The 57671-nt window shown below is 73.2% G+C and carries 39 protein-coding genes (1 of these 39 running past the window's edge); 19 read left to right on the top strand and 20 right to left on the bottom strand.

Annotated elements, in window-relative coordinates:
* Both ACIPYS_RS21035 and ACIPYS_RS21030 read left to right on the top strand, forming a co-directional pair.
* A protein-coding gene (locus ACIPYS_RS21035; protein WP_400747973.1) for a hypothetical protein crosses the window boundary here: on the top strand, window positions 1-72 show its 3' end. Its footprint begins 456 nt before the window's first position; only the last 72 of its 528 coding nucleotides appear in the window; its start codon lies off the left edge, out of view; its stop codon occupies window positions 70-72.
* A 314-nt stretch (window positions 73-386) separates the two neighbouring features.
* Complete coding sequence (locus ACIPYS_RS21030; RefSeq protein WP_400747971.1) at window positions 387-1022, top strand: hypothetical protein; 636 nt, start codon at window positions 387-389, stop codon at window positions 1020-1022.
* Here ACIPYS_RS21030 and ACIPYS_RS21025 read toward each other — a convergent pair.
* Genes ACIPYS_RS21025 through ACIPYS_RS21015 form a run of 3 tightly spaced genes read right to left on the bottom strand, consistent with a single transcriptional unit; the run spans window position 1016 to window position 2957 of the window.
* Window positions 1016-1477 carry a hypothetical protein gene (locus tag ACIPYS_RS21025; RefSeq protein ID WP_400747969.1) on the bottom strand — a complete coding sequence of 154 codons (462 nt, stop codon included), beginning with the start codon at window positions 1475-1477 and terminating at the stop codon, window positions 1016-1018. The two genes, ACIPYS_RS21030 and ACIPYS_RS21025, sit on opposite strands and share 7 nt — an antisense overlap.
* Entirely contained in the window at window positions 1477-2640 is a 1164-nt protein-coding gene (locus tag ACIPYS_RS21020) for a DUF6973 domain-containing protein (RefSeq protein WP_400747967.1), read from the bottom strand. Before ACIPYS_RS21020 ends, ACIPYS_RS21025 begins: the two co-directional genes overlap by 1 nt.
* Window positions 2641-2645: 5 nt before the next feature.
* Window positions 2646-2957: a hypothetical protein gene (locus ACIPYS_RS21015; protein WP_400747965.1), complete on the bottom strand. Its 312-nt coding sequence runs from the start codon at window positions 2955-2957 to the stop codon at window positions 2646-2648.
* 406 nt (window positions 2958-3363) lie between these two features.
* Here ACIPYS_RS21015 and ACIPYS_RS21010 point away from each other — a divergent pair, with 406 nt between their 5' ends.
* From ACIPYS_RS21010 to ACIPYS_RS21000, 3 genes are all read left to right on the top strand, one after another.
* Window positions 3364-6504, top strand: a complete 3141-nt coding sequence (locus tag ACIPYS_RS21010; RefSeq protein WP_400747964.1) for an amino acid adenylation domain-containing protein — start codon at window positions 3364-3366, stop codon at window positions 6502-6504.
* 135 nt (window positions 6505-6639) lie between these two features.
* The gene (locus tag ACIPYS_RS21005; protein ID WP_400747962.1) at window positions 6640-7062 is read left to right on the top strand and encodes a hypothetical protein; all 423 of its coding nucleotides are present in this window, start codon (window positions 6640-6642) and stop codon (window positions 7060-7062) included.
* A gap of 113 nt (window positions 7063-7175) precedes the next feature.
* Window positions 7176-8201, top strand: coding sequence for a hypothetical protein (locus ACIPYS_RS21000; protein ID WP_400747960.1), 1026 nt, complete (start codon window positions 7176-7178; stop codon window positions 8199-8201).
* Window positions 8202-8766: 565 nt separating this feature from the next.
* Here ACIPYS_RS21000 and ACIPYS_RS20995 read toward each other — a convergent pair.
* Window positions 8767-9132 (bottom strand): chaplin, encoded by a 366-nt coding sequence (locus tag ACIPYS_RS20995; RefSeq protein ID WP_400747958.1) that lies wholly within the window; start codon window positions 9130-9132, stop codon window positions 8767-8769.
* 668 nt (window positions 9133-9800) lie between these two features.
* Between ACIPYS_RS20995 and ACIPYS_RS20990 the strand changes: the two genes are divergently transcribed.
* The 4 genes from ACIPYS_RS20990 (at window position 9801) to ACIPYS_RS20975 (ending at window position 13490) form a co-directional block, all read left to right on the top strand.
* Window positions 9801-10382 carry a hypothetical protein gene (locus tag ACIPYS_RS20990; RefSeq protein WP_400747956.1) on the top strand — a complete coding sequence of 194 codons (582 nt, stop codon included), beginning with the start codon at window positions 9801-9803 and terminating at the stop codon, window positions 10380-10382.
* The gene (locus tag ACIPYS_RS20985) at window positions 10375-11499 is read left to right on the top strand and encodes a DNA glycosylase AlkZ-like family protein (RefSeq protein WP_400747954.1); all 1125 of its coding nucleotides are present in this window, start codon (window positions 10375-10377) and stop codon (window positions 11497-11499) included. Before ACIPYS_RS20990 ends, ACIPYS_RS20985 begins: the two co-directional genes overlap by 8 nt.
* A gap of 298 nt (window positions 11500-11797) precedes the next feature.
* Complete coding sequence (locus tag ACIPYS_RS20980; RefSeq protein WP_400747952.1) at window positions 11798-12109, top strand: hypothetical protein; 312 nt, start codon at window positions 11798-11800, stop codon at window positions 12107-12109.
* A gap of 352 nt (window positions 12110-12461) precedes the next feature.
* Window positions 12462-13490, top strand: a complete 1029-nt coding sequence (locus tag ACIPYS_RS20975) for a hypothetical protein (RefSeq protein ID WP_400747950.1) — start codon at window positions 12462-12464, stop codon at window positions 13488-13490.
* Window positions 13491-13593: 103 nt separating this feature from the next.
* Here the strand turns inward: ACIPYS_RS20975 and ACIPYS_RS20970 are convergent, their stop codons facing one another.
* Both ACIPYS_RS20970 and ACIPYS_RS20965 read right to left on the bottom strand, forming a co-directional pair.
* Window positions 13594-14889, bottom strand: a complete 1296-nt coding sequence (locus ACIPYS_RS20970) for a hypothetical protein (protein ID WP_400747948.1) — start codon at window positions 14887-14889, stop codon at window positions 13594-13596.
* Window positions 14890-15662: 773 nt separating this feature from the next.
* A complete protein-coding gene (locus ACIPYS_RS20965) occupies window positions 15663-16556 on the bottom strand; it encodes a geranyl diphosphate 2-C-methyltransferase (RefSeq protein ID WP_400747946.1) in 894 nt (297 codons plus the stop codon).
* Between the two features lie 520 nt (window positions 16557-17076).
* Between ACIPYS_RS20965 and ACIPYS_RS20960 the strand changes: the two genes are divergently transcribed.
* Window positions 17077-17793 carry a hypothetical protein gene (locus ACIPYS_RS20960; protein ID WP_400747944.1) on the top strand — a complete coding sequence of 239 codons (717 nt, stop codon included), beginning with the start codon at window positions 17077-17079 and terminating at the stop codon, window positions 17791-17793.
* A gap of 840 nt (window positions 17794-18633) precedes the next feature.
* Here the strand turns inward: ACIPYS_RS20960 and dxr are convergent.
* Both dxr and ACIPYS_RS20950 read right to left on the bottom strand, forming a co-directional pair.
* Window positions 18634-19869, bottom strand: coding sequence for a 1-deoxy-D-xylulose-5-phosphate reductoisomerase (gene dxr / locus ACIPYS_RS20955; protein WP_400747942.1), 1236 nt, complete (start codon window positions 19867-19869; stop codon window positions 18634-18636).
* A gap of 65 nt (window positions 19870-19934) precedes the next feature.
* Window positions 19935-21200, bottom strand: a complete 1266-nt coding sequence (locus ACIPYS_RS20950; RefSeq protein WP_400747940.1) for a hypothetical protein — start codon at window positions 21198-21200, stop codon at window positions 19935-19937.
* Between the two features lie 1762 nt (window positions 21201-22962).
* On the opposite strand from ACIPYS_RS20950, the gene ACIPYS_RS20945 reads away from it, so the two are divergent.
* On the top strand, window positions 22963-23439 hold the full coding sequence (locus ACIPYS_RS20945; protein WP_400747938.1) for an RICIN domain-containing protein: 477 nt from the start codon (window positions 22963-22965) through the stop codon (window positions 23437-23439).
* A 331-nt stretch (window positions 23440-23770) separates the two neighbouring features.
* Here ACIPYS_RS20945 and ACIPYS_RS20940 read toward each other — a convergent pair whose 3' ends face one another.
* From ACIPYS_RS20940 to ACIPYS_RS20915, 6 genes are all read right to left on the bottom strand, one after another.
* On the bottom strand, window positions 23771-25141 hold the full coding sequence (locus ACIPYS_RS20940; RefSeq protein WP_400747937.1) for an MATE family efflux transporter: 1371 nt from the start codon (window positions 25139-25141) through the stop codon (window positions 23771-23773).
* 116 nt (window positions 25142-25257) lie between these two features.
* Complete coding sequence (locus ACIPYS_RS20935; protein WP_400747935.1) at window positions 25258-26289, bottom strand: MupA/Atu3671 family FMN-dependent luciferase-like monooxygenase; 1032 nt, start codon at window positions 26287-26289, stop codon at window positions 25258-25260.
* Window positions 26289-32471, bottom strand: coding sequence for an amino acid adenylation domain-containing protein (locus tag ACIPYS_RS20930; protein ID WP_400747933.1), 6183 nt, complete (start codon window positions 32469-32471; stop codon window positions 26289-26291). The genes ACIPYS_RS20935 and ACIPYS_RS20930 overlap by 1 nt, the downstream gene beginning before the upstream one ends.
* 48 nt (window positions 32472-32519) lie before the next feature.
* Window positions 32520-35954: an amino acid adenylation domain-containing protein gene (locus tag ACIPYS_RS20925; RefSeq protein ID WP_400747931.1), complete on the bottom strand. Its 3435-nt coding sequence runs from the start codon at window positions 35952-35954 to the stop codon at window positions 32520-32522.
* Between the two features lie 11 nt (window positions 35955-35965).
* The gene (locus tag ACIPYS_RS20920) at window positions 35966-38623 is read right to left on the bottom strand and encodes a beta-ketoacyl synthase N-terminal-like domain-containing protein (protein ID WP_400747929.1); all 2658 of its coding nucleotides are present in this window, start codon (window positions 38621-38623) and stop codon (window positions 35966-35968) included.
* Entirely contained in the window at window positions 38620-41886 is a 3267-nt protein-coding gene (locus ACIPYS_RS20915; RefSeq protein WP_400747927.1) for an amino acid adenylation domain-containing protein, read from the bottom strand. Before ACIPYS_RS20915 ends, ACIPYS_RS20920 begins: the two co-directional genes overlap by 4 nt.
* Before the next feature lie 132 nt (window positions 41887-42018).
* On the opposite strand from ACIPYS_RS20915, the gene ACIPYS_RS20910 reads away from it, so the two are divergent.
* Window positions 42019-42267: an acyl carrier protein gene (locus ACIPYS_RS20910; protein ID WP_093864330.1), complete on the top strand. Its 249-nt coding sequence runs from the start codon at window positions 42019-42021 to the stop codon at window positions 42265-42267.
* A 209-nt stretch (window positions 42268-42476) separates the two neighbouring features.
* Here ACIPYS_RS20910 and ACIPYS_RS20905 read toward each other — a convergent pair whose 3' ends face one another.
* From ACIPYS_RS20905 to ACIPYS_RS20885, 5 genes are all read right to left on the bottom strand, one after another.
* Window positions 42477-42794 (bottom strand): hypothetical protein, encoded by a 318-nt coding sequence (locus ACIPYS_RS20905; protein ID WP_400747925.1) that lies wholly within the window; start codon window positions 42792-42794, stop codon window positions 42477-42479.
* 137 nt (window positions 42795-42931) lie between these two features.
* Window positions 42932-45616: a fibronectin type III domain-containing protein gene (locus tag ACIPYS_RS20900; RefSeq protein WP_400747923.1), complete on the bottom strand. Its 2685-nt coding sequence runs from the start codon at window positions 45614-45616 to the stop codon at window positions 42932-42934.
* 327 nt (window positions 45617-45943) lie between these two features.
* Window positions 45944-46426 carry a GNAT family N-acetyltransferase gene (locus tag ACIPYS_RS20895; protein ID WP_093864327.1) on the bottom strand — a complete coding sequence of 161 codons (483 nt, stop codon included), beginning with the start codon at window positions 46424-46426 and terminating at the stop codon, window positions 45944-45946.
* A 322-nt stretch (window positions 46427-46748) separates the two neighbouring features.
* A complete protein-coding gene (locus tag ACIPYS_RS20890; protein ID WP_400747921.1) occupies window positions 46749-47645 on the bottom strand; it encodes a peptidase S1 in 897 nt (298 codons plus the stop codon).
* A 320-nt stretch (window positions 47646-47965) separates the two neighbouring features.
* Window positions 47966-49201, bottom strand: a complete 1236-nt coding sequence (locus ACIPYS_RS20885) for an MFS transporter (protein WP_400747919.1) — start codon at window positions 49199-49201, stop codon at window positions 47966-47968.
* A gap of 57 nt (window positions 49202-49258) precedes the next feature.
* Here ACIPYS_RS20885 and ACIPYS_RS20880 point away from each other — a divergent pair, with 57 nt between their 5' ends.
* The 7 genes from ACIPYS_RS20880 to ACIPYS_RS20850 all read left to right on the top strand — a co-directional run bounded on the left by ACIPYS_RS20880 (window position 49259) and on the right by ACIPYS_RS20850 (window position 56888).
* On the top strand, window positions 49259-49846 hold the full coding sequence (locus ACIPYS_RS20880) for a CGNR zinc finger domain-containing protein (RefSeq protein ID WP_400747917.1): 588 nt from the start codon (window positions 49259-49261) through the stop codon (window positions 49844-49846).
* A gap of 805 nt (window positions 49847-50651) precedes the next feature.
* Complete coding sequence (locus ACIPYS_RS20875; RefSeq protein WP_400747915.1) at window positions 50652-50849, top strand: hypothetical protein; 198 nt, start codon at window positions 50652-50654, stop codon at window positions 50847-50849.
* Between the two features lie 741 nt (window positions 50850-51590).
* Window positions 51591-52250: a response regulator gene (locus tag ACIPYS_RS20870; protein WP_400747913.1), complete on the top strand. Its 660-nt coding sequence runs from the start codon at window positions 51591-51593 to the stop codon at window positions 52248-52250.
* A gap of 53 nt (window positions 52251-52303) precedes the next feature.
* Window positions 52304-53434, top strand: coding sequence for a sensor histidine kinase (locus tag ACIPYS_RS20865; RefSeq protein WP_400747912.1), 1131 nt, complete (start codon window positions 52304-52306; stop codon window positions 53432-53434).
* 458 nt (window positions 53435-53892) lie between these two features.
* Complete coding sequence (locus ACIPYS_RS20860; RefSeq protein WP_400747910.1) at window positions 53893-55260, top strand: hypothetical protein; 1368 nt, start codon at window positions 53893-53895, stop codon at window positions 55258-55260.
* Window positions 55261-55616: 356 nt separating this feature from the next.
* Window positions 55617-55916 (top strand): helix-turn-helix transcriptional regulator, encoded by a 300-nt coding sequence (locus ACIPYS_RS20855; protein ID WP_400747908.1) that lies wholly within the window; start codon window positions 55617-55619, stop codon window positions 55914-55916.
* Between the two features lie 156 nt (window positions 55917-56072).
* The gene (locus tag ACIPYS_RS20850; RefSeq protein ID WP_400747906.1) at window positions 56073-56888 is read left to right on the top strand and encodes a hypothetical protein; all 816 of its coding nucleotides are present in this window, start codon (window positions 56073-56075) and stop codon (window positions 56886-56888) included.
* 38 nt (window positions 56889-56926) lie between these two features.
* Here the strand turns inward: ACIPYS_RS20850 and ACIPYS_RS20845 are convergent, their stop codons facing one another.
* Complete coding sequence (locus ACIPYS_RS20845; protein ID WP_400747904.1) at window positions 56927-57358, bottom strand: VOC family protein; 432 nt, start codon at window positions 57356-57358, stop codon at window positions 56927-56929.
* Window positions 57359-57671 lie beyond the last annotated feature (313 nt).

The raw sequence follows: 57671 nt of genomic DNA, 5'->3' as shown, positions 1-57671 counted from the left end.
GTCGCTGCGGGTGCGGTAGGAAGTGATCGCTGTCCCGCCGCACCCGTGGCCGAGGCCGGAGGCCCGTGTTGAGCCGACTGACCAGGGGACGGCCCGGAGTTCTTCGTCGCGCTCCGCGAGTTCACCGGTGAGATCGGCCGCGCGCTGTTCCGGCGCGGTGATGCGGCACTGACGATCCGGTGCGGCGCGCCCCGGTCCCGGTGGCCGGTGCCCGTGGCGGGCACTCCGTCGGCTGTCCGGCCACGACTGCCGCCGCGCTCCGGACCGAGCTGTGCCCCGTACGGAGGACGGCGCGAATTCCGGGCGACAGGAAGGCAGCCTTCCCTGACGATGACGGTCGAGAAGAGCACGGCGAGGTACTGGCGGACGGGACGACGACGGTGGGAATGTCGCTGGAAGCGTTGGACGCAGTGGTCGGGGACGGGCTTGAGACCTCCCACCCGAGCTGGCCGGTGGAGGACGTTCCGCATGCGCTGCGCCGGATCGCCCTTGCGGGCCCGGCCGCGACGGAGGACGACTTCGCCGGCCTCCTGCCCGAGGACCTGTGCACCCGGATCGATGCCTGGGAGAGAGCACTTGAGGAGGAGGCCGAGCGGTCCGCGGACGACGACGGAGCCGAACCGGTCCGCTACCAGTACGACCTGTCGATCCCGCCGGGCTGGCGGGTCGGCGGCTTCGCCTCCTGGCACGCCACCGACCCGTACCCCATGGACTGCCACACCTGCCGGACGCCGATGCACCTGTTGCTGACCGTCGACAGCTCGGAGTGGGACGGCGGCAGCGGCGGCTGGAAGCCGCTGGAGGAGCGGGACCTGCTCGCCCGTCAGCACGCCACACCCACCGAGGTCGTCGTGGGCCGCCACGGCGAGCTCACCTCTTCGCCTGCCTCACCGACCCGGACCACCCGCACCGCTGGAGCATCCAGTAGTGGCCGGTCCGAGCCGACCCCGACCGAAGGGCGTCGGTCGGCCCCCCACCGGCCGATCCCCCGCTGCCGATCCCCCGCCGTCGATCCCTACTGACCGACCACGCGGACCGCGGCGTCGGTCCCGGTGGCGGTCGCCAGCCGCACCTCCCGGTGCAGCGGCCGCCGGTAGTCGGCCCGGCCGAACCCGACGGCGATCTCGTAGGCACCGACGGCCTCACCCCCGGCCACGAAGACCATCAGCTCGGACGACGACCGACTGACGTCCTGTTCCTCCCAGTGCACCGGGTCGCCGACCACCTTCGAGATCTCCTTGTCCCGGGTGCCGCGACCGAACACGTACACCGTGTCCCAGTCGAGGCCACCCGGTGACGTCAGCGTCACCTCCCCCGGGCCGGACGGCCCCAACGCCTCCAGCTCCCGGTCCAGTTCCGCACTGATCACGGCCCGCACCGGCTCCTCGCCCGCGGCGCACCCGGCCACCGGCGCCCCGGCGAGCACGGCTGAGAGCAGTCCGGTGAGCACCGGGGCCGGAACGCGGCGGGCCGCCATCAGGACTTCAGCCCCGACGGCACTCCGCCCGGGTCCTGACCCTTGCCCTCGAACGGCTTGTTGTTGCTCTTTCCGGTCCGGCCGTCCTCGACCTGGTCGCTGTAGGCCAGGGCGCCGCCCTCCGGCTTGATCACCACCGTGTCACCGCGCCGCACGGCCTCCTCCACCAGACGCTCGAGCTCCTGGTCCGAGGCGTGCGGATTCGCCGCGGCGATCCGGCGGCCGACCTCGTTGTTGAAGAGGTCCATGGCTTCCCGGTCACCGGGATTCCCCGGCAACTGCTCGTGCGCGCTCGCATAGCGCTTGGCCCAGTCCTCGCCGAAGCGCTTCGTCATCAGCGCGTTCCAGTACGCGTGCCGGAACGCGTCCCGATGGCTGTCGTTCTCGCCGTTGACGGGGGAGAACTTCTCGCCCGAGACGTCGAAGGCCTTGTCCCTGATGTCCGAGAAATCCATCCGGGCGAAGACGGTGAGCCCGTCCAGCATGACCGCCTCGCTCGCGGTGATCTTCTGCCGGTCGATGCCGAGCACCCAGGCGGTGATCGCGTCCGGGTACTTGACCGTGCCGTGCGGATCGTCCTTGACCTGGTAGCCGGCCAGGATGGTGCCCGGGTCGGCCCGGCGGCCGTCGTGAGCGGTGGCGTTGAACGCGTCCTCGTGGATGCCCAGGTCGTCGATGATGTCCTGGCAGGCCGCCTGGTCGGCCGCGGTGGCCCTCCGCAGGGCGTCGTTGATCCGCCCGTGTACCTCGCGGGCCTTCTCCGGGAGCTCTCCGGACCGCGTGTCGGGATCGTTGCGCATGGACTCCGGCCAGTTCACCCCGCCGTCCGGAGTCACGTTCACGCCCAGGCGGGCGGCGTCGTCCAGAGCCTGGACCAGGGCCTGCTGAGCGGCCTCGAACTCGGCCGCGGCGGTGGTCAGTGCGGTGGCGAGCGCCGCCGCTTCCCGCTGGGCCGCGTCCAACTGCCGCTGGTCGTCGGCCATCGCGGCCCGCGCGGCATCGGCCGCCGGCCCCGCCCAGCCGCTCCGGGCCGTCGCGTCGGCGACCTCCGTGCGGTAGCGGGCGGCCAGCGCGGCGAGGAAGCGGGACTGGGTGAACCAGCCCTGCCCGGCCGACCGCAGCGGGCCGGTCCTGGCGTCACGGACCTGATCGACGGTCAGCATCGCGCTCACTGCCCCTCGAAGGCGGTCCGGTTGGCGGCCTCGGTCGAACGGTACTGCTGGGCGGTGGCCTCCAGGTTCCCGCCGGTGCGGCCGAGCCGCTCCGCGAGCGCGTCCGACTGCTTCTCCCACACCTGGGCCAACCGGGTCAGCACGGAGGCGGTCTGCCAGCCCGACAGGCCGCCGGCGGCGCTGTTGGCCGCGGTCTCCAGCGTTCCCGAGGTCGCCAGCACGATCTGCCGGAAGTCCAGTGCGATCTTGCCCGCCCCCGCCAACGCCTGCGGGTCGACGCGGACGGTACTCCCGTTCAGGTCGGTCACGCCCACTGTTACTCCTCGTGTCGAGTCGTTCTGCGGAGTGTGCGCCAGAGGAGACGAACGACGCAACATCGCGGTTCCCACGAAACGGCCACCTGCCAACGTGCTTGACGCTCCATCAGCACGGGCCGCCTCGGTGGCGGCGTCGAAGGACAGTTGACGCCCAAGGGAAGTCGAGACGGCCGGCGGGCACACCGGGCGGGCGGAGCGCCGAGTCGGCCGAGAGCCGCCGGAGCGACGTCGGGTTCGGCACCGAAGAGCATGTGTCGGGCCGGAGCGTCGGGCGCGCAGGCAGCCGGGCCCCTCCCCCGCCTCCAGCTCGCCCGGAGCAGCCGCCGGAACTTCGGCCGCGAAGGAGGTGGCGGGTGTACTGTTTCACATGTCATATGCCGTGATGGGTGGGGGAAATGTGACCGGTATCGACGAGGACGACGTGGTGGCGCTGATCGAGGCGCTGGCCCGGACCAGGGGCGCCGAACCGGCGCTGGTGCTGGCGGATGCCCGGGGGGTGCGGGAGGAGATCGACTACCGGGAGCTCGACCGGCGGGCCGAGGAGTGGGCCGCGCGGTTGCACCGCGCCGGGGTGCGGCCGGGCGACCTCGTCGCCGTGGCGGCCGCCCGCGGGCCGGGGCTGGTGGTGGCGCTGCTCGCCGTCCTCAAGGCCGGCGCGGCCTACCTGCCGCTGGACCCGCGCTACCCGGCCGACCGGCTCGCCGGGATCCTCACCGAGTCGGCGCCCGTCCTGCTGCTGAGCACGGCGGGGACCGAACTGCCGTGGAGCGGGCCCGTCCTGCGGCTCGACGACGGGAGCGACGATCCGGCCACGAGTGACGATCCCGCCGGACCCGCCGCGAGTGACGAGGCCGCCGCGCCCGGCGCCCCGGGACCGCACCGCCCGGACGCCCACCCGCGGACGCCCGCCTACGTGCTCTACACCTCCGGCTCCACCGGGCGCCCCAAGGGCGTGGTGATCTCCCGCGGCGCCTACGGCACGGCGCTGCGCACCCTGGTCCGGCGGCTCGGCATCGGCCCCGGCGACCGGGTGCTCGCCGCCACCACGATCGCCTTCGACATCGCCGGGCTGGAGCTGTTCGGCGCCCTCACCGCCGGCGCCTGCGTCGTGCTCGCCGACGACCGGCAGGTGGGCGACCCGGCCGCCCTCGCCGAACTGATCGCCGCCGCCGCGGTGACCGTGGTGCAGGGCACCCCGGCCCTCTGGTACGGGCTGCTGAACGAGCGCCCGGCCCGGCTCCGCGGCCTACGGGCACTGGTCGGCGGCGAGGCGCTGCCGCGCGACCTGGCCGACCGGCTGATGGCGGCCGGCACCTCACCGGTCAACCTCTACGGACCCACCGAGACCACCATCTGGTCCCTCACCGCCCCCGTCACCCCCGGCGACGGCCCGCCCCCGATCGGCACACCGCTGCCCGGCACCACCGCCCAGGTGCTGGACACACGGCTTCGCCCGGTGCCGCCGGGCGAGGACGGCGAGCTGTACCTGAGCGGCCCCACGCTCGCCACCGGCTACCTGGCCCGCCCCGGGCTGACCGCCGAGCGGTTCCTGCCCGACCCCGCCGGACCGCCCGGCGGGAGGATGTACCGCACCGGGGACCTCGTCCGGCTGCGCCCCGACGGCGACCTGGAGTACCGCGGGCGGTGCGACGACCAGGTGAAGGTGCGCGGCTTCCGGATCGAACTGGGCGAGGTCGAGGCCGCGTTGCTGGCCGATCCCGCCGTGAGCCGGGCCGCGGCGGCCGTGCGCGGGGACGGCCCCGAACGGCAGCGGCTGGTCGGCTACCTGGTGGCCGCGCCCGGCGCAGGGCCGGCCGCCACCGACCGGGTCAGGGCCACCGCCTCGGCCCGGCTGCCCGGCTACATGGTGCCCGCCGCCCTGCTCTGGCTGGACCGGCTGCCCCTGGCCCCCAACGGCAAGCTCGACCGGCGGGCGCTGCCCGAGCCGCCCGGCCCCGGCGCGGCCCCGGTCGGCCGGGCCCCGGCCGACCGGAACGAGGCGGCGCTCTGCGCGCTGTTCGCCGAACTGCTGGACCTGCCGGCGGTCGGACCGGAGCAGAGCTTCTTCGACCTGGGCGGCACCTCGCTGCTCGCGGCCCGGCTGACCGGCGAGGCCCGCGTCCGGTTCGGCCGCCGGCTCGGCCCGCGCGACCTCTTCGAGCACCCCTCCCCCGCCGCCCTCGCGGCCCTGGCCGGCAACGCCCGACCGGCCGGACCGCCACTGACCGCCCGACCGCGGCCGGACCGGATTCCGCTCACCCCCGCCCAGCACGGCCTGTGGTACCTCGACCAGTTGAACGGACCCGGCCCGCTCTACAACCTGCCGCTGCTGCTGCGCTTCGAGGGCCCGCTCGACCGGGAGGCGCTGCGGGCCGCGCTCGACGACCTGACGGAGCGCCACGAAGCGCTGCGCACCACACTCCCCGACGACCTGGGCGTCCCCCACCAACGGGTGCACCGGCCCGGTGAACTGCCGCTGGAGCCGGTCCTTCGCACCGTACCGGAGGACGGGCTGGCGCGGGCGCTGGACGAAGCCGTGCTGGCGGTCTTCGACCTGGCGGCGGACGCCCCGCTGCGCGCCGAGCTGCTGTCGCACGGCCCGCACCGGCACACCCTGGTGCTGCTGCTGCACCACAGCGCCGCCGACGGCTGGTCGGTGGACCTGCTGGCCCGTGACCTGCTCTCCGCCTACCGGGCCCGGCTGGCCGGCCGGGCCCCGACGTGGCCGCCGCTGCCCGTCCAGTACGCGGACTTCGCGCTCTGGCAGCAGCACGGCGCGCCAGACGGCGGCGAGGAGTTCTGGCGCCGGACCCTGGACGGCGCGCCCGCCCTGGTGACGGTGCCGGGCGACCGACCGCGCCCCGGCGCGGACTCCGGCCCCGGCGCCGTGCTGCCCTTCGCGGTGGACGCCGCCGGCCACGCCGAGCTGGTGGCGGCCGCCCGACGGCACGGCGCCACGCCGTTCATGCTGGTGCACACCGCGCTGGCCGCCCTGCTGACCCGCCGGGGCGCGGGGACCGACATCGTGGTGGGCACCGTGGTCGCCGGACGGCCCGACCCGGCGCTCGCCGAGGTGGTCGGGCACTTCGTCAACACCGTGCCGCTGCGCACCGACACCGGCGGGGACCCGGACTTCGCGGAGCTGCTCTCCCGGGTCAGACAGGCCGACCTGGCGGCACTGGACCACCAGGACACCCCGTTCGAGCGGCTGGTCGGCCTGGTCAATCCGCCCCGGACCACGGACCGTCAGCCGGTCTTCCAGGTGCTGCTGGCCTTCCAGGTCGAACCAGCGCCACTGCCCGCGGTACCCGGACTGGCGGTGACGGCCTCGGGACGGAGCACCGGCACCGCCAAGTTCGACCTGACCTTCTCCTTCACCGAACACCTCGGCCCCGGGCGCGAGCCGCTGGGCCTGGCCGGTGAGCTGGAGTACCGCGCCGACCTGTTCGACCCGGCGACGGCCGACGGGCTGGCCGCGGAGCTGGTGGAGCTGCTCCGCGCGGCCGTCCAGGAGCCGCAGCGCCGGATCGGGGCGTGAGGCGGGCCGGGGCGTGAGGCGGGCCCCCGTTCGACCGCGCGTTGGTGCTGCGGGCCGACAAGGACAGCAAGCGCGCCTTCCTGCCGGTGTTCGAGACCGGCGACCTGGACGGGATCGGCCACCCCGACCTCCCGCGTGGACTGGTCCCGCTGGAGCGTGGTGCTGCTCAAACCGGACTGCGTGCGCGGCTGCCCGGCCGATCAGGTTCTGGTCCGGCTGGAGCCCACCGCGCGGATCGTCCACCGGCAGCGGGTCCTCGTGGAGGACCGGCAGATCCACGTCCACTACCGGGACCTGCTGGTCGAGCGGGACCTCTTCGAAGTGGACGTGCCCGCCTGCCCGCGCACCACCTACGTCGGGCAGGAGGTGGAAGTTGCACTCGTCCACGCCGATCCGGGCGCCCCGGAGCGGCTGCGCGACCTGTACTGCGTGCGGCCAGGTCGCCCGGTTCGCGCTCCTCCACAGCGGGGCGGCGGCGGTCCGGGCCGGATGCCTGTCGGTTCGAAGCATCCGAGTGAGGCGACAGGTCCGGGTGCGTGTCGACCACGAACTGTCTGACGTGAGGCCGAATACTCGAACGGCCACTGGCACGCCACTATGAGCACTCACCTTGACCACGCAGGTGCCCGCGCGGTGTCGGCCTCCAATATCTGAAAGAAATGGACAGTCCCATGTCGAACACGCCTGCTCCGGTGCGCCGAGCATGCAGGGTCCTGCTGTCGGCCCTTCCGGTCGTCGTGTCGGTGACCGCGGTCACCGCGACGCCCGCGTTCGCCGCCGAGGCGGTCTGTACGGTCGACGGTCAATCGGTCCATGGCTCAACCATCAACGGCACGGACGGCGACAACGAATTCATCTGCAGCGAGATCCCCCGCGGCGCTGTGATCAATGCTCGAGGCGGGAACGACAAGATCACCGTCACAGCCCGGCCGGGCAAGATCGGCAACCGGGGCGAGATCAACGGCGGGACCGGTAACGACACCATCATCGTGCGGGGCGGTGACGGCAACCGTCCCGGCGCCGCCGGCGCCGCCGGTAATACCGGCGAGATCTACGGCGGCAGTGACAGCAGCGACACCATCGTCGTGACGGGGGGCGAAGGAAGGGCCGGAGCGCCCGGCAGTGGCCTCACCTGCCAGAGCGGCGGAAAGGGCGGAGCCGGCAACGACGGGCGCATCAGCGCCCACGGCAGCATCTCCGTGACCGGAGGCGCGGGCGCCCGGGGCGCGGACCGGACGGGGAAGAAGGAGGACTGTGACGGTGGCGACGGCGGCGACGGCAACGCTGACCGCATCATCGGCACAGGCCCCGGCAGCGTCGTGGAAGCCCTCGGGGGAGCCGGCGGCCTCGGCATCCAATCCGGAGAGGGCGGCGACGGCGGCAACGGGAACAACGGCCACATCACCATCGAGAACGGCGCCCAGAACAGCATCGCGGTCCGCGCCACCGGCGGACACGGCGGCAACGGCGGCAGCCGCGGGGACACCGGCTACCTCGGCGGCGGGGGCAACGGCGGCAACGGCAACAACAGCAAGATCGACATCGACAAAGCCGGGAAGGGCTACGTGAAGGGCGGCGACGGCGGCAACGGCCAGCCCGCCGGAAAGGGCGGAAAGGGCAACACCCACAAGGGCAGCATCACGGCCCCCGAAGGCTACGAAGCCCCCGGCGGCAACGACGGCGCAAGCACCACCTGACCTCGCAGCGCCCCGACAATCCCGAACAGGCCCGTCTGACCCGCTCATCGGGACGGGTGCCGTCACGCTCTGAGACGCCGTTGTCGTAGCGGTCTTGGGCGACGTGGGTCCGACCGGTGCGGATCGGTCGGGTGATTCTGCCGCGTGCCGGGCATGAAGACAGGGCCCCTGGTTCAGCTCGAGGTCGTCGAGACCGTGAGCACGCCAGGAGGCTGTTGCCGCAGCTGTACGCTCTCGCGCCCGTGGGTTCCGACTCGGTTGCCCGTGAGTGCGTGTCTCGCTCACCGGTCCGGGAACGCGGCGGACCGACCGCACAGGCGGCCGAAGCGCCCGTCGGACATGACGGATGCCGAACGGGCCGTGGTCCTCGATGTGTTGCCGGTGCCTCGTGGACACCTGCGGGCTGCTGCTGTCGGTGCTGGTCACCGCGGCTTCTGCCACCGACCGCGACGCGGCCCGGACGCTGCCGGCCCGGCTTCGCGCACGGCACTGGCGCATCACCCCGGTCCGGGCCGACGGCGGCCGCACCGGACCGCTGATCGGCACCCGCGCGGGGCGGGTCGGCTCAGCCGGCGAGGCAGCTGACGCCGGTTACCGGGTTCAGCGTGCCCACGAAGTTGAGCGAGCTTCCGCAGACGTTGAGCGGGATGTGGACGGGGACCTGTACCTGGTTGCCGCTGAGAATGCCTCTCCCGCTGAGGACGAGCGCGCCGTGTGTCGCGCCCGCGCGGTTGGCCTTGCCCGAGGCCGCGTGGGGATCGGACAGGTTCTCTGCGGCGTGGTGGTCCTCGGCGACGTTCAGGTGGCCGGTGTTGTAGTCGTAGCTGAGTTCGCCTTCCCCTCCGGCGCATTGTCCGGATAGTGGACGTGCCTCCGAGGGTGCCCAAGACCGTTTTTGATCAGCGGTCTTGTTGATTCGTGCGCATGTCAAGGGTCGTATTGAGACGAAGGGGTCGACTGAGTGTGGACCTCTTCCTGTGGTGCCGCTTAGCGTCGCTCAGCAACCCCGCCTGTCGCAGATGGTGACGGGCAGCCCACGGTTGGCGGCAGCGACGTGAGTGTGGAGATCTACTCGACCGACACCGACTCCGGTCAGATCTCGGTCGTCCGAATGAACGGTTCGTCCGAGCACGAGGTGGTGAAGGAGACAGCCGTCGGCAATGCGCGGTGCGGGAGCGTGAAGTTCACCCACGGCGGGCGCGGCTCCGTTTCCACCACGGTGCCCGTGGTGGACCTGGAGTCCCGTACCGGGCCGACCCGGGTCGCCGTCGGACGGGACCCGCGGCACATGGGAATCAGCAAGGACCGCGGCTTCGCCTACGCGTGCGTCCGGGGCTCGGGCTACATCGCTCGGGGTTCCGGGAGCCGGCGGCCGCGCGATCGCTCAAGGTCGGCTACGGCCCGTGCGGCGCCTCGGTGTTCGACTCGACGAAGGTCGAGTTCGACGCGGGCGAGCTGAACGAGGCGGCCGCCCGGCTCGGCCGGGCCCCGACGGCCGCGAAGTAGACACGGCACACCGATCCGGTGTCCGGCTCCCGGCAGGCCTCCGTCGGCAACGGCCGACGCAGGCCTGCCCACCTGGTGAAAGGTTGAGGGCTCTTGCCCATCGAGGTTCGTTTCCACCAGCTCCACCCGTGGGCGCTCCCCCCGCGCCGGTTCGAGGTCGACCGGCGGGAGACCCGCGAGCACGCCGAGGTCCTGCGCGAAAGCTTCCGCTTCGTACGCGCGGACCGTCGGCCCGAGCACTGCGCGCCGTGGGGCATGGGACAGGAACCGGGATGGCGGGTGCAAAGCCCCGTCGACGTCTCGCTCACCCCGCTCGACCGGACCGAGCCGAACAGCGCCGACGAACCGGAGGCGGCCGGGCGGGCGGTGAACCGGACCGAGCTGTGGCAGCGGGAGAAGTCGCACCCGGCGGTGGAGAAGATTTCCTGGCTGCACCTGTACCGGTTCAGGACAGAACGCGGCTGGGAGAACACCCTCCTGGCAAACGGAGTCGGCACCGTCGAGTGGTGCCTGGGCTGGTTGGCCCAGATCCCGCTGCGGCCCACCGCACCCCTCACCCTGAGCCGCGGCCGCGAGACCGCCCGCATCGTGCTCCCGCACGCCGACTCCCTCCAGGCCCGCAGCCCCTACGGGGAGCCGGCGCAACCAGGTACCGAGGGAGAGCCGCGTGCTTGAACTGTCCTTGTCCCAGGCCCGGATGATCGCCGTGACGACGCAGGGCCTGCACAGCGGGTCGGCGCCGCCGACCGCCGAGGAGACACTGCGCCGGCTGGGCCGCATCCAGCTCGACACGATCAGCGTGGTCCGACGCTCCCACGAACTCGTTCAGCTGGGGCGAGGCGTCCCGGCCGTGGAGGCCCGTCGGCTCATCGGCGCGGCGGGCGCTCCCGTGCTCTTCGAGTACTGGGCACACGCCGCGTCCCTGATCCCGATCGGCCTGTGGCCGCTGTTCGCCTTCCGGCGTCGGGGCTACGCGGACGACGGATGGACCGGCCCCGTGGTCGACCCCAGCGCCGTCGACCACGTCCGGGCCGTGCTGGCCGAGCGCGACGCGGTCACCATCACCGACCTGGGCGGTGCCCAGGGCAGCGGCAGGGAGCGCTCCTCGGCCGACAAGTGGGCCCTGGAATGGCTCCTGGCCACCGGCGAGGCAGCCGTCGTGCGCCGCAGCCGCTGGCAGCGCGTCTACCAGCGGGCCGAACTGGTCGTCCCCGCAGCACTCCTGCACGCCGAGCCGGACGACGCGCACTGCCTGCGCGCACTGGCCGGCCTTGCTCTGCGGGCACTCGGTGTCGCCACTGCGGACGACGTCGCCGACTACTTCCGGCTGCCGCCCCGCAAGGTCACCGCGTGCCTGGCCACGCTGGAGGACGCCGAACCCGTACGCGTGGAAGGCTGGGAGGAGCCCACCTGGATGTCCCGCGAGGCGGCCGGCGCCCCGCCGGCCGACCCGGACCTGTGCACGCCCCTGTCCCCGTTCGACTCCCTCCTCTGGCACCGCCCCCGCATGCGGCGCCTCTTCGGCGTCGAGTACCTGCTGGAGGCGTACAAGCCCGCCGCCAAGCGGGAGTGCGGCTACTTCGGCATGCCGGTCCTCGCCGGGACCACGATCGCCGGACGCATCGCGGTACGCGTCAGCAAGGGCACCGCCGTCGTCGAAGGGCACCAGCTCGCCGACGGCCACGACCCCGCCCACCTGGAACGGGCCCTCGCCACCGCCTGCCGGTGGGGCGGCGCCGACCAGGTGCCCGCCCTCGACCAGCCGCAGCCGCCCGCCGGAGCAACCCCGTGAATCCAATGACCCTGTCAAGCTGGGCCGGTGACCTGCTGTGACCGGTTCAGATCCCGGTGGAACCGGCGCGGGCCGAGCGACTCGGCCGCGCCGGAGGGAGCGGGCGCCGGCAGCACCAGGCGCTCGGGGCGAAGCCGGGCCCTGCCCCGGGCCCGAGCAACGCATGGTCACCGCACGGCGGCTCTGCTGCCTGCGCGGTCGGACATCATGTCGCGCGCGACTTTCAGTGATGCGATCATCACGCTGGGCGGCCAGTCAAATGGAGTCCGACACCGCCTTCCCGACACAGGAGGTTCAGATGCTTTCCATCCGCAAAGCTGCGGCGACGGCCGCCACCCTCGCACTGTGCGGCGCGAGCGCTCTCATTGCCGCCACCCCCGCTCAGGCAGAGACCACCATCAGCTGTGACCGGCTCGAGTTGCTGGGGCGCTTCCCCGACGGCTCGATCGTTGAGATCACGGGGCGAGGGAACTGCGAGCCCGGCGTCCCGGCCTCCCTGATGCCCGTCAACCTCAAAGACCGACGCACCGGCGCTCGGTTCAGCTGCTCCAGCGCGACCTCCGAACTCGGCGTCGTGGTCGGGACACAATGCAGGAGAATCGAAGGATAACGGGCAGCGCGGCATCCGAGTGGGCCTTGCCCTTCCCCGTCCGGAGCTCCAGCGTTGCGGCAGGCGTCACCGCTCGTGCCGCCGACCTGCGCAGCGAACTGTCGGACACCACCACGGCGTCCTGCGCACGATGCACCACCGCCGCTGCGGGTCGCAGTGGGAATTGGCAGGGTCTTTCGGGTGATACGAGGTGTAGGTGGGGGCCTGTCGCCCCGGAAGGGACCGGTCGTGTCCGATACTGCGGGCGCCGGGACCGCATTCGCTCCCCGGCACCGTCCACACGGAGCCCGGCCGGTGCGGGAAGCCCTGCTTCCGTCCGGAGGCTCCGCGGTCTCCCCGGAAAGGGTTTCCCATGTCGCGCAGAGCAGTGTTGCCCAGCCGTCTCCGCCTCACCGCGATCCTCCCGCTGCTGTCGGCCGTGGCCGCGACGGGCCTCGTCGGCGCGACGCCGGCTCACGCGGCGACCATCACCTGCACGGTCAACGGAGTCCCCGTCAGCGGCTCGACGATCAACGGCACCGAGGGCGACAGCGAGATCATCTGCCCCGCGATCCCCCGTGGGGTCACCGTCAACGGCGGCGGTGGCAACAACACCATCAAGGTCAACGTGGGCGGGGCCCAGTATGAGGTCGGCAACCGGGGCACCATCAACGCCGGACGCGGCGACGACGTGATCATCGTGGTGGGGGGTTCGGGAGCCACCGACGGTGCCCCGGGGCTGGCCGGGAACACCGGGGAGATCTACGGCGGGGGCGGCAACGAGACCGTGACCGTCATCGGCGGCAACGGCGCGAACGGCCAGGACTCCCGCCACAGCACCTGGGGCAACTGCGGTGACGGCGGACGCGGGGGCATCGGCAACGACGGGCACATCAGTGCCCACGGCACCGTTACCGTGACCGGCGGCAACGGCGGCAAGGGCGGCGACGCCTCGGGATTCCAGGATTGCGACGGCGGCCACGGCGGCGACGGCAACAACGACCGCATCATCGGCAGCGGCACCGGCAGCACCGTCCGGACGGTCGGGGGCGACGGCGGCGACGGGCAGTCCACCGGCGAGGGCGGCAACGGCGGGCACGGCAACGACGGCCACATCACCATTGACAAGGGCGTCGCCGGCACCGAGGCCGTCCGGGCCCTCGGCGGAAACGGCGGCAGCGGCGGACGGACCGGCAACACCTACGGCGGGGGCGGCGGCGAAGGCGCCGACGGCAACAACCGCACGATCGACATCCACACCGCCGGCACCGCCTACGTGCGGGGCGGCAACGGCGGCGACGGACACCCCGGCGGCACGGGCGGGAAGGGCAACGACGGCACCGTCACCACCGTACCCGCCGGCAACTACCAGGCCCCCGGCGGGACCGACGGCCGCTCCTAATGATTCCGAGCCCGACGCCGGGCTCCGCGCGCACCCTGCTGCCCCGGGCCGCCGACTCCACCGCCCACGGCCGATTCACAGGCGGCAGGGCCGCGCCGGACCCTCAGGGGGCGGGAGGCCGTCCCCGCCTGCTCGATCCTGACGGCGAAGACCTTGTCGTCCGGACGGCCACCCCACCTCGCCCGACCGGACTCGGCCGGCCCTTCACCCGGCAGGGTGGCACAGGAGTCAGTACTGGGTCCTGAAGCTGCCGACGGTCTCGTCCGGCTTGGACATGTGCGGCGGCAGGGGATTGAAGGTGTCCGTCCGACAGTTGCCGTCGGGGAACAGATTGATGGTCCTGTCGGTCCGGTTGATGATCAGAGTGTGGGCACCGAGGCCGCGGTAGCACTGCCGGGGTGCCAGGTTCCAAACGCGCTCGTTCTGGCCGTCCTTGTTCTGCATGATCACGACGCCGATGACCGCGGAGGCGGTCGTGGCGTTGACGAAGGACAGGGCGAGGACGCCGGCGGTGACCGCGGACGAAGGCGAGAGTCAGCAGATGGAGCCAGTCGATCAGGGTCAGGCCGACCGTGCTGGTCACCACCGTGTTGACCTGCATGTTCAGCATCACCACGAACAGCCCGCCCCCGAGGATGCCCATGCGGCTCTGCAGCGAGTCCAGCCGCTCCGCCATTCCCAGCCCCTCCGCGTGGGCGGGCAGCAGGAAGGTCGCGGTGACCACGAGCACCATGAGGAACAGGGGCCCGGTGAGCTTCCAGAACACCGTGGGATCGTCCCTCGCCAGATCGATCTCCACCCGGATCCGGCTGTAGGTGCTGGTGGCACCCTGCGGCAGCGTGGCGTCACCGAAGTTGGTGGGGAAGTCCTGCTGCGCGGGTGTCACCCGGAAGCCGGTGATGCGCCAGCCGGCCGGGCGGATCTCCTTGTTGTAGGCGGAGTTGGCCGTGTCCGGCAGCATCTCGAACTGCCGGCTCTCCACCGCCGCCGTGACCACGACCTCGATCCGCTGCCGGTCGAAGGGAAACGCCCGCACGTCCCAGGGCTGCCGGAAGGTGCCCTGAAGCAGCATCAGGTCCCGGAACCTCCCCGCTTCGGAGGTCAGCGCGGGATCGCCCTTCTCCGGACTGCTCGCGTTCGTGAACGCGGCCGCGGGCAGGGGGTCCAGCTTCGGATCCGGACAGACGGACCACAGGTACAGCCGCGCGGAGAAGACGCGCTTCGCGGGATCCAGATCGTACAGATCAGCCATGTACGCGCCGATCTCACAGCTGGGCACGGACGCCGCCTCCGTCGGCGCAGCGTGCGCCGTGGACCGCCCGCCCGATACGGCGCACGAGAACAGCGCGCCCAGACCGGCGATCACCACGACGACGACCGCGGCGACGCGCCGGGGCACGGGCCGCTCCCGGCGCCCCGTCCTCGACCGCCCCGTCCTCGACCGCGCTGCCCGTCCCGCACACTCCTCACCCATATGTCCATTGTTCTTGCCGACGCCCCATGCTCCTTGACGACGCCCCGACGCCCCGACGCCCCGACGCCGGCCACGATCCAGGCGCGACGAGGAACGACGTCGCGGCGGCGGTAACGGCGGTGACGGCAACAACCGCCGGATCGACATCCTCGTCGCCGGAACCGGGTACGTGCAGGGCGGCAACGGCCGCGACGGACACCCCGGCGGCAAGGGCGGCAAGGGCAACGACGGCACCGTCACGACCGTACCCGCAGGACAGTACGGTGCCCCAGGCGGAACCGACGGCCACTCGTCCTGACCCACCCGCGATCCGGTCGGCTGCGGTGGACCCCGCGCCGGGGGGCTCAAGGTGAACGGAAGGACGGAGCTGGTCGCGGTCGCTTCCCGCTCCTGGCGTGGCGGCTGCCTCGGCGAGACCGAGACCCGCACCGGCGCCGCCACCAGCCGCACCGACGACGTGGCCGGCTGGATCCAGCAGGTCCGGGCCGCGGCCCGGGCTGGAGGGCCCAGGCCCCGGTCCGCTCCGGCGCAGCCCTGTTCCCCGGTGTCAAGGGCCGTGAGCACGACCGGGATCAACTTGACACCCACGTCGTCGTCCTCGCGTGCCTGGGGGGCGGGGGCCTTGAGCCGGGGGGGCGGTGGTCTCCGCAGGTGCGGAGACCACCGTCCGAGGTCACTGCCGGAACGCAATCCTCTGGTCAGATGCGGTCGGCCGCGATGAGCACGTACTGGAAGGAGCCGTCCTTGTAGGACTCGATGAACGCCTCCTCGATGCCGGTCACCAGCGAGGTGGTGTTGCGCAGTTCCCAGTAGGGCAGGGTGTCCGGGGTGAGGTCGATGACGGCGTTCGGCACCAGGCGGTTGTCGGCCATCGCCCGCAGGTACTCGCGGCGGGAGTGTATGTTGCACTCGAAGTGGGCGTTGATCCGGGAGACCCACTTCGACGGCTGGCCGTGGCGGGGGTTCCAGCAGCCGGTGACGGTGACGTAGCGGCCGCCGACGCTGAGCACCCGGGAGTGCTCGGCGAACAGGTCGTGCAGATCGACGTACATGCTGGACTCGTTGTTCCAGGAGCCCGCGACCGTGCCGGTCCCGACCGGCATGTTCAGCATGTTGGCGACCCGCGAGCGCACGAAGTCGGCGATGCCCAGCTCGGCGGCGCGCTTGTTGCCGAAGTCGGCCTGCTGGGTGGAGAGGGTCATGCCCTCGACCCGGCAGCCGAAGCGCCGGTGGGCCATCACCATCGAGCCGCCGCGGCCGCAGCCCGCGTCGACCAGGGTGCCCGTGGAGGGAATGTCCCCGAGGTGGTCGAGCAGCACGTCGGCCTGGGCGGACTCCAGACGGTGCAGCTCGGCGATCACCTTCCTCTCCCGCTCGCTGTCGGCCGGGTCGCCGATCGCGGCCAGGTCGATCTCGCCGATGCCGTAGTGGTGGTGGTAGAGGCCGTCGACATCGCCCAGGCGAAGGTTGACCGGGCGCGCCTCGTGGTCCCAGTAGCGGGCGATGTCGCTCTGGTAGGCGGTCGCCGGGCCGGGGATGGCGCTACTGGGGGTGATGAGGTCGTCGGTCAGGGACATGTGGGTCAACTCCATTGCCTTCAGCGTTGGTTGTCGAGAAGTGGGGATCGCACATCGGTGCGTCACCAGAATTCGTGCACGGGTGCAGCGGTGGATGTGGCCCGGTGCCAGTAGTCGCCTGGCGGGCAGAGCTCGATCCCGTCCATCGTCCAGGCCTTGATTCCTCAGGTTGAGCACCTCCCCAGGACCGGTGTCCGGCTCGCCGACCGCCCAGCGGCAGCCATCGAGGCGCTGCGCCACAGAGTTGTGGACGTGTCGGTGCGTCTCGGTCCGCTCGGTGTACCGGAATTCCTGACGGCCGGCAGGATATTGGTCCTGTCGACGCCGGCGGAAGTCGGCAAGTCCCACAATCGGATTTATACCGCCCGTTTTTCTTTTGCAAGGACTGTCAGACGCCCTCTGGCAGTCGTATGTGCTCGTCCTGTTTAATTCAGGCGTTGGCCGCCGATCCGGCGGTTCGAAGCTGCCGTCGTGCCTCTGATCCGCCGACCTGGGGAGCACATGGGCGGGCGGCCGAACCAGGAGGATGCCACCGATGCGACGCCACAGCCGATTGCGCGCCTTGTTCCTGACCCTGACCGCCACCTGCGCCACTGTCGCGGCCTGGCCCGCCCAGGCACAGGCCGCGCCCAGCGCCATCGGCGCGCCTTCTGCAGCTGCCGATACCGTCGGGCCCGTCCAGCTGCGGTACACGGGCAGCGGCAGCGGGCCTCTCAACATCGCCCAGCGGGCGGCGACCGAGGAGGCGCTGTCCAAGGCCGCCGCGACCGGCTTCAACGCCGCCCAGTGCCGACTCACCAACGGCGCGGACCACGCCCAGGTCGGGAACTACTGGTTCTCGGTCAGGGAGTACACCTGCGTCGGGGAACCGGCCGTGACCGCACCCCATCTGAACCTCTACCGCTACTTCAAGCCCTACAAGGACCATGTCAGCAGCGTCTGGCACGTCCCCGACGGCTACAACCGCGAAGGCAGCCTGGGACTCCTCCACACCACCCCGACCCCGGGTACCGGCCCCCTGTACCTGTGCGTCGTCCGTGGGGACAACTTCCTCTCACGCGATGTCAACTGCGAGGGTCAGCAGTACGTGACCCGGCTCGGCTGGATCTACGACGCCCCGCCCGCAGGCGTGGCGAACGTGCCGGTCTACCGCTGCCTGGTCAACGGCGTCCGGGAGCTGTTCGAGTCCAATGACCCGAACTGCGAAGGCCAGATCATCGGTGGGCCCCACGGCTACGCACTCCTCGGCTGAGCCTTGGTGAGGCGGGCTCGGAGTGGGGGGTTCGCCCTTTGCGGTCCCGCGTCCAGCGGATCTGTCCAGCGCGTGACGCCGGCCACTCTTTGAGTGAAATCGGCCTCAAGCAGGCTCCGCAGACACATACATCTATTTTTGCGGGGGGGGTGCTGCATAACCCCCACGGGTCCTTCTGTGATTGGACACAGGTGGGCCCCCTCCCGAAAGAGGGGGCCCACGAAAGTGCTTCCGCCAGTAGGTCAGGGTGATGCAGCCAGGGCGACCGGCTTCCCCTGGAGTCCCATCCCAGTCAGAGTTGACTGCGCCAACGTCTGCACGTTGACTGCTCGGGGACGAGACGGCTGCGCACGGACGGTTCCCCCCTTGGTCGAACGGCCGGGTGGGCGCCACCGGCGGAACCAGGTTGCCAGGTTGCCGGTGCCGCCCACCCGCATGCTGCTACAACTGGTCCGGGCCCGTGGACCGTCGCGGCGTTGAGGCACACGACCGGCACCGGACACCGTCGGTCAGCACGGCCTGACCCGCGGAAGCCCACCGGCGAGACGCGCGCCGGACACCGGGCTCCCGCCCCCACGTTGAGCAGGAGTACCCGCTGACCAGCCCCGGCTTCCCGCCCTATTCCTTCACCACGCCCGCGCCCTTGGTCGACGGTGATCACCGGGGTTGCCGAGAGCCGTCGCCGACAGCCTCAGCAGGTCCTGGCTCGGCGAATCGGCCGTCATCTTGCTGTACAGCCCCCTTGCCGCCACTCAGCAGAGCGATCGCGCCGAAGCAGAGATGTGGCGCAGGCGGGACCCGGCAGTCCGCCAGGCTGGGGGCGAGCACGGCAGGCCGCGTTCAAGCCGCGGAGATGGTCCTGGCCCGTTCGCGGGCCCAGCTCTCTGCTGACAGGACGTCCTCGACGGTCAGCGAGGGTCCGTTTGTCGGTGTCCCGTGTTCGGAGCAGACCTTGGCCACCGTGTCCACGATCTCCGTGAATGCGAGCCTGCCCTGCATGAACGCCTCGACGCACTCCTCGTTGGCCGCGTTGAATACGGCCGGCGCGGTCCCGCCGAGCTCGCCGGCCTCGCGGGCCAGGCCGACGGAGGGGAAGGCTTCGGTGTCGAGAGGGAGGAACTCCCAGCTCGTGGCCTTGGTCCAGTCACAGCCCGGCGCCGCGTCCGGCACCCGGTCGGGCCAGCTGATGCCCAAGGAGATCGGCATCCGCATGTCCGGCGGACTGGCTTGGGCGATGGTGGAGCCGTCGGTGAACTCCACCATCGAGTGGATGATCGACTGCGGGTGGACGACGACCTCGATCTGCTCGAAGGGGATGTCGTAGAGCAGGTGTGCTTCGATCACCTCCAGGCCTTTGTTGACGAGGGTGGCTGAGTTGATGGTGATCACAGGCCCCATCGCCCAGTTGGGGTGGGTCAGCGCTTGCTCGGGAGTGACGCCCGCAAGCCTGTCCCGGCTCCACCCCCTGAACGGGCCTCCGCTGGCGGTCACCACCAGCTTGCGGACCTCCTTGCGGGTTCCGGCCATCAGGGCCTGGAAGAGCGCGGTGTGCTCGGAGTCGATCGGTACGATCTGCCCCGGCTTTGCGATCGCCTTGACCAGCGGGCCGCCGACGATCAGCGATTCCTTGTTGGCCAGTACCAGCACCCGCCCCGCGCGCAGCGCGGCCAGCGTCGGTGCCAGGCCGATCGAGCCAGTGATGCCGTTCAGGACTGAGTGGCACTCCATACCTGCCAACTGCGTCGCTGCGTCCGGACCGGCCAGGATCTCCGGCAACTGCCTGCCGGCGGGGGAGGCAGCTGCCAGCGCCGTGTGCAGTGGTCCGGCCGCATCCGCACGGGCGACCGCAACGACTGCGACGCCGAGCCGGATCGCCTGCTCGGCGAGCAGCTCGATCCGCTCGCCCCCGGCCGAGAGCCCGACTACCCGGAAGCGGTCCGGGTTGCGCAGTACGACGTCGATGGCTTGGGTCCCGACGGAGCCTGTGGATCCGAGGATCACCAGCTCCCTGGGGCAGTCGGGGCCGGCCGTGACCGTCGGCTCGAAGCACAAGTGCGGGCTGGCGAGGAGAGTCATATCAATCCTTTGTCATGCCTGGTGAGGTGCGGTGGGCGAGCTCGAGGGCGAGCCGGAACCGCTCCTCAGCCGGTGGCGCGCTGCGGCGCGGGGCGCCCGGTAAAGAGGTCCAGGACCTCCTGTACGGGTGGTTGGTCGACGTGGGGGGCGAGGAGGTCCCGGAACCGGTCGGCGACTCCCGGTGGCAGGTTGCCGGCGCGCTCGACGGCGTGGCGGGCGGTGGCTGCGGCTTCCTCGAGTCGGTCGGCGGCCAACTGGGCTTCCACGACCAGGCACAGGTCGATGACCGAATAGGGGGTCGGGGGCCGGTGCGAGGGCGTGCCGTCACCCGTCAGAGCGTCGAAGCAGGACAGTGCACGCATCGGCTGCCCCAGGTGCAGCCAGGTGGTGCCGCGCGAGAGGGCGAGGTATCCCTCGTCGATGCTGGCGCCCGTGGGGTCGGCTTCCGGGTCCCACGTCCGAGGGCTCGCGGCGAAGGCGCGTTCGGCGTGTTCCAGGGATCTCATGCTGGTGGTGGGTTCGCGGAGCCGAGCGAGGGCGAGGGCCCGATGGGTGTGCAGGAGGACGGCCAGTCGGGGGGTGGGGCGGGGGACGATGGTGCGGGCGGCCCGGAGCAGGGAGAGCACGTCTTCGGGGTGACCGCGGCAATGGTGCCTGAAGCAGAGCTGTGTGAGGAAGGCGGCGACGTGGCGGGAGGCCCCCGCGGCGGCGGCGGCGTTGATCGCCGCCAGGTTGTAGCGCTCGGTCCGGGCGTCCTCTCCCAGGGTGTAGCTCGTCCAAGTGCACAGTGTGGCGGTGCGGGCGGAGAGCAGGAGCAGCCGCCTGCCGGTGGCGCGGTCGTATCCGCCGCGGGTCAGGAGGTCGCCGATCAAGCGGTGTTCGGTGCGCGCGGCCAGGTGGAGGGCGTCCGGGGAGACGGGGGTGCCGGTCTCCAGTTCCTCGAGGGCGCGGATGCGGGCCTCGGCCCAGGAGAGTGTTTCGGGGGCGATGCGGGGGCCATCGCGCTCCGGCGGGAGGGAGCCGCTGTCAAGGGCTGCCACGGCGCCGCGGATCAGGGCGCCGAGGGAGGCACCGGTGGCGATCGGGCCGGAGCTGCGACTCCCTGTCGTGTCTGCGGCGAACCGTGAGAGGGCCATGGCACCGAGCGGGCTCCACGGCTGCTGGAGGAGGTGGTGGTCGCCTGTGGCGACCATGAGCCACTGCGGCCAGCCCAGGCGGAGCACGAGGTCGTTGTCCACCTGGTGGATGCGGGCGATGGCGAGTTGGGCGCTGAACTCCGGGGCGATTCGGCCGGATTCCCAGCGGGACACCTTCTCCCGGCGTGCGGCCATCTGTCCGTGTCCGAGCTCCGCGTGCGTGCGCGCTATCAGTTGCGCGTACGCGGTCTGCGAGAGGCCGGTCGAGGCTCTCAGTGCGGTAAGGGGGTGTGTTGCCATCTCGGTCCGTCGGGTCTGTGTGCCGGGCGCCTCAAAAGTGGGTCGGCATTGAGCAAATTGTTCACAAAGACTGGTGAACCTAGCGCGTGGTCTCCGGGGCGTCAACGCGAAGAGGCACTACCGGAGGCACCCCCGTCTGTCTCGCGTTCCTCGGAGGCAGTGAGCTTCCACCCAGTCGGGCGTTTCCTGCCCCGTGCCGACGCGGACCCGCACGCCGCAGAGTTCTCATGGAGGAAAGCCCGCATTCCTGGCCCAGCCCTTGGTAGAACAGGGACGGTCCGAACAGGGGCAGGATTGCGTCTGGTCAATCTCCGCCACACGGGCGAGCGCGAAGCAGGACCCTGGCTGCGAGGGGAAGCGGTGCGTCGGTACTGCCGACGATGTCCTCGACCGTCCGCGACGAGGCGAGCCCGGTCGGCGGGCCGACTCGCTGGAATCGGGCTGAGCCGAACGGGCGCTGGCCAGGATCGTGTGGGAGAGGTGGGAACAGCACACAGTCGGAACAACCCCCTCCCGCCAGTAGTCCTGGGCCTGCGATAGGGCTGCCCTCCGGTCTGCCGGCTCGCGGACTGTCGGCGGGCGGGCGAGCGGGCTGCACGAGGGTGACCTCGATGGCGATCGCGCCCAGGGCTTCCCGTTCCCGAGCGCAGGCGCCCGACCGGCTCGACGGGCAGGTCGCGCAGCACATGGGCCGGGCGCGTCACGTCGTGGCCCGCGTCCATCACGGCCAGGACGTCCCGGTTCCCGGGCTCACCGGATCGGGCGACGCGAATCCACAGCCCCGGCCGGCCGGGGCTGTGGATTCGGTGCTGCCGGGGCCTGACGGAACCGGTCGGACGTCGGGGCGCCCGCCCCCGCGCAACGTGGACGCGGATCACGTCCCAGGCCCGGGACTTCGGTGCGACAGCCGGCGACGAGTCGGGCGTCAGCCGTGGAAGATCGTGATCTGGAGAACGGCGTCGTCGAAGTCCGCGTCCGGCCCGGGGAGCGGCAGGTCGAACGTCTTCAAGTGGCCGTGTGGCGAGACGAGGGTGGCCCTGTTGCAACCGTTGCAACCCTTGCTCCAGGAGACACCGCGAGCCCTGTCGGGGTCGTTGAGAATCGCCCGGCCTGACCGTTCGCTTCGGCGGACGTGTGCGGCGACCAGGTGAGCGACTACGGCGGCCTGGCCGCGTCCTGCCGGACGCCGCCTTCACGGACACGGCCACCACCTACCCCCACGGCAACACCCCGGCCATGCCGATCGCCCCGTCGAGGCAGGCGTCAACATGTTCCGCGCCGAGGTCGCCGCGGCGTCAACACCGAACCTCACCCTCACGGACAACTTCACCGTCGAGATCGGCACCGACGGTCAGGGCCGCGTCGGTGCCGGCTGGAGGCGGCCGAGTTCGAGGTGTCCCGCGCCTGACCCTCTCCCCCAGGCGCGGGGAGACCGCCTTCGAAAGCAACACCGAGGGTGTTCGAGGGGCGCGTGCAACTCGGTCAGCGCTCAGCGTTCGCCGGTTGGGTCGCGGAAAGCACGCCACTGGGCCGTGCGGGGCCGGGTGGTGCGTGCGATAGGGGGACGGTCGGGGGTGGGATGCTCGGGTGGTGCGGCGGGGAGGGTATGTCCTGGCGCGGTCGATGCGCGGCCGCGTTGACCGGAGGGATCCCACTGATGCGCCGTAAGTGCCTGTTCACCGCCGCCGCGGCGGCCGCCGTGTTCGCCCTGACCGCCACGTCACCGGCCTCGGCCACCGTCCCGCTGCCGGGCAGCACCGTGCGGCTGAAGCAGTACATGTCCGACCGCTGCCTGGAGAACGCCGGCGGCATCGCCGTCTCCACCGCCAGTTGCAACGTGCTGGCGAAGGACCAGCAGTGGAAGTGGACCCTGCTGGCCGCGGGCGGCCCGGTGACGTACACCAACCGGGCCAGCGGGCAGTGTCTGGACAGCGACGCCGACGGCACGGTCCACACCAGCCCCTGCGTCACCGGTACCGCTTCGCAGCAGTGGAACTACCAGGAGGTGTCGAGCGGGGTGTTCCAGTTGCAGGACGTCGGCACCGGCCTGTGCCTGATGGGACAGACCACCGGCAAGGTGTTCACCGTCCCCTGCCGGAGCGTCGGCACGTGGGTACCCGCCCCGGCCCTCTGACCGACCCCGGTCCGCCCGGACCGGTCTCATTCCCGGCGCGTGGCCCGGCACCGGTTCCGGGACGCTGTTGGCCAATTCCGGCCTCGCTGTGACGTCGGTTCCCAGGCCCCGCCTCCAACACCAGCTCATCGGCGCCGCCCTCAACCTCGCCCGCATCGACGCCCACCTCACCGGCCAGCACCGAGCCCCCACCCGCACCAGCCACTTCACAGCACTCCGCCCCGCTGGAGGAGGTCCAGCGGGGCGGAATCGGCCAACAGCGTGCTCCGCACAACGGCGGCGGGGCCCGTCCGGTGCGTACCGGACGGGCCCCGCGGGTCGTTGCGGGCCGTCAGTGCACCGGCACCGGCCGCTGCACCCGCACGGTGGCGACGGCGAGCGCGCTCTGTCGCAGGAAGCACCAGCCCTGGGCCGCGACCAGGACCAGGTTGGCCACCGCCAGGGTGGCCCAGAGCGCGGTGAGGCCGCCCAGTGAGCCGGCCGGACCGGCCACCAGGGCGAGCACGCCGTAGCAGACCGCGAAGCAGACCATGCTCGGGAAGGTCCGCTTGACGCCGATCATCCCGAAGCCCAGCAGCGCCTGCAGCGCGTCCGCCAGCACCGCGAGCAGGATCAGCGGCAGCAGGTCGGTCACCCGGGTGTGGATCACCGGGTCGGAGCTGAAGATTCCGAGCACCGGGCCGTGCACGGCGACCAGCAGCCCGCCGAGCAGCACCACGGCCAGCGCGGACACCACCAGTCCGGCCCGCACCCGCAGCCGCAGGCCCACCAGGTCACCGGCCCCGTGCCGTTCGGCGACCAGCGGGATGGTCGCCTGGCCGACCGCGACGGCGGCGGTGAACATCAGGTTCACCAGCGAGAGCGCCACCGAATGGGCCGCGGCCGCCTGGGTGCTGACCCTCGCGGCCACGAAGGCCAGCACGCCCAGCACGGCGAACTTGATCAGCACGGTGGTCGCCAGCGGGAGTCCGACCCTGGCCAGCTCCACCACCTCGCGCACCCGCACCGGCCCGGTGGCGGGCTGCCGCAGCTTCGGCATCCGGCGCAGCGCCACCTGGGCGACGGCCGCGTTGATGCCGGTGGAGGCGGCCATCGCCACACCGGCTCCCGCCAGGCCCAGGGAGGGGACCGGACCGATCCCGATCACCAGCAGCGGGGAGAGCACCAGCGCGGCCGCGGTGCCCGCCAGGCCCGCCCGCATGACCACCTTGGCTCGGTCGAGCCCGATCAGCGTGGCGGAGGCCGCGCTGTCGATCGCGGTGAAGAGGGCGCTGAGCGCCAGCAGCCAGGGGAGGGCGCCGAGCTGGTCCAGCGTCGTGCGCGGTACGCCGCCGGCCCGCCCGATCAGCGGCACCAGCGCCACCGCGACGGCGCCGAGCAGGCCGGTGGCCACACCCAGCCAGAAGCCGTTGCGCACCACCCGCTTCAGCTCGACCGGCCGGTCGGCGTGCTCGGTCACGAACGGCATCACACCGCGCATGCTGCCCGCGATGGCCGCGGTGGCCGGGCCGTAGACGGCCATGGTGACGCCGAACGCCGCCAGCGTGGCCGTGGCGTGCCGACCCAGTACGGCGGTGTCGACCAGGGCGGCGGCCGAGGAGACGATCATCGAGACGTAGAGGGGTGCCGCGGTGTTGGCGATCTTGACCAGATGGCCGACGAACCCGGGGGCGGGATCGGTGTCGGTCGCTGTGTCGGTCACGGGGTGGCTCCTGGGGCGAGTGTGCGGACGGGGAGAGGGCGAGCGGGGCGGGCAGGACAGGACGGACAGGCCGAGCGGGAGTGACCGGCAGAGCGGGACGAACGGGCAGGCACCGTTCAGAGCCCGGAGCAGGCCCGGTTGAGCGCGGCCAGGGCCTGGAGGCCCGCCAGTACCTGGTCGGTCGGCAGGCCGAAGTCGATCAGGCAGGCGATCTCGTCCACACCGAGCTCGGCCAGTTCGGTGACCAGCGGCAGCGCGGTCTCCGGCGAGCCGATCAGACAGGAGGGGACGAACCGCTCGAAGGCGATCTCCAGCAGGTCGTCCAGATCGGCCTCCGCCGCGGTGCCGACCGGCGCCGTCTCGGGCCGGCGAAGGCCGAACAGGTCGAGCGAGGAGCGCAGGTACTCCTTGAGCGGCGCGCGGGCCCGGTCCAGGGCCGCCGCCGGATCGTGGTCCAGGTGGGTGTGCAGCATCACCGCGACCCGCTCCGCCTGCGGCGGGTGGCCGTGCTCCTCCAGGGCGGTCCCGTAGTCGGCCAGCCGCTCGGCGAGGTCCGCGGTGCTCTGCCCGAGCAGGTGGGTCAGCACACCGGTGCCCAGCTCCCCCGCCAGCCCGAACGTGGCTGGTGACCCCGCCGCGGTGATCCACAGCGGCAGTTCACCGCGCACGGGCCGCGGATGGGTGCGTACCCGGTGGCTCGCCCCGTCCGGGCCGGTGCGGGTGACGGTCTCCCCCGCCCACAGCGCCCGTACGTCCGCCAGGTGCTCGCGGAGCACCTCCTTGCGGCGGTCGAACACCTCGGGGGCGAGCACGAAGTCCTGCGGGTTCCAGCCGGAGGCCAGCGCCACCCCGGCGCGGCCGCCGGAGATCCGGTCCACCACCGCCCACTCCTCGGCCACCCGGAGGGGGTCGTGCAACGGCAGCACCACGCTGCCGGCCCGCACCTCGACGCGGCCGGTCACGGCGGCGACGGCGGCACCGGTGACCGCCGGGTTGGGGAACGGGGCGCCGAACTCGTGGAAGTGCCGCTCGGGGGTCCAGACGGCGGCCAGTCCCTCGGCGTCGGCGAACCGTGCGGCGTCCAGCAGCAGCCGGTACTGCTCGGTCGGCGCGTCGCCGGTGGCGAAGAAGAAGAGGCTGAACTTCATCAGCGGGTGCTCCGATGCTGGGAGGTGGCGGGTGACGGGGTAGCGACCAAGGTCTCGACCGGCTCGGCCGGGGCCTCGAAGAGCAGTGCGTAGAGCGCCTGCCGATAGGCCGTCAGCAGCCGTTCGGCGGCCTCGGGCCCGTCGGCGGCGAGCACGGTGGTGCTGAACCCGGCGACGCCGTCCCGCACCGCCAGGTCGAGGCGGTGGGTCGGCTCGGGGTGCGGGGACTCGATCCAGCGGGCGCCCTCGGGCTCCCGCCCGTCGTCCCAGGCGTAGCCGAACCGGACCTGCGGCAGGCCGGGTGCGGCGAGCTCCGGGTCCGCCGCCGCCAGGTCGGTGTACGGCACGGCGCGCAGCCGCTCCAGTTCGGCCAGCACCGGCTTCAGCCGGTCCAGCAGGACGTGCGGCGGCCGGTCCGCCGCCACGGGTACCGGCAGTGGCACCACGTTGGCGAACGCCCCGACGGATTCGCCGAGTTCCGGGTGGACGCGGCCGTCCAGCGGCACCGACACGCAACCCCCGGGCCGCTGCTCGGTGCGGCTCAGGGCGGTGGCGAGCGCGGCCAGGTGCAGGGCGAAGGGCGAGGTGGCGTGCTCGGCGGCACGGGCCAGCAGGGCGGCCCGCAGCTCGGGCCCGGGCGTCCACCCGGCCCGGCCCACTGGGACCGGCTCCGCTGCGGGCCGGGCCGGTTCCCCCGCGGGGCCGGACGGCAGCCCGTTCTGCAGACGGCGCCAGGCGGCGGCCGCCTCGGCGGCGCGCGGGGTGCCGACCAGCGCGCCGCGCCAGGCGAGGTAGCGCGGGTAGCCGGGGTCGGGCCGGGCGGCGGGGTCGAGGGGTTCGGGCCGGTGGTAGGCGGCGAGAAGGTCGCGTTCCAGCACCTGGAGGCCGAGCCCGTCGAGTGCGGCCAGGTGCACCGTCAGGGCGATCAGCCGGCCCGCGGTGTGCAGGCGCCAGAGCGGCCCGGTGCCCGGGTCGATCAGGTCCTGCCGGGCGGTGGCGCGCAGCCACTCGGCCGGGTCGGCCGGCGTCGGCCGCTCGGGGAGGCGCAGCGCGCGGACCGGGCTCGCCGGCTCCTCGGCCGGGCGCAGCCGCGGTCGGCCGGTCGGCCCGTCGGTGGTCAGCCGCAGGGCGCTGTGCCGGTGGGTCAGCAGGTGGACCGCCGCGGTCAGCCGGGGCAGGTCCACCTCCTCGGCGAGTTCCAGCACGAAGGTCTTCTGGGCGCGCGGGGAGGTGGTGGCCGCGGTCTCCCGCAGGCCCGGTGGCAGGACGGCGGGCAGCGCGGCCACCGGCAGCGGCTCGACGTCCGTGTCATCGGCCGCGTCGTCGGCCCGTGCCGACGGCCGCCCGGCCAGCAGCCGGGCGACGGCCCGCGGGCTCGGGTGCCGGTAGAGCTCGGCGACGGTGAGTGCCCCGGCCAGCCGGTGGCGCAGCGCGTGCACCAGCCGGGCGGCCAGCAGCGAGTGTCCACCGGCGGCGAAGAAGTCCTCGTCGGGCCCCAGCCCGGGCTGTTCCAGGGCGGTGCGGAAGGCGTCGAGCACGGCTTCCGGCACGTCCGGTGCGGCGGCGGGGGTTGAACCGGGGACAGCCGCGGGGGCCCGGCTTCCGGCGACGGGGGCAGCGCCCGGGGCACGGCTTCCGGGCGCGGGCAGCCGGGCGGTGTCGACCTTGCCGTTGGCGTTGACCGGCAGGGCGTCGAGCAGGGTGAAGGTCGCGGGTACGAACGCGGCGGGCAGTTCGGCCGTGAGCACCGCCCGGGCCCGGGCGGCCAGGTCGTCGGCGGGGCCGGCGGCGACCAGGTAGGCGTCGATCCGCCGCTCCCCCGCCTCCCCGCGCACGGCCAGCGCGACGTCCTGCACCCCGGGGACCCGGCGCAGCGCCAGGTCGATCTCGGCCGGCTCGACCCGGTGGCCGCGGATCTTCAGCTGCTGGTCGTCCCGGCCCAGGAACTCCAGGTCTCCGGAGGGCAGCAGTCGGACCCGGTCGCCGGAGCGGTAGCCGGGCCGGCCGGCCAGGCGGGGGAAGCGCTCGGCGGTCAGCTCGGGCAGCCCCAGGTAGCCGTCCGCGGTGCACGGGCCCGCGATGTCGAGCCGGCCCACCGCGCCCGGGACAACGGGCAGGCCTCCCGGGCGACCCAGCGAGAGCCGCACGTTCTGGATCGGGCGGCCGATCGGGGCGTGCCGGGGCCACCGCGTGCTCGGGCCGGTGAACCGGTAGGAGGTGACCACATGGGTCTCGGCGGGGCCGTAGTTGTTGACCAGTGCGCAGTCGGGCAGTGCGGTGAGGAAGGCGACGGTGCGGTCGGTGAGCCGCAGTTGCTCGCCGGTGGTGGCGATCTCCCGCAGGCCGGCGAACCGCTCGGGCCGGTCGTGGAAGACCGCGGCCAGCGAGTGCAGCAGCGAGACCGGGAGGATCGCCTTCTCCACCCGGTGCTCGGCAACGAAGTCGGCGAGCAGTTCGTGGTCGTGACGGGTCTCCTCGTCGGCCACGTGCAGCGAGCCGCCGGCGCACAGCGCCGCGAAGATCTCGTGGAAGGCCGCGTCGAAGCCGAGCGAGGCGAACTGCAGCCAGCGCAGCGCCCGGGTGTGGCCCCCGGTCTCCCAGTGGATCAGGTTGGCGAGCGCCCGGTGCGGGAAGACGATGCCCTTCGGCCGGCCGGTCGTCCCGCTGGTGTAGGTCAGGTACGCGGTGGCCGATCCGGGCACCGGGACCGCGGCGAACGGCCGGGGGCCGGCCGGCAGTGCCTTGACGGGGGGCAGTTCGACGGTGCGCAGGGCGGTGGCGAAGGCGGGCGGCACGGGCCCGTCGTGCAGGACGACGGCGGGTGCGCAGTCCTCGGCCATCAGGGCGAGCCGGGCGGTCGGCAGCGTCAGGTCGAGCGGCACGGCGGCGGCGCCCGCCCGCAGCACGCCGAGCACGGCCGCCACCGACCGAGCGTCGCGCGGCAGCGCCAGGCCGACCCGGTCGCCCGGGCGTACGCCGTGGTCCGCCAGCAGGTGGGCGATCGCGGCGGACAGCTCGTCGAGCCGGCGGTACGTCAGGTGCTCGTCCGCGTCGGCCAGGGCGAGCCGGTCGGGATCGCGCTCGGCCCAGTCGGCGACGACCTCGTGCACCGCCCGGTCGGGCACCGTCACCACCGGGCCGGTCAGCGCGGCGGCGGTGTCACCACCGGCCGGGTCCTGCTCGGCCAGGGGGCGCTGCGGTTCGGTGGTGAGCCGTTCCAACAGACGGGCGAAGGCGCGCTGCCAGCCGCGTACGGTGGCCGGGTCGAACCGGTCGGTGTCGTAGAGGAACCGGCCGCCCAGGGTGCCGTCGGGCCGGAACCACCAGTCCAGCGACAGCTCGTAGGGGCTGGAGGGCCGGTCGAAGGGCACCGGGTGCGCGGTCAGGTCGAGGTCCGGCAGCGGTTCACTCTCGGCCTGGCCGTCCAGCAGGTTGAAGAGCACGCCGACCAGGTCCTCGCCGGGGCGGCCGAGGCGCTGGGCGAGCACCTCGAAGGGCAGGTCCTGGTGGTCGAAGGCGCCGGCCAGGCGGCGGGCGGTGTCGGCCAGCAGGGCGTCGAAGCCGCGGGCCGGGTCCAGGACGGTGCGCACCGGCAGGGTGTTGACGAAGTTGCCGACCAGCTCGGCGGTCTGCGGGCGGTGCCGCCCCGAGACCGGTACCCCGATCACCAGGTCGGTGCTGCCGCTCAGGCCGCCCAGCAGCGTGCCGAAGGCCGCGAGGACCACGGTGAACGGCGTCACCCGGGCGCGTTGGGCGGTGGAGCGGATCAGCGCGGTCTGCTCGGGGGTGAGGGTGAACTCGAGCTGGGCGCCGCGGAAGCGGCGTTCGGCGGCCCGTGGGCGGTCGCCGGGGAGTTCGGGCGCGCCCGGCGCGTCGGCGAGTTCGGTGCGCCAGTAGGCGAGTTGGCGGTCCGCGGCCGGGGAGTCGAGGAAGTCCGCACCGGCGCGCAGCACGTCCGCGAGCCGGCCGGTCAGGTCCGGCAGTTCGGCGTGCGTACGGCCGGACCGGCGGGCCAGCAGCCGGTACAGGTCGGCCAGCAGGATCCCGGTGGACCGGGCGTCGGCGCAGATGTGGTGCACCGAGAGCGCCAGGACGTGCCGCCGCTCCCCCAGTCGCAGCAGTGCGGCGCGCAGGGCGGGCGGTCGGTCCAGCGGGAGCGGCTGGACCAGCAGGTCGGTGACGGCCCGCTCCAGCTCGCGCTCGTCGGCGAGTTCGACCACCGGCAGCGGCACCGGCCCGGGATCGACCACCTCGCACTCGGGCCGTCCGCCGCTCTGGTGGTAGCGCAGCCGGAGTGCCTCGTGCCGTCGCACCAGGTCGCCCAGCGCCTGTTCCAGCAGGGCCGGGTCGAGCGGGCCGCGGAGTTCGGCGAGCACCGGGACGTGGTAGGCGGTGGCCGCACCGGGCAGCTCCGCCAGGTAGAGGAACCGCTCCTGGAGGGCGCTGACCGGCAGCAGGACGCGCTGTTCGGCGGCGGGGCCGGACCCGACCCCGGGCTGTGCGGAGCCCGCCCCGACCCCGGACCGAACGGCGCCGGACCCGACGCCGGACTGTGCGGGGCCCGCCCCGGCGAGCAGCTCGGCGAGCCGTTCGGGCGTGGGGTCCCCGAGGAAGGTGCCGAACGGCAGCTCGACCTGCCAGCGGCTCTCGGCGCCGGCGACCAGCTGCTGGGCCGTCAGGGAGTCGCCGCCCAGCACGAAGAGGTCGTCGTCCGGCTCCGGCCGCCCGGTCCCGAGCGCCTCGGCGAACAGGTCGAGCGCCACCTCCGCCCAGTCCGGGGCCGCCGCGCCGGTCCCCGGTTCCTCCTGGAGCGGCCGGGGCGGCGGCGTGCTCGGCAGCCAGTGCCGCTTGCGGTCGAACGGGGTGAGCGGGCCGCCCGGTCCGCCCCGGGCACCCTCGGGGGCCTCCTCGACCAGCACGTGCACATTGGTGCCGCCGACGCCGAAGGAGCTGACCCCAGCCAGCCGCGGCGCCCCGCCCGGCCAGGGGCGGCTCCCGGCGCCGATCTCGAACGGGGTGGTGGCCAGGTCCAGGTGCGGGTTCGGGCGCTCGAAGCCGCGCACCCCGGGCAGGGTGCGGTGGCGCAGCGCCAGCACGGCGGCGATCAGCCCGGCCACCCCGGCCGCCGAGTCCAGGTGACCGATCGCGGACTTGACCGCACCCAGCGCGCAGCCGCCGACCGCGCCGGTCGAGGCGCGGAAGGCCTCGGTGAGCGCGGCCACCTCGATCGGGTCGCCGAGCGCGGTGGCGGTGCCGTGCGCCTCCAGGTAGCCGATCCGGTCGGCACTCACCCCCGCGTCCCGGTGCACGCCGGCGATCAGCTCGGCCTGCCCCTCGACGCTGGGCGCGGTGTAGCCGCTCTTGCGGTCGCCGTCGTTGTTGATGCCGCTGGCCCGGATCACCGCCAGCACCCGGTCGCCGTCGGCGAGCGCGTCGTCGAGGCGGCGCAGCACGACCAGGCCGACGCCGCTGGCGAAGACGGTGCCCTCGGCCCGGTCGGAGAACGGTCGGCACCGGCCGTCCGGCGAGACGATGCCCCCCTCGGTGTACTGGTAGCCGTGGTCCTCGGGCCGGACGGCGGCGCCGCCGGCCAGCATCGTGTCGGCCTCGTAGTCCAGCAGCGCCCGGCAGGCCAGGTGGACGGCCGCGAGGCTGCCGGAGCAGCCGCAGTCCACCGCGAGCGCGGGGCCGGTGAGCCCCAGCCGGTAGGCGATCCGGGTGGCCGTGAAGCCGCGGTCGCTGCCCATCAGCACCCGGTGCCAGCCGTGCCGGTCGACCACCTCGGGGTGGGCCAGGACGTGCCGCAGCAGGTAGTCGGAGTGGTTGAGGGCGACGAACACGCCGGTACGGCCGCGCCGCGCGGCCGGGAGTGCGGCGTCGTCCAGCGCGTGGACGGCCGCCTCCAGCAGGAACCGCTGCTGAGGATCGGTCAGCGCGGCCTCGGCGGGGGTCATGCCGAAGTACTCGGCGTCGAACAGGGCGGGGTCGGCGAACCGTTTGCGGACCCCCACCCAGCGGTCCTCGGCCGGCCACTGCTCGCTCGGCACGGTCTCGGTCGGGTCGATGCCGTCGCGCAGCAGCTCCCAGAACTCCTCCGGGGAGTCGGCGCCGGGTACCCGGCAGGCCATGCCGACGACGGCGATCGCGTCGGCCGCCCCGGTCTCCCAGTCACTCTCGGTCATGTCGCTCTCCAGGTCGGGATCGTCGGTGGTGACAGGGCCTCGAGGGCCTCAGGGGGCGGCCGGTCCGGCGCCCTCGGCCAGCCGCTTGCGGCGCACCTGCTCGCGGCGGCGCCGACGGGCGTCCGAGACCTCGGCCGGGGCGGTGGCGGCCGGGGCCTCGGGCGCGGGCGCGGGCGCGCCGCTCAGGTGGGCGGCGAAGCCCCGCACCGTCGGGTGACGGAAGAGGTCGACGATCCGGCTCTGCGGCGCCACCCGTTCGCGGACGGCGGCCAGCAGCGCGGCGACCAGCAGCGAGCTGCCGCCGGACTGGAAGAAGTCGTCGTCCACGCCCAGGTCCGGCCGGCCCAGCACCTGCTGCCAGCAGGCGAGCAGCCCGGCCTGCACCTCGTCGGCGGGGGCCGCCGACGGCGCCGCGGAGGGCTCCGGCGGGTCGGGCAGGGCGCGCCGGTCGACCTTGCCGCCGGTGGTGGTCGGAAGCGCGGGCAGCTCGACCCAGGCGGTCGGCACGTACGGGTCGGGCAGTTCGGCGGCCAGTGCGGCCCGCAGCTCCTGCGGGTCCGGCGCGGCGGTGGGGTCGGCCGGCACGTAGTAGGCCGTCAGCACGGCCCGGCCGCCCGGCCGGCGGACCGCCGCGGCGCCGGCGGCGACCGCGGGCAGCGCGAGCAGCGTGCGCTCGATCTCCTCGAGTTCGATCCGGTAGCCGTTGACCTTGACCTGGTTGTCCAGCCGGCCGACCAGTTCCAGGTCGCCGCCGGGCAGCCGACGGGCCAGGTCGCCGGTGCGGTAGCCGCGGGCGCCGCCGGGCAGGGTGACGAACCGCTGGGCGGTCAGCTCCGGCGCACCCGCGTAACCGGGCGCCACCCCGTGGCCGGTGAGCACGAGCTCGCCGAACATCCCGGTGGGCAGCGGCCGCAGCGCGTGGTCCACCACCACCGCGCCGGTGTTGGCGAGGGGGCGGCCGACCAGGATCCGCTCGGGCTCGGCGGGCACCTCCCAGACGGTGGACCAGACGGTGGTCTCGGTCGGCCCGTAGACGTTGAGCACCCGGGGGATGCCGAGGCCCTTGAGCCGGACGGCCAGCTCCCGGTCGAGCGGTTCCCCGCCGACCAGCAGCAGACGCAGCCGGGCCAGCGCGGCCGGGCCGTCCGCCAGCCGCAACACGGTGCGCAGCAGGGTCGGGGTGGCCTGCAGGGCGTCGGCGCCGCTCGCGGTGAGCAGCTCGGGCACGGTGAGCGGACCGGCGGGGTCGGCGGTGGCCAGGGTCTCGGCGTTCTCCGCCAGTACCACCGGCACTCCGCGGGCCAGGGTCCACAGCAGTTCGACCACGGCGATGTCGAAGGTCACCGCCGTGACGGCCAGCCAGTGGGCCCGCTCCCGCAGCGGCACGGCCCGGTCGAGCGCGTCGAAGAGCGAGGCGAGGTTGCCGTGGCTGATCTCCACGCCCTTGGGCCGGCCGGTGGAGCCGGACGTGAAGATCAGGTAGGCGGTCTCCCCGGGAGCGGGGCGGTGGGCGGGCACCGGCGCGGCCGGGGCGGCGGGCAGCCGGTCGAGTTCGAGGCGGTGGCCGGTGAACCCCGGGCAGTGCGCCGCGTACTCCGGGCCGGTCAGCAGGGCGGTGCAGCCCGCGTCGGCGAGCATCGCGGTCAGCCGGGCCTGCGGGTCGCGGCCGTTGAGCGGCACGTAGGCGAGGCCGGCCCGCCAGACGCCCAGCAGGGCGGCGACCAGGTCGGGCGAGCGGCCGACCAGCAGGCCGACGCGGTCGCCGGGCCGCAGTCCGGCGGCGCGCAGTCCGGCGGCCACCGCTTCGGCCCGGTCGGCGAGTTCGGTGCCGGTGCGGCGGAGGTCGCGGAAGCCCAGCAGCGGTTCCCGCCCGCCCTCGGTCAGCCGGGCGGCGATCCGCTCCGGAACGGGCTTCCAGTCGTCGCCGGGCGGCGGCGCGCTCGGCAGCTCCTCCCGGCGGGCCGGCTCGTCCTCAGGGCCGAGCAGTGAGAGCTCACCGACCGGGCGGTCCGGCCGTTCGGCCATCGCGGTGACCAGCCGCTCGAACCAGCGGACCAGGCGCCGGGCGTCCTGCGCGCTGAACAGCGCCGTGGCGTGGATGAGCTGACCGAGGTAGCCGTCCTCCTCCTGGCGCAGCTTCAGCATCAGGTCGTACTGGGCCGAGTACACCGGCTCGGGGGCCGGACCGGTGGTGATCCCGGGCAGCTCCAGCTCGGCGTCGGGGTAGCTCTGGTAGATGAAGATGCTCTGGAAGATCGGCGCGTGCGCGCTGCTGCGCTCCGGCGCGACCTCCTGCACCACCTGGTCGAAGGGGAGGTCCTGGTTGGCGAAGGCGTCGAAGGCGGAGCGGCGCACCCGGGCCAGGTAGTCGAGCACGCTCTCCCGCTCGTCGATCACGGTGCGGACGGTGATCGAGTTGAAGAACAGACCGAGGGTCTGTTCCAGCGCGGTGTACGGCCGGCTGGCCAGCGGGCTGCCGATCGCGATGTCGGTGCCGCGGGCCATCCGGGAGAGCAGCAGCGAGTAGGCGGCCATGAAGACCACGTACGGCGTGGCGGCCGAGCGTTCGCACAGTTCGCGGACCAGGCCGAGGGTGCGCTCCGAGAGCCGGAAGTCCAGGCCCTCGCCGCGGTAGCTCTGGACGGCCTCCCGCTGCTGGCCCTGCGAGGTCTCGACCAGCGGCGGCAGATCGGCCAGTTGGCTGCGCCAGAAAGCCTTCTGGCGCCGCGCCAGTTCGCTGCCCAGCCAGGACCGCTCCCAGACGGCGTAGTCCGCGTACTGGACCGCGAGTTCGGGCAGCGCGGCGGGCCGGCCCTGGACCCGGGCCGCGTACAGCTCGGAGAGTTCGCGCCGGATCACGCCGGTGGACCAGCCGTCGGAGATCACGTGGTGCTGGGTGACCACCAGGATCCAGCGCCGTTCGGCGCAGTGGACGAGGTCGAAGCGCACCAGCGGCGCGACCGCGAGGTCGAACCGGGTGCGGGTGATCTCGTCCATCAGCGGGTCCAGCGCCTCCGCCGGAGCACCGGTCAGGTCGTGGCGGCGGAAGTCGGCCCGCAGGTCGGGCAGGATCACCTGGCGCAGGCCCTCCGGCGACTCCCGCAGCGCGGTGCGCAGCGCCTCGTGGCGCTCGGTCAGCCGGTCGGCGGCCCAGCGCAGCGCCTCCTCGTCCAGCTCGCCGGTGAGCGTGGTGGCGAAGTACATGTTGTAGACCGGCAGGTCGGTGGCGAGCTGCTCGATCAGCCAGAGCCGCTGCTGGGCGTAGCTGGCGGGCAGCGGCCGGGACCGGTCGGCCCGCTCGATCCGCACCGCGCGGCGGGCCTCCTCCTCCGCCCGCTCGCGCAGGAACTGCAGGATCTCCTCGCGGCGGGCGCGGATCAGCTCGGTGGTGGGGCCGTCGAGCACGCCGGCGGGGGCGCTGACCGAGAGCTTCCGGTCCGCGGCGGCCAGCCGTACTCCGCGGCGGGAGAGGTCTTCCAGCAAACCGATGAGCGTCACAGTTCGACCAGGTCCAATCCGTCGTCGGCGCTCCCGGTGGTCAGGGAGCTGTAGAGGCGGTCGGCGGCCAGCTCGGCCTCGACCAGGGCGGCGGTGTCCGCGAGGGTGTCGGCGTCCAGGAAGTCGCCGAGGGTGAGCCGGACCCCGAACCGTTCGCGGATCCGGGTCAGCACCTGGGCCGCGATGATCGAGTGGCCGCCGAGCGCGTAGAAGTTGTCGTCGGCGGCGGGCTCGTCGATGCCGAGCACCTCGGCCCAGATCGCGGCGAGTCCGCCCCGCACGCCCGGCGGGAGCTGCGACGCCCCGCCGGGCCGCTCCGGCAGCGCCGCGAGGGGGACCGGGGCTCGGCCGACGGGGGTGGCGGGGGTGGCGGCCGGGTGCCAGTGGCGGTCCCGCCGGAAGGGGTAGCGCGGCAGGGCGAAGCGGGCCGGCCGGGGTCCGGCGGGGCGCAGGGCGGCCCAGTCGACCGTGGCGCCGCGCTCCCAGCAGTACGCGACCAGCCGCAGCAGCGCGACGCGGTCCGCCGGGTCCCCGACCCGGGGCAGCCGCTCGTCCGGCGACGGTCCGGGGGTGCCGAAGGCCGCCGTTTCGACGAGCGTGGCGAGTTCGGTGCCGGTGAGGGGGTGGCCGGCCGCGAGGCTGCGGTCCAGCGCGGCGGAGCGCAGCCCGATCCGGGGCGGCTCGGGCCGGGTGCCGGTCAGCTCGGCGACCAGGGCGGCCAGCACCCGGTGGCCCTCGGTACCGGCGCCGCGGTCCAGGGCGGCCAGCGCCTGGGCCTGGCGGCCGGCGAAGTCCCGGGCGCGGTCGGCCGGGAGCGCCCCGCTGTGTGCGAGGGCCGCGAACTCGCCGGTGCCCTCGGCGTGCAGCGCGGTCGGGACGATGCCGAGCCGGGCCAGCGCCTCCAGACCGGCCAGCTGGGCGTCGAACTCCCGCCCGGCGGCGTCCGCGACGGCGTCGGCCTCGGCCTCGGCGTCAGCGTCTGCGGCTGCGGCTGCGGCTGCGGCTGCGGCTGCGGGGGACGTTGTGGGCGAGGTGGTGGGCGAGGTGGGCGCGAGTGCCAGCACCAGCTCGCGGTCGGTCACCGGCTCCAGCTCGGCCAGCGCGGACAGGTCGTCCGGGTCACCGACCACCAGGGCGCGGCGCAGTTCGCGCGGGCGCCGGTCGTCCTGCAGCGCGACCGCCAGTGCGGCCAGTGCCTGCGCCGGACCGGTGCGGCCGACCGTGGCCGCGGCGGCGAGCAGGTCCGCCCGGGCCTGGGCGAAGGCGCTCGGGGTGTGTGCGGAGACCGGCAGGAGCTGCGGCTGCGGCCCTTCCGGCGCGGAAGCGGCCGCCGGGGCGGTCGCGGTCACGGGAACGGGAGCGCTCACCGGGGCGGTCGGGGGCTGTTCGACGATCAGATGGGCGTTGGTGCCGCCGACACCGAGCGCGGTCACCGCCGCACGGCGCGGACCGTCGGCCTGCGGCCACGGCTCGGTGGCGGTGACCACCCGCAGACCGCTGTCGGCCAGGTCGATCGCCGGATTGAGCCGCCGGTGGCCGCGGGTCGCGGGGACGACGCCCTCGCGGACCGCCAGCACCGCCTTGACCAGCCCGGCCACGCCGGCCGCACCGTCCAGGTGACCGACCGTCGACTTGACGGCGCCGATCGCGCACGGGCTGCTCACACCCAGCACCCGGCGGGCCTCCAGCAGCGCGGCCAGCTCGACCGGGTCGCCGAGCGGTGTGCCGGTGCCGTGCGCCTCCAGGAGGCCGACCGTCGCCGGGTCGATCGCCGCGTCCTCCAGCGCCGCCAGGATCACCTCGCGCTGCCCGGCGACGCTGGGCGCGGCGAAGCTGAGCCGGTCCGCGCCGTCGTTGTTCAGCGCGGAGCCACGGATGACGGCGTGCACGGTGTCACCGCTCGCCAGGGCGTCCGCGAGGCGCTTGAGCACCAGCACCCCGGCGCCGCTGCCGGGCACCGTGCCGTCGGCGTCCGCGTCGAACGGCCGCAGCGCACCGGTGGCGGAGAGCACCCCGCCGTCCTCGGCCAGGTAGCCGTGCTCCTGCGGGAGCGCGAGCGAGACCGCGCCGGCCAGCGCGGCGTCGCACTCGCCGTTGAGCAGGCTGGTCCGGGCCAGGTGCACGGCGGCCAGCGCGGTGGAGCAGAGGCTCTGCACGAACACGCTCGGTCCGCGCAGGTCCAGGTGGTACGAGATCCGCAGCGGCAGTGCGGCGGCGGCGCTGCCCAGGCCGGGATCGGCGCCGGCCGCCCGGAGCAGCTCGCCGTAGCGGTTCTCCCCGCTGCCGCAGAAGACGCCGATCCGCCGGTCGGCGGGCAGCCGGGCCCAGCCGGCGTCCTCCAGGGCGTGCAGCGCCTCCTCCAGCATCACCCGCTGCTGGGGGTCCATGGCGGCGGCCTCGGCCGGGGCGAGGCCGAAGTAGGCGGCGTCGAAGTACTCGGTGTCGGCCGCCCGGCCCGCCACCGCGAGGTAGCGGGGGTCGTCGGCCACGTCGTCCGGCACGCCGGCGGCGGTGAGTTCCGCCGGGGTGGCCGGCTCGAGCGCGCTGCCGCCGGCGAGCAGCAGCGCCCAGTAGTCGTCGACGGTCGGGGCGCCCGGAAGGCGTACGGACATGCCGACCACGGCGACGGCGCGGTCGTCGGTGCTTGGGGTCATCGGAGTCCTTGGTGCGGGGCCGGGGCGCTCAGCGCGGCTGCCACGGCGGCGACGGTGGGGAACTTGAACAGGTCGGTGACCGGCAGATCGGCCTGCAGCTCGCGCCGCAGCCGGGCGTGCAGGCGGATCAACTGGAGGGAACTCCCGCCGAGTTCGAAGAGGCTGAGATCGCGCGGGATGTGCTCCTCGGCGGTCTGCAGGACGTCCGCCCAGAGCGCGGCGAGCCTGCGCTCCAGGCCGGGGCGTGGACGGCGCGGGGCCGCCAGCGGCCCGTCGGCGGGCGTGGCGGAGCTCGGCGCGGGCAGCGCCCGCAGATCCACCTTGCCGCTCGCGGTGAGCGGGAACTCGGGCAGTTCGACGAAGAGTTGGGGCAAGTACCCGGCCGGCAGGGTGCGGGCCAGCGCGGCCCGCAGCTCGGCGGGTTCGACGGCCACTTGCCGGTGCGCCAGGTAGTACAGGGTGAGCCGGTCACCGCTGTCGCCGGTGAGGGCGGCGACAGCGTCCCGGACTCCGGGGTGGGCGAGCGCGGCGGCGACCAGCTCCGCGGTCTCCAGTCGCACCCCGCGCACCTTCAACTGACCGTCCGTCCGGCCGAGGTAGCGCAGCCGACCGGATTCGTCGCGGCGCACCAGGTCGCCGGTGCGGTAGAGGCGGGGAACCGGCCGCTCGGGCTGGTCGGGCAGCTCGGACTGCGCGGACTGCTCTTTGCCGGCGCCGAACGGATCGGGCCGGAAGGACCGGCCGGTCAGGTCGGGCCGGTTGAGGTAGCCGGTCGCCAGTGGCATTCCGCCGAGGTGGAGTTCCCCGACGAACCCGTCGGGCAGCAGCTGGTCGCCGACGCCGAGCACCAGGGCCCGGCAGCCGTCGATCGGCCGGCCGATCGGCACCGTGCCGTCCTGGCCCGCCGTGCCGTCCTGGCCCGCCGTGCCGTCCTGGTTCTCCGTGCCGTCCCGGCCCGCCGGGTCGGCGGCCGACCAGCGGTGGAAGGTGGCGTCGATGGCGGCCTCGGTGGGCCCGTAGAGGTTGACCACCTCCGCCCCGCACCGCTCGGCGGTCCTGGCGGCCAGGGCCTGGTCGAGCACCTCGCCGCCGAAGCAGACCAGCCGGATCCGCCCGTGGTCCAGCCTGGCCGGCTCGGCCAGCACGGCCTTGGCCAGGGTCGGGACGAACTGCACCACGGTGACGCCCAGTTCGATCATCTCCCGGGCCAGGACGGCCGGGTCGCGGTGCGCCCAGGACGGGGCCACCACCACGGCCGCGCCGACGGTCAGCGGGAGCAGGTACTCCCAGACCGAGGCGTCGAAGACCGCGGGGGTCTTGAAGTAGACCCGGTCCTCGGGGCCGAGCCCGAACTCTGCGGCCTTCCAGCGCAGGTTGTTCGCCAGCGCCCGGTGCGGCACACCGACACCCTTGGGCTGGCCGGTGCTGCCGGAGGTGGTGATCACATAGGCGCCGTCGGCACCGCCCACGGCACGATCGGGTCCGCCCGCCACGCGATCGGGTCCGTCCACCGCGAGGCCGGGTCCGGCGGTCTCCGGCGTCCCGTCGAGCGACGCACCGACCACCACCGTCCCGGCCGCGGCCCAGGCGGGCCGGCCCCCGTCGGCGGTGATCAACCCGGCACTGCCGGTGTCGGCCAACAGGTAGGCCAGCCGGCGCGGCGGCTGATCGGTGTCCAGCGGGAAGAAGGAACAGCCGGCGCGCAGCACACCGAGCGCGGCGGCAACGAACTCCGGCGAGCGCGGCAGGCCGAGCGCCACGACCGAGCCGGGCACGACCCCCCGGTCCACCAGTCCGGCGGCGATCCGACCGGAGGCGTCGGCCAACTGCCGGTAGTTCCAGCTGTGTTCCGCCGTCACCAGGGCGGTGGCCGAAGGTGTGCGCCGACTGTGCCCGAGGAACAGCTCGGTCACCGGAACGGGCTCTCCCGGGTACGGCCCGGGGTCGAGCAGCCGCTCGCGCTCGGCCTGGTCGACCAGCTCCACCGCGAGGGCGGGTGCGGCCGGGTACTCGACCACCTGGGCGAGCACCCGGGCGAACGCGGCGCCGATCCGCCGGGCCCGGTCGGCCGGGCAGCGGGCCGGGTCGTACTGCAGTCGGGCGGTGGCCCCTCCGGGCGAGGTCTCCACCGCGATCAGCAGTCCGGTCTTCGGGGACCGGGGGTAGACCGGGATCCGCTCCACCGCCAGGCCGTCCAGCGTCAGGTCCGTCCCGGTCAGGTCGTGCAACGAGAGCATCACGGCGGGCTCGTCCGGCGCGCGCAGGTCGGCGCCCGGGGCGTTCTGGTGCTCGAGGCAGTCGAAGAGCCGGTCGGCCGCCCGGGCGACGTACGCGGCCAGCGTCTCCCCCGGGAGCGGCTCCAGGCTGCGGAACGGCAACAGGTCGGTGAAGAGCCCGACGCCCTCCGGGTGGGCCGCCCGGTTCCAGTCCACCGCCGGGTAGCTCAGCAGCGCCTCGCCCTCGCGGCCCAGCAGGTGATGGGCCGTCAGCGAGAGGGCACCGAGCAGCAGGGAGAAGAGCGAGGCCCGCTCACGGTGCACCGCCGCCTCCAGGCCGGCGGGCAGCTCGATCGCGAACTCACCGGCCACCTGGCCGACGGCCACACCGCGCGCCCGGCCCGCCGGTCGGGCGGGCAGGCCGGCCAGGTAGCCGCGCCAGAACTCCGCGTTGCGGTCCGCCGCGGCTCCCGCGAGCTCCCGCTGCTGCTCCAGCGCATAGGTCAAATAGGAGAGTTCGGGCACGGGGGGCTCGATCGGACGCCCACCGAGCGCCGCCCCGTAGGCCTCGGACAGGCCGGCGCCGAGCAGTGCGACCGACGGCGCGTCGATCACCAGGTGGTCGTACACCATCAGCAGGACGGACTCCGCACTGTTCCGGACACGGATCAGGTGGGCGGCGAAGCGCAACGGCGCCTCGGGGTCGAACGGGCGCGAGGCAAGTTCGCGCAGCAGTCCGCCACCGTCCGGCTCCACCGGTTCGTGCACCGTGAGCACCCGCCCGGGGGGCGGTGCGACGGCCTGCCAGGGCCCTTCGTCGAAGGAACGCGGCCCCGCGGTGGCACCGGGGAGTTCTTCGACCACCCGTGCGCACAGCACGGGATGGGCGAGAGCAAGATGCCGCAGCGCACGGTCCAGCGCCTCGGGATCCACCTCCCCGCTCAGCCGGAAGGCCATCGGTATGTGATAGGAATCGCCGCCGCGATCGAGCAACTGCGCCATCCAGACGGCTTCCTGTTGTCTCGTCAGCCGTGTGACGACAGGCATGACACTGTCCATCCCCCACCTCCAGCTATACAATGTCACACGTCAGATTTTCTGTCTCCCCTTTCTCTCCAGTCCCGGGAGACACAGCCGCGACCAGCGGGCCCGACCCCTTGGAACAGGAGCACGCACACGATGGACACCACCCGGTCCGCCCCGAGCACCCCCGAGGCCCTGCGCTCCGCCGTCCGCGACGCCTGGGCGACCGTGCTCCAGCACGACGAATTCACGGACACCGACCCGTTCTTCTCCGTCGGCGGCACCTCGCTGCTCGGCGCCCAGCTGACCGCCGTCCTCGGCGCCGGACTCGGCCGCCGGGTACCGGTCCGTCTGCTCATCGCCCACCCGACCGTCGAGGAACTCGCCGCGGCGCTGACTCCCTGACGACCGCCCGCACCACGCAGCACCGCCCGCACCGGCTGTGCGGTGCGGGCGGTGCGGGAGGTGGTGCGGGAGGTGGTGCGGGCAGTGCGGCGGTGCGCACGGTCGTCGGCGGAGTCGCCGGCGGACGCGTCGAGGCCGACCGCGCTCACCCGCCCGGTCCGGACCCCGCCATCTCGCCGACCGCGGTGGGCCCGCCCCGGCGGGCACACCTACTGGGTGGCGTCGCAGTCCTGGCAGCGACTCACGGCGGTACGCCCGGTGTTGCCTCCGGTGGCCCGGAGCGGGCTGGAGGCGGAGAGCCGGCGCCACGCCCCCGGCGAGGGCGCGAGCACCCAGCCGTAGACGGGCGGCTCGACGTCGGCGGCGACGATGTGGGGACAGCCGGGCAGGTGGGCCTTGCGGCTGGCGTGAATGATGATCGCCGACCCCGGCCAGCCGTCCCACTCCGCACTCGGAGCGCTCCGGCCGGCCCGCGCGGGCGGGGCGCACTCGGCGCAGTTGCTCAACTCGTGGCGACAGTGGTCCATGGCGCGCCCTCACTCCGTCCGGCCCTGCGCCGGAGTCTACGGGCACGCCGTCACCTCGACACCTCCGCCGCCGAAGCGGCGGTCCCGGCCGCTCAGGAGCAGCCGGGACCGTCGCGCGCCTGCGGTCGTACCCGGGGTCAGCCGGCGGGGGCCGCGGCGACCAGGCCCCGCCGCGGGTCGGCGAGTTGGCCGCGCCGCACGAGGAGGTCCTCCGGCGTGGCCGGCGATTCACCTCCTGCGGACGGCGGTTGGGCCGCACCGGTGGACGGGGGCGGGAGCGGGACCGAGACACAGGGGGTCCGCGCGGACTCCGACGCCCCGTTGATCGCGGTGACGCAGAACTCGTAGTTCCAGTTGCCCGGGAAGAGGAAGGCGATCCGGTGGTCGGGCGTGTCGGTGACGTACGGTTCCGGCGAGACCGGGCTGTGGTCGGAGATGTTCCGCACCCAGACCCGGTAGCCGGCCGCCTCCGGGGAACCCTGCCAGTTCAGTTGGACCGTCGTGGGGTCGACGGACGCGATCCTGAGGTTCGCCGGCACGAGCGGCACCCCCGCGCCGATCGTCACGGACCTCGCCACGCCGGGCATGCCGCCGCCGGCGCGGTTCCAGGTCACCAGTGCGACGAGGTAGTGGTGCCCCGGGACGAGACCGTCGATGTGGACGGACGTCCCCCTGACCGCCGTGCCGCCGATGTAGGCGCCGGGGACGTCCCTGTCCCAGGTGATGATCTGGTACCGGTCGATGCCGTCCGTGTGGGGACCGGTAGCCGCGTCCCAGGACACGTCGACGCCCGTGGCCGTCGCGCGGGTGACGATGTTCCGGGGTGGTGCGGCGGTCTCGGGGTGCGCGGTCGCGGTGACCGTGCCGGACCACACGGACTGGCCGTCGCCGTCGTTGTCGGTGCGGACCTGGTACTCCCAGGTCCAGCCGTCCTCGGTCCAGGTGGTGTCGTAGCGGTTGGTCCATACCCGGGCCTCGTTCCACTCCGTGAGACCCGCGAGCCGGTAGCGGACGGTGTAGCCGCGTGCGCCGAACACCGGTGTCCAGGTCACCTTCACACCGCTCGGGGCGGACTCCGCGACGACGCTGTTCACCGGGAGGATCGGCCGCCGGGGGACGGTGCCGGGGACGCTGGGCACGAACTGCCCGATGCCGTAGCCGTCGTGGAGGGTGCGCTCGAAGGCGGACGCGATCTGGAACTCGCCCAGCGCGTTGGGGTGCAGGTTGTCGTACGCGGCGGGGCAGGTGTTGGTGTCGCAGCTGTACGCCCCCTCCCAGTCGACCGGCTCGACCGGGGAGGCGGGCGTGCTCCAGCTCGGGATCGCTTTCGCCAGCAGGGTGTTGTACTGCCGGGTCTTGACGATCAGGTCCTGCCGGCCCTCGATCAGGGGCCGCATCGGGACGTTCGCCACGGCGAAACGGAGGTCGGGCTTGGCCGCGCGCGCCCGGTCGACCATCGCCTTCACGCTCTCCAGAGTGCCGGGGGCGTCGCTGACGAGCCACCCCATGTCGTTGAAGCCGATGCCGAAGAGGACGAGGTCGGGCCGGTACTGCGCGACCACCGGCCCGATCAGGTCCTTGTCCTGGGCCGCCTGACGCCCCCACACGGCGAAGTGGTCGCTGTCGAAGCCGGCCGGAACACCCTGGGCGTACGCGCCGTCGACGGGCGGAGGCACGGCCGAGGGGTTCTCGATCTCGCCCTGCAGCGGCGGCGGGCCGGGCGGACCGTTCGGCGCGTCCGGCTGCTTGGTCCCCCGGTACGGGCCGACGAAGTCGACGGCGACGTGCTGGTTCCTGAACCACTCCCAGAGCCGGTACCGCCAGGTCCAGTCGCCCTCCATGCCCTGGGTCATGGAATCCCCCACCACCAGGACCCGCAGCGGCACGGAGCTGTTGCCGACACCCCGCTGGAGGCGCCGCAGCGAGTCCAGCAGGCGCGGCGCGAAGGGGTTCAGGGCGTTCGCCATGAAGCCGAGGGTGTTGCCGAGGTTCCCGAGCTTCGTCCCGAAGTTGCGCAGGGCCGTCTGCAGCTCGGCGATGGCGGTGGGACCGCTGCTCGCCGCCCAGTTCAGCAGGGCCCCGCCGAACGCTCCGGCCACCGCCGGCCAGACCGAGGCGGCCACGGCGTCCGCCCAGACGGTGCCGTCGGCGACCGACTTGCCGTCGAAGGCCGCGTTCAGGATCTCGGTGGTGAGGGAGCCGAGTGCGCCGGAGACCGCGCCGCACACCGGAGCGGCCGCCGGCGCGCCGGGCCCGAAGGTGACCAGGCACCCGGCCCCGACCAGGATGCTGACGGCGACCCCGACCCCGCTGGCGATGAACTTCTGCCACCAGGTCTCCTCGAAGCCGATGACATCCATCGGGGTGACCACCACGAGGCTGTCGTCCACGGCGTGCACGGTGCCCCGGAATTCGGCGCTGCCCTGCTGCGTCGGATAGATCCCGACACCGTGCTCCCGGGCACGCTGGGTGAACGCCGCACCCAGCGACATCCCGGCGTCCTGATCGGCCCGGGTCTCGGCGACCACCGCCGCGGTGAGGTCACGTGCCTGCTGACGGCGCCCGGCGGCGGGGAAGTCGAAGGCCAGCACCAGGTCGTCGTCGTTCGCCGCGAGCGCGCGCAGACCGCCCGCGTCCTTGGCACAGCCCAGGCGAGCCGTCATGGGCGCTCCCTCCTCCCCGGGGGTGGAGAAGGACGTGGCGTGCGTGCCGCACAAGGCGGCGGCTGCGGCGGCGGAATCCCGCGTCCCGGCGCCCTGCGCGGAGGCGGATCCGGTGACCGTGCCGAGCACCAGGGCCAGCGAGACCAGCAGGGTCAGCACGCTCCCGCGCCAGGCGGAGGCGGTCGGCCCCCTTCGTTCACGGACTCTTCCGGCCGTACGTCCCGATAAGCGCATGTCGTGCATGTCGTTCGGTGTCCCCTCGGCGAGTTCCCCGGCACCGCACGTCGAACCGGCGTACGGGCCTACGGCGTCCCGAACCTCCTGCCCGGCCGCACCCGGTCGTGAACGCCCGACCGCAGCCGTCCGTAGCGGAGCGCCCGGCACCCGTTCCCCGGAGCCTGGGTGAGGTCGCGGCCCTGGTCTCGGCGGGCACGGCCGCGGTCGGCCTCCCGCTCGACTCGCCGCCGGAACGGCCCGGGGCCCGGGTCAGGGCCGGTCGGCCGGGGTCGGCCCGGTGGGCAGGTCCCGCTCGTAGTGGACGTAGTGGTCGGCCGGGACGAAGGTGTCGTAGAGGCGGCGGGCCGGGTTGTCGTGGGCGGTGAGCCAGTGGACGCGTGCCCAACCACGGACGGCGGCGAGGTCGAAGAGGTCCTGGAGCAGCAGGCGGCCCGCGCCCAGCCCGCGGTGGGCGGGGTCCACGAAGAGGTCCTCCAGGTAACAGACCTGGCCGGTGAGCCATGTGCTGTGGTGCAGCACGCTGTTGGTGATGCCGATCACGGTGCCGTCGTGCTCGGCGACACGTCCCAGCAGTGGCTGGTGCGGATCGAGGAGCCGTCGCCAGGTGGAGTCGGTGGCCTCCGCGGGCACGGTGGACCCGTAGAACTCGAGGTATCCGGCCCACAGTCGGCGCCAGTCCTTCTCGTCGGCAGCGACGAGGTCGCGGACGGTGATCGCGGGGACTTCGGACATCTCGGCTCCAGGTGAGGGCGGTCAGGGGCGCCAGGCGTTCTGACCTGCGAGGTCGGGACGCGGCCGACCGGGGGCCGCCTGCGCGTGCGGTGTGTCCGCGAGGGTGATTGTAGGCGGTGAGCCGGTCGGAGCAGGCGTCGCGACGGGGGCCGGTCGGTGCGGCAGGGCGGTGTGTCCGGACGACGGACGGGACGGACGGCGGAGCCCCGCGCCGACAGCACGGGAGGCCGGGCGGCGCTCGCCCGCCGCCCGGCCCCTCGGTCCGGTCGCCCCTGTGCCGTTCACCGTCCCCGATCCGCCCACAGCCGGGGGCAGCAGGCTGTCAGGAGAGGGCGAGCTCGGTGACGTTGTCGGCCTCCAGGGTCCACTGGGAAGTGAGCGCACCCTCCTTCACATAGGCGACACCGCCGACCTTGAGGATGCCGATGCGGGTACCGGACAGCGCGAGCTGGACGGTGTTGTCCGCCTCGTTGGTCCACTGGGCACCGAGAGCACCCTCCTTCACCAGAGCGGTGCCGTCGCCCCTCAGCACACCGATGCGGTCGCGCGAGAGTTCCAACTGGACGGCGTTGTCGGCCTCCAGGGTCCACTGGGAGGTGAGCGCACCCTCCTTGACGTAAGCGACGCCGTCGCCCTTGAGGATGCCGATCCGCGTGCCGGACAGCGCGAGCTGGACGGTGTTGTCCGCCTCGTTGGTCCACTGGGCGCCGAGACCGCCCTCCTTCACCAGGGCGGTGCCGTTGCCCCTGACCACGCCGATCCGGGCGCCGGAGAGCTGGAGGGACTTGACGTTGTCGGCCTCCAGGGTCCACTGCGAGGTGAGCGCACCCTCCTTCACGTAGGCGACACCGTCGCCCTTGACGATGCCGACGCGGTCGCCGGACAGCGCGATCTGCTTGACGTTGTCGGCAACGAGGACCCACTGGTCGCCGAGGCCGCCCTGCTTCACGAGCACCGACCCGTCGTCCTTGAGGACGCCGATGCGGTCGCCCGCGGCGACGATCTGCTTGACGCCGTCGGCCTCGTTGGTCCACTGGGCACCGAGACCACCCTCCTTCACCAGGGCGGTGCCGTTGCCCCTGAGAACGGCGATGCGGTTGCCACCGTCGCCGGAAACGGTCCCGGGGACGGCCGCGGCCGCGGCCGCGGCCGCGGCCGTGGTGGCGAGGAGCGTCGCGGTGAACGCCGCGAGCGCGGCGGCCGTCAGGGAATTCTTCATGGTGGGGCCTCCGTAGAGCAGTGAGGAATCACGCGGCCACGCAGGACGTGCCCGTACCCGCGTCGGATGCTTCGGGTCCTTCGGGTGCTTCGGGTGCTTCGGGTGCCGAGGATCAGCAGATCACCGGAATCCGGGCCGCAGGGCGGCGCACCGCGAGCGCACGGGCGCACCTCTTCGCGTGCCCGTCACAGGTGTTCTCGCGGGCGTCACAATCACCGGACCCGGTCCGGGAGAACCCCGGCCGCAGCGCCCGGAACGGCACTGGCGGGCGCACCGAGCACGCACCGAGGACGCACCGGCCCGCGGCGGTCGGCGGGCGGTCAGCGGGCGGGGCGGGGAAGCAGGAGGCAGGCGGCCGCGGCCAGGGCGGCGGCCGTGGTGACGGTGAGCCAGAGGCCGGGGCCGCCGTGCAAGCTCTGCAGCAGGTAGGTGCCGAGTCCGGCGCCCAGGGGCGAGCCGATCGCGCCCGCGAGGCCGAGCAGGCCCAGCGCGCGGCCGGTCCGGCGGCGTGGGGCGGTGGTGACGGCCAGTTCGTCGAGGCTCGGTCCGATCAGCATCTCGGCGAGGGTGGCGGGCACGGTGAACAGCAGCAGTGAAAGCCAGCCGGCCTGCGGCAGCAGGACGAGGTAGGCCACGGCGAAGGCCGCGAACCCGGCGGTGAGCAGGGTGCGGGGCGGCAGGTGTCCGAGGAAGCGGCGCAGCAGCGTGTACTGGAACAGCAGGACGAGGGCGCCGTTGAGGGTGAAGACCACCGTGATGGCGACGGTGGTGCCGGTCAGGGCCCTGGCGGTGAGCGGGATCACCGCGTTGAGCTGGCTGTAGAGGGCCCAGTAGGCGACGGCGGCGAAGAAGAGGACGACCGCTCCGCGCCGGCCGGGGGCGGTGGCGATGTGTCCGGGGTCCGGCTTCCGCTCCGGGGCGGCGGGAGGGCGGCCAAGGTCCGCCGGTTCCTGCGCTGCCTCGTCCTTGGCGAGGAAGGTCAGGTGGAAGCCGAGGACGAGGTGGGACAGGACGGCCGCGGCGAGGACGGCGTCGAAGCCGAGCGGGTAGGCGACCGCGCCGAGGACCGGCCCGAGGACCACGCCGACGTTGCCGAAGGTGGAGCGCAGGGCGAGCATGCCGCGGGTGTCGTCGTGCGCCGCCGCCTCGTCGACCAGGCGGGTCTTGACGGACAGCACCAGCAGTGACCCGCCGATGCCGACGGCCGCGATGCCCGGCACCAGGGCCGCGCCCCCGGCGGATATCAGCAGGTAGCCCACGATGCGGCAGGCGAAGCCGGCGGTGGTGGTGGTCCGCGCGCCGACGCGATCGACGAGGAGGCCGGACACCACCGAGAAGCCCTGCCCGCACAGCGAGAGCAGCCCGATCAGGAGCCCGACGCGCCCCACCGGGGTACCGGTGGCGCTCAGGTGCAGGGCGAGCAGGGGCAGGAACATGAACGTGGTGACGCCGGTGGTCAGGACGGTGGTGAGCAGCGCACGTCCGGTGGCGGAGGTGCGGGACCAGGTGGAGGGGCGCGAACGGCCCCGGGGCGGGGTGGCGGTGGCGGCGGACACGGAACTCCGTTACTGTCGTTTCTGATTTCGACAGTAACGACTATGACGAAGGGATGCGTGACCGGTCAAGTGGATTTCGACAGTCACAACACCGCCATGGTGCAGGGCGCCGCGGACCTGGTGAACCTCGCCACCCCGGGCCTGTCCCGCACCCGCCCCTACCAGCCCCCGCCGGGAGCCGAATTGACCGAGCGCACCAACGCCCTCCTGCACGCGGCCGACCGCCACGCCACCCCCCTCGGCGCCACCGACGCGACCCGCCTGGCAGCCCTCGCCCCGGGACTGCGCGCCGTCTTCGAACACCTCGCGGCCGACGACCAGGACCGCGCCGTCGAGGCCGCGAACTCCCTGCTGGCACAACTGCGCCCGTTCCCCGTCCTCGAGCGTCACCGCGACGAACCCTGGCACCTCTACCACCGCAGCAGCGCCGGCGACGAAGCCTCCGACTGGGCCGCCCGCCTCACCCTCGGCCTCGCCGCCGCCCTCGGCAGCCACTTCGCCGCCCGCCTCGGCATGTGCTCCGCACCCGCCTGCGACCGCGCCTACGTCGACGTCTCCCGCAACGGCACCCGCCGGTTCTGCTCCACGGCCTGCCAGAGCCGCGTCAAGTCCGCCGCCCACCGCGCCCGCGCCCAGGACTCCTGACGAGGGGCGGACACACCGGGATCCCTCCGGGGGCCCGCGCGGCGCGTCGACAACGAAAGGCCGCCCGGGCGGGGCCTGGGCTCTGGCTTCCGCCCCCGAAGAGGATCAGGCGATCGGCGATCATGTCCGCCCCGGTGCGTCGCCATGAACTCCCGGATGCCCGGATATTCCGGGCATCCGGGCGGAGAAGACGAGGCCAGCGACCTCGACCGGCCGGCCTCCGTCAACCCGCGATCGTACGGACCCACCAGCGCGCCACCCTCGACAGAAGGCGGCAGCCGACCCGGACGGCGCCGGTGAGCACGCCCTCGGCCGACCCTGCGCCCCACCGCAGACGCGCCGGCCGCCCCTCGCGCGCACCCAGGCACCACCCCGCGCCCAGCTACACCCCGACAGGCCTCACAAGCGTTCCGCCAGTACAGCCGAGGAGGCAGAAGGGGGGTGCCTTGGGGCGTGACTACCTCAAATGATGCTCAGGTCATCTGATGGACCGTCAGCACCTGATCTAGGGTTTTTCTTGCCCGCCGAACAGCGGGCGAACAACAGGGGTGAACGGGCAGGGAAACGTTGCACCGACCGCCGCCGGCCTGCACTCGCAGGCCAACTGGTCAACCGCGGACAAACTGAAGGGAAAATCGGAAAACGTCCGATCAACTAATTCCAGGCCCAGCAATCCCCGAGTTCCATTCGTTCGTCCGGGCGAATTGAGAGCGGGGAACCCAGGAGCGGGAACTCCTGAGCGCCCCGAGCGGCTCCACGAACGAATCCGCCATCAGCTGCCGACTCGAAACATCTAGGAGCAACGGTGTCGAAACCGATCAATCGGCGGTTCTGGTCCGGCATTGGCGGTGCCCTCTTCGCGGCCATCCTGATCGCATCAGGTCTGGGCTACCTGGACTCCGGAGCGGAGAAATCCCCATGGATCTTCCTCCTGGGCTCGGGGCTTGTCCTGGGCGGCCTTGCGGTGCTGCCGTCCTCCGTGCGTAAAATTCGGCGCCATTGATGGTCCGGTTGGCCCAGCCTTCTCCGGCTGGGCCAACCGGCTTTCCGCCGTGCGTGAGGAGGTTCATTACTCCGGCAGTGACCTGCGTACCGGACCCGCCGGGTGGCTCACCTGTTGGTGGCCTGCCCTGAGGTCACGACGAGGTCCGCCGCGGACTCGGGGCGGGCGGACGGGGTCGGCGGGGTCAACGCGTCGTGGCGTCGCTGCGGAAGTAGCCGGGCGCGAGCCGGTCGGAGTTGGCGCACAGCAGCACACACCGCTCATCGAGGAGACCGTTGATCTGTGCGGGCGCGCGACGCAGGCGGCGAGGAGGGCGGCAGTCGGGAATCCGCTCACGTCACTGGCGTCGACTGCACTGGTCGGTGGCCGACAGGTCGCGGAGTCCGTCGTCCGGGACCACGGCGAACAGGGCCCGTGCCGCCGGTGTCCACCACGTGCCTCGGACGTGCCTCCTACGTGCCTCCTCCTCGGAAGCGTTTCCGGGTTCCCGGTGCCGTGAGTGCCCGCCTTCCTCCTGGCCGGGCTCCCCTGCCCCAAGGGAGAACAGGCATTTCGACCTGCACCACCCCCCTCAGGAGGGAGCAGGATGCTGCCCCTTGTCCCGCGCTCTCGGGGTGCTTCGCACGCGATTCGGCCGGTTACCTTGGTTCCGGCCGGCGCGAGGTGCGCGACGGCCGCGGACGAACAGACGTGGCACGGTGGACCGGCCCGACGATCGAGAGCAGAGGGCGGGAACCGAGCATGATCCGGGTAGTGGTGGTCGACGACGAGGCACTCGTCCGTTCGGGCTTCAGCCTGATCCTCAACGGCGCCGAGGACATCGAGGTGGTCGCCGCGGTGCCCGGCGGGCAGGCACTGGCGGCGTTCACGGAGCACTCCCCGGACCTGGTCCTGCTGGATGTACGGATGCCCGACGTCAACGGACTGGCTCTCCTGGAGCAGTTGCTCGCGCTGCCCGCACCGCCCGTGGTGGCCATGCTCACCACCTTCGACTCCGACGAGTACATCGCGCAGGCCCTGGGCTCGGGCGCTTCGGGCTACATCCTCAAGGACACCGACCCGGAGGACCTCCCTCCCCTCGTCAGGTCGCTGATCGGGGGTGCCGTGGTACTGGACCGGAGGATCGCCCCCGTCGTGGTCGGCGGATACCTCAGCCGCCAGCACGAGCCGGAATTCGACTCCGCGCGCGGCACCGCGCTGAACCGTCGCGAACGCGAGGTCGTGACGCTGCTGGCCCAGGGGCTGACCAACGCCGAGATCGGACGGCACATGCACCTGAGTACCGGCACCGTCAAGGACCACGTCAGCTCGCTGCTCGCCAAGCTCGCGGTCGACAACCGCGTCCAGGCCGCCCTCTGGGCCCAGCGCGCCGGGCTGCTCGTCGACAACGGGGTCAAGTGAATTCCGTGCGTCCGGGGACGGCGCGTGTCCGGCGGACGGTGCCCCAGTGGGCGGTGGACGCCCTCCTGGTGGCGATCGCGGCGGCAACCTCGTGGATACACGCCCTCGCCACCAAGCGCCATGAGCTCGACCCGCACCTGTCGTTCGCGGAGCTGGACCAGACACTCGTGGTAACGGGCTCGGCAGTCGCGCTCCTGCTGTTCCTGCGCCGGCGCTTCCCGGTCCCGGTGTTCGTGCTCTCCCTCGTGTACATGGCCGTGGCGGAACGCTACGACGCGCCGACCGTGCTGGTGGCACTGTCGACCGTCGCGGAGGGGTCACTGCGCCGGGGTGTGGTGGGCGCGCTGCTGTACCTGGGGGTGGCGATGTCCTGCCAGTACTGGGCACTGCCCGAGAGGGTTTCGCACCACTCCGTCGTCGGACCGGAGCACCTCTGGAGGGTGCCCCCTCCGGCCATGGCCGCCTTCGCGGCCGTCGCCGTGGGCCGACTGCTAGCGATTCGCGCGGGCCTCACCCGGAGCATGGCCGACCTGCACGAGGCCCAGGAACACCGGCGCGAACTGCACGCCCAGGCCGTGCTGGGGCGGGAGAGGGCGCAGCTGGCACGGGAGATGCACGACGTGGTGTCGCACCAGGTCAGCCTGATCGCCGTGCGCGCCGGTGCCCTGCAGGTCGGTGCGGACAATGCCGACACCGAGGAGGCGGCCCGGACGATCCGGAAGCTGAGCGTCACCACCCTGGACGAGCTGCGGCACATGGTCACCCTGCTGCGGGCCTCGGGCGGCCGAAACTCCGAGATCACCCCCCAGCCCACCGCGGAACAGCTCGCGGAGCTGGTGGCGGGCAGCGGTCTCGATGCCAGGCTGGTCGGCGAGGTGCCCGCCGACGCAAGCGCCGCGGTGCAACGCACCGTCTACCGGATCGTCCAGGAGGCCCTCACCAACGTCCGCAAGCACGCCCCCGGCGCGAGCGCCGTGGTCGAGATCCACCGGTCCGGCCCGGGCCTGGAGGTGAGCGTGGTGAACACCGCGCCGACCCGACCGGGCCTCCAACTGCCCAGCTCCCGGCACGGCCTGATCGGGCTGCGGGAGCGTGCCGAGAACCTCGACGGCGCCCTGACCAGCGGCCCCGCGCCCGACGGCGGCTACCGCGTGCACGTCGCCCTGCCCGACTACCGGAAGTGACCGGACTCGTCCGGCACCGTCCGGCGTCGGGCACGTAGGGCACGTAGGGCACGTAGGGCGCCGGGCGTCCGCCGTCCGCCGTCCGCCGTCCGGCGGGAAGCCACCGCCGAGAGGCCGGCAGTCCAACCGCCGATCGGCGGATCGTGCCCCGCCACGGGGCCACAGTCGCCCCGAGGGACCCTTGGCGCAGCCGGGGAACACCCGGCCGACGGTAAAATTCAGCGGTAGAGGCACAGCGGTCGACTCCATCGACGAAGCCGGCGCACCCCCAGCGGGGAGACGGGTCGCGCGTCGGACGGAGGACTCGTTCGATCTTCTCCCGCCGTACCGGCAGCCCATGGACTGCCCGGGCAGGTGCCTCGCGTACTGATACAGGTGAAGCGGTGTGTCCAGGATCCCCTCCGACGTGCGGTGGCCCTCCGCTGATCCTGTTCCCGACGACCCTCCAGGTTCCACAGATGACTCATCCACTCGCTCGGCTCAGGGCAACGGCAGGCCTGTCCCATCCCGACTACGCGCGGCTGGTCGCCCAGACCCACAGCAAACTCGGCTACGGGCACATGGCCGCCCGGAGGGAGAAGGTGTCGCGCTGGGAGTCGGGCCGTACCGTCCCCGAGCACACCGCCCAGCTCGCCATCGCGCACATCCACGGCATCGAGCCGCGCGAGGTGTACCGGCTCGGCTGGCCCGCCTGGCTGCGCATCGCCACCGGGGACGCCGACTGGCTGGAAACACCGTACACGCACGAAGGCGCCGTCGAGACTGTCCACAACGCCCTCGGCCTGCCCGAGGCGCACGCCACTCCGACTCTCGTCGTGGGCGGCCCGGCGCTCGCCCGCCAGCTGCGGGCCGTCCGGGCGCGCCTGGCCCGCCCGCAACCGTGGCCCGCCCGTGACGGACCCGGGCTGCCCGACGACTACCTGGACTGGGCGGAGGCGCGGACCGAGGCCCTCGAACAACACGAGAGCGGCACTCTCGTACCGCCCGCGGCGCTGTACGGATCGGCGCACGCCGAGTTCCGAATGATCGTCCACCTGCTGACCAGGACCGGATACGACCACCCGACCGGCCAACGCCTCCTGCGGCTCGCCACCCGGATCTCCCTCACTTGCGCCTGGCTCAGCAGCGCGCTCGGCGAGGAGACCCGAGCAGAACGGCACAACCTCACCGCGCTGCGCACGGCCGCCGCGGCAGCGGACCCGGAGTACGTCTCGGCCACCATGGATCAACTGTCCATGCGCCATCTCCTCGTCGGTGATCCCGCGGACGCCCTGGCGCTCCTCCGCGCCGCCCGCGCCACTTACCCGCGGCCGTCGCCCCACACCTCGGCCTCTCTGTACGTCAAGGAGGCCCTCGCCCATGCGCGACTCGGTATGACGGACGCCTTCGCGCGGTCGCTGGACCTGGCCGCCGAAGCACGCACAGCCCCCGGCGAGAACGAGGAAGCCGGCAGCCCCTTCGACATCGACGTCGACGACCACCACCTGGCCGGCGCGGGGGCCGCCGCCTGGGTCTTCCTCGGCCGACCCCACCGGGCCAGGGGCTACTTCGACGCCCTCACGAACTCCCTCGCCGAGCCCCGCCCCACACCTCCCTCACCCCTCACCGCCCGTCGGCTTCTCTCCGGGGTCGACGCCTACCTCGCGCTGAACGAGATCGACCTCGCCTGCTGGACCGTCCACAGGGCCATCGCCCTCACCGGACACCTCTCCCCCGGCCTGACCACCGCGTACCGCGACCGCCTGAACCCGTACCAGCACGAGCCCCTCGTCCGTGCCGCCCTCGACCACCTGAGCGACGACGCCCCCGGCCGATTCCCTGTCTGAGTGCTCGCCCTCCGGACACCGCACCCCCGGATGCACGGCCCGCCACCGATCGCCGTCGGACCGGGGCGCGGACAGCCGTCCTTCAGGTCCGATGCGGCCAGTCACCTCGGGGGCCGCCACCCGGTGGGAAAGACCCGCCGGACGGCGGGTGGGATCCCGCCGCCCGATCCCGGTTCCGGCGCCCGGAGCCCGCCTACGATGACGTACCGAGGCACGACAGCCGCAGGACGAATCCCGGTGTCGTAGCCGCTTCGCTCCCACAACAGCCCGGCGCTCCCCCGTCCGCCGGGCATGCGCGAACGGGCGCGCGCCCCGATGAAACGGACCACCGAACCCATGAACGGACCACCGAACCGATGAGCCGACCCCGGCCTTCGACACCCACCACCTGCCTGTGCGAACGGTCCGGACCGACGGCACCGCCGGCGCCGCGCGACCTGTCCGCGCTCACCGAACGGGAGACCTCCGTCCTCCTGCTCCTGGCATCCGGACTGGGCAACGTCTCCATCGCGCTTCGCCTGGGCATCACCGAACGCACCGTCAAGAAGCACGTCTCGAGCCTCTTCGACAAGCTCGGTGTGCGCTCCCGCCTGGAGGCCGCCCTGATCGCCATCCTGGACCACGACCGGATCTGCCGTCGGCGCGCACCCTCCTGACCGGCGGGTGGCCGCCCGCACACCGGCCCCGGCGCCGGCCGACGCGTGACGTCGCCTCGAGCACCGTCCGCGACAGTACGATCCGCCGCAGCGATTCCCACCCTCCCGGCCGGCCGGCGCCACAACGACGGCCGCCACAACGTGCAGGACGACATCATGGGCAGCAAGAGGAAGACCACTCGGCGGCGCAGCGGCAACCCCGCTCTGCGGGCCGCCGGACCGCGGCGCGACGCTCAGGCGGCGGCCGCGGTACCGCACCAGAGCGTCGACCCGGGCATCGTCCTCCGGGGCGACGGCCGGGTCGACGTCAACCTGGGTACCGGAGCATCACTCCCGGCCGTGCTGTTCAGCCTCGAAACACCGTTTCCGCCGGAGCGGCGGCGCGAACTGCGCGAGGGGTGGGGCTACCGGATCGAACTACCGGCCGTCCTGGACCTCCTCCACCTGGTCGAGGACGGCCGGGCCGACCCCGGACAGGCCAGGGAACTGCTCCTGCGCGCCGCTCGCGAGCTGTACATCCCCTTCGAGGCCCACCTGTACGAGGACGAGGACACCCTGAAGGACCGCTGCCTGCGGGACCCGCTCGACTGCCCCGTGTGCCGGACGCACCGCAGCGGGTTCGACAGCGCGCTGGACGTCGCCGACATCCGGTGGGCCCGGTACACCGAGCCGGAGAAGTACCCCTTCATCGCCGGCAGCAGAGGCCTGCACGAGGTCGGCTGCTCCGTGGTCCGGCGGGAGATGCCGCAGAACTACGCCCGGCCGGCCGGTGCGACCTACACCTCCGAGCTGCGCCGCCACGCGCACAGGCCCGAGCACCTCAGCTACCGCTCCCCGCTGGAGGAGTCCCGCGACTATCCCCGCTGGAGCGCGATGACCGTGGCCGAGGCCCGCGCCTGGACGGCCGAGCGCACCGGGCCCAAAGGCGGGCGCTCCTACCGGACGTGCAGCCGCTGCGCTCCGGCACCGTGAGCACCGGCCCTCCCCGCCTCGCAGTCCCGGAGGAGAGATCAGGCGAGGCAGAACTCGTTGCCCTCGATGTCCTGCATCGTGATGCACGATTCGTTGACGCCGTCGGCGCGCTGCGTCAGCACGTGCTTCGCGCCGAGCACCGTCAGCCGCGCGCATTCGGCCTCGAGCGCGGCCAGGCGCTCGTCACCCACGAGCCCGACGCCGGCCCGCACATCGAGATGCACCCGGTTCTTGACGACCTTGCCTTCGGGAACCCGCTGGAAGAGCAGGCGCGGGGCCGCGCCCGAGGGATCGGTGCACGCGAAGTAGACCGCGTCCTCGGGCGGCAGCGAGCGGAAGCACTCCTCCCACGTGGCGAAGCCCTCCGGGACCGTCGGCAGGACGTACCCCAGCACCTCGCACCAGAAGGCGGCGAGGCTCACCGGCTCCGCGCAGTCGAAGGTCACCTGGAACTGCTTGATCGTTGACATGGGCGCACAATAACAGGGGCCCTGACCGTCTTCCCAGGTCAGGAGGTTCGCACGTGGTCGGGAGGAGGGCTGCGCCCGCTCTCGTGCCGTGCGGTCGCAGGGGTGGACCGAGGCCGACGCCCCCCCGGGGGCCCGGCCTGCCCCGATACTTGGCATGCACATGTATCATCTGTCCGATGTCGGACAGTCCGGATCGCGCCGGCGGACGCACCTTCCGGCGGGCCACAGGACGGGCCAAGCTGGTGATCGCCGCCGGAGAAACCGGCCGGACGGCGAACGGAACGAGCGTCAACCGCGGGACGCCGAACCGGAA

Source organism: Kitasatospora sp. NPDC089913 (assembly GCF_044748625.1).
Taxonomy (GTDB): domain Bacteria; phylum Actinomycetota; class Actinomycetes; order Streptomycetales; family Streptomycetaceae; genus Kitasatospora.
This window is presented reverse-complemented; position numbering and strand designations above follow the sequence as displayed.

Excerpts from the sequence above, each read along its gene's own strand:
- ACIPYS_RS20855 (WP_400747908.1), top strand. The coding sequence starts at position 55,617 with ATGAGCCGACCCCGGCCTTCGACACCCACCACCTGCCTGTGCGAACGG.
- ACIPYS_RS20915 (WP_400747927.1), bottom strand. The coding sequence starts at position 41,886 with ATGCCTGTCGTCACACGGCTGACGAGACAACAGGAAGCCGTCTGGATG.
- ACIPYS_RS20980 (WP_400747952.1), top strand. The coding sequence starts at position 11,798 with ATGCTTTCCATCCGCAAAGCTGCGGCGACGGCCGCCACCCTCGCACTG.
- ACIPYS_RS20975 (WP_400747950.1), top strand. The coding sequence starts at position 12,462 with ATGTCGCGCAGAGCAGTGTTGCCCAGCCGTCTCCGCCTCACCGCGATC.
- ACIPYS_RS20935 (WP_400747935.1), bottom strand. The coding sequence starts at position 26,289 with ATGAAGTTCAGCCTCTTCTTCTTCGCCACCGGCGACGCGCCGACCGAG.
- ACIPYS_RS20895 (WP_093864327.1), bottom strand. The coding sequence starts at position 46,426 with ATGTCCGAAGTCCCCGCGATCACCGTCCGCGACCTCGTCGCTGCCGAC.
- ACIPYS_RS20850 (WP_400747906.1), top strand. The coding sequence starts at position 56,073 with ATGGGCAGCAAGAGGAAGACCACTCGGCGGCGCAGCGGCAACCCCGCT.
- ACIPYS_RS20930 (WP_400747933.1), bottom strand. The coding sequence starts at position 32,471 with ATGACCGAGAGTGACTGGGAGACCGGGGCGGCCGACGCGATCGCCGTC.
- ACIPYS_RS21030 (WP_400747971.1), top strand. The coding sequence starts at position 387 with ATGTCGCTGGAAGCGTTGGACGCAGTGGTCGGGGACGGGCTTGAGACC.
- ACIPYS_RS20910 (WP_093864330.1), top strand. The coding sequence starts at position 42,019 with ATGGACACCACCCGGTCCGCCCCGAGCACCCCCGAGGCCCTGCGCTCC.
- ACIPYS_RS21020 (WP_400747967.1), bottom strand. The coding sequence starts at position 2,640 with ATGCTGACCGTCGATCAGGTCCGTGACGCCAGGACCGGCCCGCTGCGG.
- ACIPYS_RS20845 (WP_400747904.1), bottom strand. The coding sequence starts at position 57,358 with ATGTCAACGATCAAGCAGTTCCAGGTGACCTTCGACTGCGCGGAGCCG.
- ACIPYS_RS20945 (WP_400747938.1), top strand. The coding sequence starts at position 22,963 with ATGCGCCGTAAGTGCCTGTTCACCGCCGCCGCGGCGGCCGCCGTGTTC.
- ACIPYS_RS20920 (WP_400747929.1), bottom strand. The coding sequence starts at position 38,623 with ATGACCCCAAGCACCGACGACCGCGCCGTCGCCGTGGTCGGCATGTCC.
- ACIPYS_RS20905 (WP_400747925.1), bottom strand. The coding sequence starts at position 42,794 with ATGGACCACTGTCGCCACGAGTTGAGCAACTGCGCCGAGTGCGCCCCG.
- dxr (WP_400747942.1), bottom strand. The coding sequence starts at position 19,869 with ATGACTCTCCTCGCCAGCCCGCACTTGTGCTTCGAGCCGACGGTCACG.
- ACIPYS_RS21025 (WP_400747969.1), bottom strand. The coding sequence starts at position 1,477 with ATGGCGGCCCGCCGCGTTCCGGCCCCGGTGCTCACCGGACTGCTCTCA.
- ACIPYS_RS20965 (WP_400747946.1), bottom strand. The coding sequence starts at position 16,556 with ATGGAGTTGACCCACATGTCCCTGACCGACGACCTCATCACCCCCAGT.
- ACIPYS_RS20860 (WP_400747910.1), top strand. The coding sequence starts at position 53,893 with ATGACTCATCCACTCGCTCGGCTCAGGGCAACGGCAGGCCTGTCCCAT.
- ACIPYS_RS20870 (WP_400747913.1), top strand. The coding sequence starts at position 51,591 with ATGATCCGGGTAGTGGTGGTCGACGACGAGGCACTCGTCCGTTCGGGC.
- ACIPYS_RS20950 (WP_400747940.1), bottom strand. The coding sequence starts at position 21,200 with ATGGCCGCACGCCGGGAGAAGGTGTCCCGCTGGGAATCCGGCCGAATC.
- ACIPYS_RS20890 (WP_400747921.1), bottom strand. The coding sequence starts at position 47,645 with ATGAAGAATTCCCTGACGGCCGCCGCGCTCGCGGCGTTCACCGCGACG.
- ACIPYS_RS20960 (WP_400747944.1), top strand. The coding sequence starts at position 17,077 with ATGCGACGCCACAGCCGATTGCGCGCCTTGTTCCTGACCCTGACCGCC.
- ACIPYS_RS21000 (WP_400747960.1), top strand. The coding sequence starts at position 7,176 with ATGTCGAACACGCCTGCTCCGGTGCGCCGAGCATGCAGGGTCCTGCTG.